General features: G+C 69.4%; 50 protein-coding genes and 2 tRNA genes (2 of these 52 only partly in view). 22 read left to right on the top strand and 30 right to left on the bottom strand.

Going from position 1 to position 56,663, the window contains the following annotated elements:
* A protein-coding gene (locus ACGLYG10_RS10990) for an aminotransferase class I/II-fold pyridoxal phosphate-dependent enzyme (protein WP_073331767.1) crosses the window boundary here: on the top strand, window positions 1–1,061 show its 3' portion. 112 nt of this gene lie to the left of the window's left edge; only the last 1,061 of its 1,173 coding nucleotides appear in the window; its start codon lies off the left edge, out of view; its stop codon occupies window positions 1,059–1,061.
* On the opposite strand, the gene ACGLYG10_RS10985 is transcribed toward ACGLYG10_RS10990, so the two are convergent.
* The 3 genes from ACGLYG10_RS10985 to ACGLYG10_RS10975 form a co-directional block, all read right to left on the bottom strand.
* Window positions 989–1,726 (bottom strand): YdcF family protein, encoded by a 738-nt coding sequence (locus tag ACGLYG10_RS10985; RefSeq protein WP_073331764.1) that lies wholly within the window; start codon window positions 1,724–1,726, stop codon window positions 989–991. The genes ACGLYG10_RS10990 and ACGLYG10_RS10985 overlap by 73 nt on opposite strands.
* Before the next feature lie 33 nt (window positions 1,727–1,759).
* Window positions 1,760–1,832, bottom strand: a tRNA-Val gene (locus ACGLYG10_RS10980).
* 63 nt (window positions 1,833–1,895) lie between these two features.
* Complete coding sequence (locus ACGLYG10_RS10975) at window positions 1,896–2,300, bottom strand: DUF3052 domain-containing protein (protein ID WP_073331760.1); 405 nt, start codon at window positions 2,298–2,300, stop codon at window positions 1,896–1,898.
* Between the two features lie 297 nt (window positions 2,301–2,597).
* Between ACGLYG10_RS10975 and aceE the strand changes: the two genes are divergently transcribed.
* Complete coding sequence (gene aceE / locus ACGLYG10_RS10970; protein WP_073331756.1) at window positions 2,598–5,351, top strand: pyruvate dehydrogenase (acetyl-transferring), homodimeric type; 2,754 nt, start codon at window positions 2,598–2,600, stop codon at window positions 5,349–5,351.
* Between the two features lie 70 nt (window positions 5,352–5,421).
* Here the strand turns inward: aceE and aspA are convergent, their stop codons facing one another.
* A complete protein-coding gene (gene aspA, locus ACGLYG10_RS10965; RefSeq protein WP_073331754.1) occupies window positions 5,422–6,891 on the bottom strand; it encodes an aspartate ammonia-lyase in 1,470 nt (489 codons plus the stop codon).
* 176 nt (window positions 6,892–7,067) lie between these two features.
* Here aspA and ACGLYG10_RS10960 point away from each other — a divergent pair, with 176 nt between their 5' ends.
* The 3 genes from ACGLYG10_RS10960 to ACGLYG10_RS10950 all read left to right on the top strand — a co-directional run bounded on the left by ACGLYG10_RS10960 (window position 7,068) and on the right by ACGLYG10_RS10950 (window position 9,868).
* Window positions 7,068–8,249, top strand: a complete 1,182-nt coding sequence (locus ACGLYG10_RS10960) for a PucR family transcriptional regulator (protein WP_073331751.1) — start codon at window positions 7,068–7,070, stop codon at window positions 8,247–8,249.
* An 85-nt stretch (window positions 8,250–8,334) separates the two neighbouring features.
* A complete protein-coding gene (locus tag ACGLYG10_RS10955) occupies window positions 8,335–8,583 on the top strand; it encodes an acyl carrier protein (RefSeq protein WP_073331749.1) in 249 nt (82 codons plus the stop codon).
* A 34-nt stretch (window positions 8,584–8,617) separates the two neighbouring features.
* Window positions 8,618–9,868 (top strand): beta-ketoacyl-[acyl-carrier-protein] synthase family protein, encoded by a 1,251-nt coding sequence (locus ACGLYG10_RS10950; protein ID WP_073331746.1) that lies wholly within the window; start codon window positions 8,618–8,620, stop codon window positions 9,866–9,868.
* 139 nt (window positions 9,869–10,007) lie between these two features.
* On the opposite strand, the gene ACGLYG10_RS10945 is transcribed toward ACGLYG10_RS10950, so the two are convergent.
* Window positions 10,008–10,508, bottom strand: coding sequence for a DUF3145 domain-containing protein (locus ACGLYG10_RS10945; RefSeq protein ID WP_073331744.1), 501 nt, complete (start codon window positions 10,506–10,508; stop codon window positions 10,008–10,010).
* 517 nt (window positions 10,509–11,025) lie between these two features.
* On the opposite strand from ACGLYG10_RS10945, the gene ACGLYG10_RS10940 reads away from it, so the two are divergent.
* Window positions 11,026–11,877 (top strand): potassium channel family protein, encoded by an 852-nt coding sequence (locus tag ACGLYG10_RS10940; protein ID WP_083565883.1) that lies wholly within the window; start codon window positions 11,026–11,028, stop codon window positions 11,875–11,877.
* Here ACGLYG10_RS10940 and ACGLYG10_RS10935 read toward each other — a convergent pair.
* Together ACGLYG10_RS10935 and ACGLYG10_RS10930 are read right to left on the bottom strand one after the other, a co-directional pair.
* Window positions 11,839–11,910: transfer RNA gene (locus ACGLYG10_RS10935), tRNA-Asn, on the bottom strand. The two genes, ACGLYG10_RS10940 and ACGLYG10_RS10935, sit on opposite strands and share 39 nt — an antisense overlap.
* Window positions 11,911–12,001: 91 nt before the next feature.
* The gene (locus ACGLYG10_RS10930; protein WP_244542668.1) at window positions 12,002–12,613 is read right to left on the bottom strand and encodes a hypothetical protein; all 612 of its coding nucleotides are present in this window, start codon (window positions 12,611–12,613) and stop codon (window positions 12,002–12,004) included.
* Between the two features lie 78 nt (window positions 12,614–12,691).
* On the opposite strand from ACGLYG10_RS10930, the gene def reads away from it, so the two are divergent.
* Window positions 12,692–13,183: a peptide deformylase gene (def, locus tag ACGLYG10_RS10925; RefSeq protein ID WP_073331741.1), complete on the top strand. Its 492-nt coding sequence runs from the start codon at window positions 12,692–12,694 to the stop codon at window positions 13,181–13,183.
* 75 nt (window positions 13,184–13,258) lie between these two features.
* Here def and dnaG read toward each other — a convergent pair whose 3' ends face one another.
* Window positions 13,259–15,292: a DNA primase gene (dnaG, locus tag ACGLYG10_RS10920; protein WP_073331739.1), complete on the bottom strand. Its 2,034-nt coding sequence runs from the start codon at window positions 15,290–15,292 to the stop codon at window positions 13,259–13,261.
* Window positions 15,293–15,392: 100 nt separating this feature from the next.
* The gene (locus ACGLYG10_RS10915) at window positions 15,393–16,673 is read right to left on the bottom strand and encodes a deoxyguanosinetriphosphate triphosphohydrolase (RefSeq protein WP_395994447.1); all 1,281 of its coding nucleotides are present in this window, start codon (window positions 16,671–16,673) and stop codon (window positions 15,393–15,395) included.
* Between the two features lie 235 nt (window positions 16,674–16,908).
* Between ACGLYG10_RS10915 and ACGLYG10_RS10910 the strand changes: the two genes are divergently transcribed.
* From ACGLYG10_RS10910 to ACGLYG10_RS10885, 6 genes are all read left to right on the top strand, one after another.
* A complete protein-coding gene (locus tag ACGLYG10_RS10910) occupies window positions 16,909–18,138 on the top strand; it encodes an alpha-amylase family protein (RefSeq protein ID WP_073331735.1) in 1,230 nt (409 codons plus the stop codon).
* A gap of 118 nt (window positions 18,139–18,256) precedes the next feature.
* Window positions 18,257–19,543 carry a sugar ABC transporter substrate-binding protein gene (locus ACGLYG10_RS10905; RefSeq protein WP_073331732.1) on the top strand — a complete coding sequence of 429 codons (1,287 nt, stop codon included), beginning with the start codon at window positions 18,257–18,259 and terminating at the stop codon, window positions 19,541–19,543.
* 215 nt (window positions 19,544–19,758) lie between these two features.
* Window positions 19,759–21,390 carry an ABC transporter permease subunit gene (locus ACGLYG10_RS10900; protein ID WP_083565860.1) on the top strand — a complete coding sequence of 544 codons (1,632 nt, stop codon included), beginning with the start codon at window positions 19,759–19,761 and terminating at the stop codon, window positions 21,388–21,390.
* 25 nt (window positions 21,391–21,415) lie between these two features.
* Window positions 21,416–22,351, top strand: coding sequence for a sugar ABC transporter permease (locus ACGLYG10_RS10895; RefSeq protein WP_083565859.1), 936 nt, complete (start codon window positions 21,416–21,418; stop codon window positions 22,349–22,351).
* A 34-nt stretch (window positions 22,352–22,385) separates the two neighbouring features.
* Window positions 22,386–24,050, top strand: coding sequence for an alpha-amylase family glycosyl hydrolase (locus ACGLYG10_RS10890; protein ID WP_073331729.1), 1,665 nt, complete (start codon window positions 22,386–22,388; stop codon window positions 24,048–24,050).
* An 86-nt stretch (window positions 24,051–24,136) separates the two neighbouring features.
* Complete coding sequence (locus ACGLYG10_RS10885; RefSeq protein ID WP_073332114.1) at window positions 24,137–25,159, top strand: LacI family DNA-binding transcriptional regulator; 1,023 nt, start codon at window positions 24,137–24,139, stop codon at window positions 25,157–25,159.
* Window positions 25,160–25,204: 45 nt separating this feature from the next.
* On the opposite strand, the gene ACGLYG10_RS10880 is transcribed toward ACGLYG10_RS10885, so the two are convergent.
* On the bottom strand, window positions 25,205–26,395 hold the full coding sequence (locus tag ACGLYG10_RS10880) for a glycerate kinase (RefSeq protein ID WP_073331725.1): 1,191 nt from the start codon (window positions 26,393–26,395) through the stop codon (window positions 25,205–25,207).
* Window positions 26,396–26,417: 22 nt separating this feature from the next.
* Complete coding sequence (locus ACGLYG10_RS10875) at window positions 26,418–27,803, bottom strand: dipeptidase (RefSeq protein WP_073331722.1); 1,386 nt, start codon at window positions 27,801–27,803, stop codon at window positions 26,418–26,420.
* Between the two features lie 41 nt (window positions 27,804–27,844).
* Here ACGLYG10_RS10875 and ACGLYG10_RS10870 point away from each other — a divergent pair, with 41 nt between their 5' ends.
* Together ACGLYG10_RS10870 and ACGLYG10_RS10865 are read left to right on the top strand one after the other, a co-directional pair.
* Window positions 27,845–28,465, top strand: coding sequence for a DUF3043 domain-containing protein (locus ACGLYG10_RS10870; RefSeq protein WP_234415853.1), 621 nt, complete (start codon window positions 27,845–27,847; stop codon window positions 28,463–28,465).
* Between the two features lie 118 nt (window positions 28,466–28,583).
* Window positions 28,584–29,591, top strand: coding sequence for an aldo/keto reductase family protein (locus tag ACGLYG10_RS10865; RefSeq protein WP_073331719.1), 1,008 nt, complete (start codon window positions 28,584–28,586; stop codon window positions 29,589–29,591).
* Between the two features lie 142 nt (window positions 29,592–29,733).
* Here ACGLYG10_RS10865 and ACGLYG10_RS10860 read toward each other — a convergent pair whose 3' ends face one another.
* Complete coding sequence (locus ACGLYG10_RS10860) at window positions 29,734–30,783, bottom strand: quinone-dependent dihydroorotate dehydrogenase (protein WP_073331717.1); 1,050 nt, start codon at window positions 30,781–30,783, stop codon at window positions 29,734–29,736.
* Between the two features lie 128 nt (window positions 30,784–30,911).
* On the opposite strand from ACGLYG10_RS10860, the gene ypfJ reads away from it, so the two are divergent.
* Window positions 30,912–31,814, top strand: a complete 903-nt coding sequence (ypfJ, locus tag ACGLYG10_RS10855) for a KPN_02809 family neutral zinc metallopeptidase (protein WP_073331714.1) — start codon at window positions 30,912–30,914, stop codon at window positions 31,812–31,814.
* Window positions 31,815–31,960: 146 nt separating this feature from the next.
* Here ypfJ and gap read toward each other — a convergent pair whose 3' ends face one another.
* Entirely contained in the window at window positions 31,961–32,971 is a 1,011-nt protein-coding gene (gene gap / locus ACGLYG10_RS10850; RefSeq protein WP_073331711.1) for a type I glyceraldehyde-3-phosphate dehydrogenase, read from the bottom strand.
* A 336-nt stretch (window positions 32,972–33,307) separates the two neighbouring features.
* Here gap and ACGLYG10_RS10845 point away from each other — a divergent pair, with 336 nt between their 5' ends.
* From ACGLYG10_RS10845 to ACGLYG10_RS10820, 6 genes are read left to right on the top strand one after another with little or no spacing between them, the layout of a single operon-like run.
* A complete protein-coding gene (locus ACGLYG10_RS10845; protein ID WP_073331709.1) occupies window positions 33,308–33,826 on the top strand; it encodes a flavodoxin family protein in 519 nt (172 codons plus the stop codon).
* Between the two features lie 54 nt (window positions 33,827–33,880).
* Complete coding sequence (locus ACGLYG10_RS10840; RefSeq protein ID WP_073331706.1) at window positions 33,881–34,228, top strand: hypothetical protein; 348 nt, start codon at window positions 33,881–33,883, stop codon at window positions 34,226–34,228.
* A 53-nt stretch (window positions 34,229–34,281) separates the two neighbouring features.
* Window positions 34,282–34,707, top strand: a complete 426-nt coding sequence (locus tag ACGLYG10_RS10835; RefSeq protein WP_170866506.1) for a DUF488 domain-containing protein — start codon at window positions 34,282–34,284, stop codon at window positions 34,705–34,707.
* A gap of 42 nt (window positions 34,708–34,749) precedes the next feature.
* Window positions 34,750–35,544: a MerR family transcriptional regulator gene (locus ACGLYG10_RS10830; RefSeq protein ID WP_073331704.1), complete on the top strand. Its 795-nt coding sequence runs from the start codon at window positions 34,750–34,752 to the stop codon at window positions 35,542–35,544.
* Between the two features lie 33 nt (window positions 35,545–35,577).
* Window positions 35,578–36,519 (top strand): ABC transporter ATP-binding protein, encoded by a 942-nt coding sequence (locus ACGLYG10_RS10825; protein WP_083565858.1) that lies wholly within the window; start codon window positions 35,578–35,580, stop codon window positions 36,517–36,519.
* The gene (locus ACGLYG10_RS10820; protein WP_073331702.1) at window positions 36,516–38,156 is read left to right on the top strand and encodes a hypothetical protein; all 1,641 of its coding nucleotides are present in this window, start codon (window positions 36,516–36,518) and stop codon (window positions 38,154–38,156) included. Before ACGLYG10_RS10825 ends, ACGLYG10_RS10820 begins: the two co-directional genes overlap by 4 nt.
* Here ACGLYG10_RS10820 and ACGLYG10_RS10815 read toward each other — a convergent pair.
* The 17 genes from ACGLYG10_RS10815 to ACGLYG10_RS10735 form a co-directional block, all read right to left on the bottom strand.
* Window positions 38,146–38,517, bottom strand: a complete 372-nt coding sequence (locus ACGLYG10_RS10815) for a metal-sulfur cluster assembly factor (protein WP_073331699.1) — start codon at window positions 38,515–38,517, stop codon at window positions 38,146–38,148. The two genes, ACGLYG10_RS10820 and ACGLYG10_RS10815, sit on opposite strands and share 11 nt — an antisense overlap.
* A 74-nt stretch (window positions 38,518–38,591) precedes the next feature.
* Window positions 38,592–39,059, bottom strand: coding sequence for a Fe-S cluster assembly sulfur transfer protein SufU (gene sufU / locus ACGLYG10_RS10810; protein ID WP_073331697.1), 468 nt, complete (start codon window positions 39,057–39,059; stop codon window positions 38,592–38,594).
* Window positions 39,060–39,061: 2 nt separating this feature from the next.
* Window positions 39,062–40,429 carry an aminotransferase class V-fold PLP-dependent enzyme gene (locus tag ACGLYG10_RS10805; RefSeq protein ID WP_073331694.1) on the bottom strand — a complete coding sequence of 456 codons (1,368 nt, stop codon included), beginning with the start codon at window positions 40,427–40,429 and terminating at the stop codon, window positions 39,062–39,064.
* A 58-nt stretch (window positions 40,430–40,487) separates the two neighbouring features.
* Window positions 40,488–41,237, bottom strand: coding sequence for a Fe-S cluster assembly ATPase SufC (gene sufC, locus ACGLYG10_RS10800; protein ID WP_073331692.1), 750 nt, complete (start codon window positions 41,235–41,237; stop codon window positions 40,488–40,490).
* A gap of 79 nt (window positions 41,238–41,316) precedes the next feature.
* Window positions 41,317–42,552, bottom strand: a complete 1,236-nt coding sequence (sufD, locus tag ACGLYG10_RS10795; protein ID WP_073331689.1) for a Fe-S cluster assembly protein SufD — start codon at window positions 42,550–42,552, stop codon at window positions 41,317–41,319.
* Between the two features lie 60 nt (window positions 42,553–42,612).
* Window positions 42,613–44,052, bottom strand: coding sequence for a Fe-S cluster assembly protein SufB (gene sufB, locus ACGLYG10_RS10790; protein WP_073331686.1), 1,440 nt, complete (start codon window positions 44,050–44,052; stop codon window positions 42,613–42,615).
* Window positions 44,052–44,780, bottom strand: a complete 729-nt coding sequence (locus ACGLYG10_RS10785) for a helix-turn-helix transcriptional regulator (protein WP_073331683.1) — start codon at window positions 44,778–44,780, stop codon at window positions 44,052–44,054. The genes sufB and ACGLYG10_RS10785 overlap by 1 nt, the downstream gene beginning before the upstream one ends.
* 559 nt (window positions 44,781–45,339) lie before the next feature.
* The gene (locus tag ACGLYG10_RS10780; protein ID WP_073331680.1) at window positions 45,340–46,260 is read right to left on the bottom strand and encodes a glycoside hydrolase family protein; all 921 of its coding nucleotides are present in this window, start codon (window positions 46,258–46,260) and stop codon (window positions 45,340–45,342) included.
* 3 nt (window positions 46,261–46,263) lie between these two features.
* Entirely contained in the window at window positions 46,264–47,202 is a 939-nt protein-coding gene (locus ACGLYG10_RS10775; protein ID WP_073331677.1) for a carbohydrate ABC transporter permease, read from the bottom strand.
* 1 nt (window position 47,203) lies between these two features.
* Window positions 47,204–48,130: a carbohydrate ABC transporter permease gene (locus ACGLYG10_RS10770; protein WP_073331674.1), complete on the bottom strand. Its 927-nt coding sequence runs from the start codon at window positions 48,128–48,130 to the stop codon at window positions 47,204–47,206.
* Between the two features lie 65 nt (window positions 48,131–48,195).
* Window positions 48,196–49,497: an ABC transporter substrate-binding protein gene (locus ACGLYG10_RS10765; protein ID WP_073331671.1), complete on the bottom strand. Its 1,302-nt coding sequence runs from the start codon at window positions 49,495–49,497 to the stop codon at window positions 48,196–48,198.
* 80 nt (window positions 49,498–49,577) lie between these two features.
* Window positions 49,578–50,579, bottom strand: coding sequence for a LacI family DNA-binding transcriptional regulator (locus ACGLYG10_RS10760; RefSeq protein WP_073331668.1), 1,002 nt, complete (start codon window positions 50,577–50,579; stop codon window positions 49,578–49,580).
* Between the two features lie 133 nt (window positions 50,580–50,712).
* Window positions 50,713–51,984, bottom strand: coding sequence for a MalY/PatB family protein (locus ACGLYG10_RS10755; RefSeq protein ID WP_073331665.1), 1,272 nt, complete (start codon window positions 51,982–51,984; stop codon window positions 50,713–50,715).
* A complete protein-coding gene (locus ACGLYG10_RS10750) occupies window positions 51,981–52,904 on the bottom strand; it encodes a DUF3737 family protein (protein ID WP_083565857.1) in 924 nt (307 codons plus the stop codon). Before ACGLYG10_RS10750 ends, ACGLYG10_RS10755 begins: the two co-directional genes overlap by 4 nt.
* A gap of 53 nt (window positions 52,905–52,957) precedes the next feature.
* A complete protein-coding gene (locus ACGLYG10_RS10745; protein ID WP_073331662.1) occupies window positions 52,958–54,634 on the bottom strand; it encodes a CTP synthase in 1,677 nt (558 codons plus the stop codon).
* 91 nt (window positions 54,635–54,725) lie between these two features.
* A complete protein-coding gene (locus ACGLYG10_RS10740; protein ID WP_073331659.1) occupies window positions 54,726–55,781 on the bottom strand; it encodes a GNAT family N-acetyltransferase in 1,056 nt (351 codons plus the stop codon).
* Window positions 55,782–55,833: 52 nt separating this feature from the next.
* A protein-coding gene (locus ACGLYG10_RS10735; RefSeq protein ID WP_244542666.1) for a DNA gyrase/topoisomerase IV subunit B crosses the window boundary here: on the bottom strand, window positions 55,834–56,663 show its 3' portion. The gene runs 1,432 nt beyond the window's last position; only the last 830 of its 2,262 coding nucleotides appear in the window; the start codon falls outside the window, past its right edge — the gene reads right to left on this strand; the stop codon is at window positions 55,834–55,836.

Below are 56,663 nucleotides of genomic sequence, written 5' to 3'. Positions count from 1 at the left end.
GCGAGCCCAGCTTCGGCGCCCCGCCGGCGGTACGCCAGGCGCTCAGCGTCGTAGCCGGGCAGGACCTGCCGTATACGCCCGCCGAGGGTTTGCTCGCGCTGCGCCAGGCGATCGCGGACTTCTACCGGGAACGCCACGGCGTGGACGTGGACCCTGAACGCATTCTGATCACCTCCGGCGCCTCCTCCGCCCTGCTACTCGCCACCGCCTTGACCGCTGAACCGGGCGACGACGTCGTGATCGCCGACCCCTGCTATCCGTGCAACCGCGAACTGGTCGACTCCTTCGGCGGGCGCATCGTGCTGGCCCCCACCTTCCCGGAGACCCGCTACCAGTTGAGCCTGGAGTCCATGGAGACCACCTGGACGCCGTACACCAATGCCGTCCAGATGGCCACGCCGTCGAACCCCACAGGCACGTCCATCCCCCATGACGAGTTGGGGCGGCTGTGCGAGGCGGCACGCGCGCGGGGGGCCTGGCGGATCGTGGACGAGATCTACCTCGGCCTGGCGGACCCGGACGCACAGGGGCGCCCGGCCCGCACCGTGCTGGCGACAGACCCGGATGCGATCGTGATATCCAGCTTCTCGAAGTACTTCGGGATGACCGGCTGGCGGTTGGGCTGGCTGGTGGTGCCGGAGGAGCTGGTCGCTCCGGCCCGCAACCTTGCGGTCAACTACTTCCTGTGCGCCCCCACGCCGGCTCAACTCGCGGCCCTGGAGGCCTTCACCCCCGATTCGCTCGCCCTGTGCGAGCAGCACCGAGTCGAGCTGGTTCAGCGACGCGGGATGACACTCGATCGGCTGCGCGCGCTGGGGATGGAGGTGCCGGTGGAGCCCGACGGCGCCTTCTACATCTACTTCGACGTCTCCCACACGGGCCTGTCCTCCTGGGACTTCTGCATGCGGGCGCTGGACGAGGCGCATGTAGCGCTGACGCCGGGACGCGACTTCGGGGTGCGCACCGCGGAGACGCACGTGCGCCTGTCCTACGCAGCCGCGCGTGAGGAGATTACCGAGGGGTTGGATCGCCTGGGTGACTTCCTGGCCCGTTTGGGCTGAACACCCGCCAGCAGGCGGCGCACCCCGGCCAGGCCGGTGGCGGAGTTGCGCGCCCAACCGGGCACCCACACCGACAGTCCCAGGTCCACCAGGCCCAGTGCCACCACGGCGGGCTTGTGCAGCAGGTACTCCCCCGCCCGGTAATCGCGCGCCCGAGCCAGGCGGGCCGCCAGGTCGGGGCGCTGCCGACGCAGGAACAGGCGGGCCTTGAGCGCATGCACGGGCTCGGAGACGATGATGATGCGGTCGGCGTCCTCGATCATCGGAATCACGGCGGCGATGTTCTCCCAGGTGGAACGGCTGGTGGTCTCCAGGTCCAGCGGACCGGCATAACCGAGGCGGTCGGTGGCGTAGCGGGCCATGAGTTCGGCCTCCGGCACCGGTCCGGCCACCGCCCCACCGGAGAAGATCAGCCGGGAGTCGGGCAGCCGACGACTGCGCAGCCCGGCCCGCACGCGCTGACGGTTGTCCCTGCCGGCGATCGGGCCGGGGTCTGCGTGGCCGAGCACCACCACCGCCTCTCCCCTGGGCACGGCCACGGCGTTGTCGACCTCACCGAGCAGGCAGTAAGAGGCGGCCCAGGAGACGACCTCCGCGGCCGCCAGCGCCCCGACGACGACGCCCACCGCCCGCAAGGAGCGCTTGGACTGGGGTAAGCGGGACACGGAAAACGGAAACTCCTACAGAGCCTTAAGCAGTGGACCCGGCCGGGCTCGAACCGACGACCTACGCGGTGTAAACGCGTTGCTCTACCAGCTGAGCTACAGGTCCATTTGCGCCGCCGGCGCGCTTGCCGGTGGCGTGGGCACATACTCTACGCCAGCTGCGGCGCCGTCAGTGCCGCCGACTCGAGACGCGGATGCCACTCCAATGCTCACCCATGGAGGCGGCCGAGGTGGCGTGCATGCCGGCGGTGCGGGCCGCCTCCTCGATTTCGGTGGCGTCGACCGCGCCGGTGGTGCGCGCCTTGGGGGTGAGCACCCAAACCAGGCCGTCGCCGTCGAGGTTGGTTTGGGCGTCGACCAGCAGGTCGGTCAGGTCGTCGATGTCGCCGTCGTCATCGCGCCACCAGATGATGGCGGAGTCGGCGACGTCCTCAAAGTCCTCGTCTACCAGTTCGGTACCGGTCTGCGCCTGGGCGGCCTGACGCAGGGTCTCGTCGACGTCGTCGTCGTATCCGAACTCCTGGATGATGAGACCGGGGGCGAAGCCGAAGGCTCCGGCCGCTGTACTCGTCACTGTTGTCCTCTCCATTCCGTGCCTGGGCTGGATGGCCCGCTTCTCGGCCGCCGCTGTGACGCGCCGAAATGACTACGGGGATAGCCCATCGCACCGGACCCGCTCGGCGCAAGCGAACACGCCCGAACGGCTCGACTACCTTGCGCCTGCTGTCGCTCTTCTATGAATCCCCACGTATTATGAGGTGTTCGACATCACGCCTTGTCTGGGACCTTGTTCCCGATTTGGAGTGTGCTGCGGGACGCGGACCGCATAGATTAGCCCCGCTGGTCGCGGATACGAAGAAGGAGAATCTCCGTGAGCCCCACCAACGAAAACCCGCCCTTGATCGACGGTCTGCTGCACAAGGTCGCGGACAATGACCCGCAGGAGACCGCCGAGTGGCAAGACTCGCTAGATGCCCTCATCGAAGAGCGGGGCGGCCCCCGGGCCCGCTTCATCCTGCTGAATCTGCTGGCGGAGGCGCGCCGCAAGAACGTGCGCGTGCCCGCCCAGACCACCACCCCGTACATCAACACCATCGACGTCATCGACGAGCCCTACTACCCGGGCGACGAGGACGTCGAGCGCACCTACCGCCGCTGGCTGCGCTGGAATGCCGCCGTCATGGTCACCCGTGCGCAGCGTCCCGGCATCGGTGTCGGCGGGCACATCTCCTCCTACGCCTCCACCGCCACCCTGTACGAGGTCGGCTTCAACCACTTCTTCCGCGGCAAGAACCACCCCGGGGGCGGCGACCACGTGTTCTTCCAGGGGCACGCCTCCCCCGGCAACTACGCCCGCGCGTTCCTGGAGGGCCGCCTGAGCGAGGCGGATCTGGACGGCTTCCGCCAGGAGGTCTCCCGCCCGGCGGGCGGCCGGGGCCTGCCCTCCTACCCGCACCCGCGGCGCATGGAGGACTTCTGGGAGTACCCGACCGTATCCATGGGCCTGGGGCCGGCGGAGGCCATCTACCAGGCCTGGTTCGACCGCTACCTGCAGGGTGCCGGCATCAAGGACACCTCCTCCCAGCACACCTGGGCATTCCTAGGCGACGGGGAGATGGACGAGCCCGAATCGCGTGGCATGCTGCAGCTGGCCGCCTCCCAGCAGCTGGACAACCTTACCTTCGTGGTCAACTGCAACCTCCAGCGCCTGGACGGCCCGGTGCGCGGAAACGGCAAGATCATTCAGGAGCTGGAGGCCTGCTTCAAGGGCGCCGGCTGGAACGTCATCAAGGTGATCTGGGGCCGCGGCTGGGACCGGCTGCTCGCGGCCGACAAGGACCATGCCCTGGAGCACCTGATGATGGAGACGCTCGACGGCGACTATCAGACCTTCAAGGCCAACGACGGCGCCTACGTGCGCGAGCACTTCTTCGGCCGCGACCCGCGCACCGCCGCGCTGGTGGAGAACTGGACCGATGAGGAGATCTGGGCGCTGCAGCGGGGCGGCAACGACTATCACAAGATGTACGCCGCCTATAAGGCCGCCACCGAGCACAAGGGGCAGCCCACGGTCATCCTGGCCCACACCGTCAAGGGCTACCTGCTGGGTTCCCACTTCGCCGGCCGCAACGCCACCCACCAGATGAAGAAGTTGAGCCTGGAGGACCTCAAGGGGCTGCGCGACCGCCTGCACATTCCCATCACCGACGCCCAGCTCGAGGCCGACCCGAAGCGGCCGCCCTACTACCGGCCCGAGCCCGACGACCCGGCGCTGGCCTACATGCTCGACCGCCGGCGCAAGCTGGGCGGCTTCCTGCCCGAGCGCCGCGATCCGGGCACGCAGCTGCAGCTGCCGGACGAGGCCTCCTACGACATCCTCAAGGGCGGCTCCGGCAAGCAGCAGGTCGCCAGCACCATGGCCTTCGTGCGGCTGTTGAAGGAACTGATCAAGGACGAGCACATCGGGCGGCGCATCGTGCCGATCGTCCCGGACGAGTCGCGCACCTTCGGCCTGGAGTCGCTGTTCCCCACCCGCAAGATCTTCAACACGCAGGGACAGCACTACACGCCGGTGGATGCGGAAATGATGCTGTCCTACCGGGAGTCAACCTCCGGGCAGATCATGCACACCGGCATCAATGAGGCCGGCTCCGCGGCCCTGTTCCAGGTGATCGGCACCAGTTACGCCACCCACGGCGAGCCGATGATCCCCGTGTACATCTTCTACTCGATGTTCGGTTTCCAGCGCACCGCCGACCAGTTCTGGGCGGCCGGCGACCAGCTGACCCGCGGCTTCATCATCGGGGCGACCGCCGGCCGCACCACGCTGACCGGTGAGGGCACCCAGCACATGGACGGGCACTCCCCGCTGCTCGCCGCCACCAACGAGGCGGTGGTCTCCTACGACCCGGCCTACGCCTACGAGATCCGCCACATTGTGCGCGACGCGCTGCAGCGCTGGTACGGGCCGGAGACCGGCCGCAACCGGGACGTCATGTACTACCTGACGGTTTACAACGAGCCGATCGTGCAGCCCGCCGAACCGGACGGCGTCGACGTCGAGGGAATCCTGCGCGGCATCTACCGGCTGGACGATGCGCCCGACGGCGACGGGCCCGAGGTGCAGTTGCTCGCCTCCGGGGTGGCGGTGCCGTGGGTCCGTGAGGCCCGCCGCCTGCTGGCCGAGGACTGGGGCGTACGCGCCGGCGTGTGGTCGGTGACCAGCTGGAACGAGCTGCGGCGCGAGGCCCTGGAGGCCGACCAGCACAACTTCCTGCACCCGGACCAGCCGGCGCGCACCCCGTACGTGACCGCCAAGCTGGCGGACGCCTCCGGGCCGTTCGTCGCCACCAGCGACTTCGACCACCTGGTGCCCGACCAGATCCGCGCCTGGGTGCCCGGCAACTTCCACACCCTCGGCGCGGACGGCTTCGGTTTCTCCGACACGCGCGCGGCCGCGCGCCGCCACTATCTGATCGACGCCGAGTCCGTCGTCGTCAAGGCGCTGCAGGCGTTGGCCGAGCAGGGACAGGTGGATCGGTCCGCGGTCGCCCAGGCGATCGCCCGCTACCGGCTCGAGGACGCCTCCGCGGGTCGCTCCGGCGCTCAGGGCGGGGAGGCCTGAGCCGCTGACCGTGGGTCGTGCGGCGGCGTCGGCGAGCCGAGACTCGCCGACGCCGCCGCAGCTCCTTCAGTCAGTCTTCAGCCACGGCACGCACGTCGGGGTCGGTGCCGGAGTAGTAGTGCGCGTCCCGGTAGCGGGGGCGCATCAGGTTCTCCGGGCTGAGCAGCTCGTCGAGCGTGGCCTCGTCCAGCAGGCCCATCTCCAGCACGACCTCGCGCACGTTGCGTCCGGAACGGGCGCATTCGCGCCCCACCAGGTCGCCATTGTGGTGGCCGATCACCTCGTTCAAATAGGTGACGATGCCGATGGAGTTCATGACGTTGCGGCGGCAGACCTCCGCGTTGGCCTGAATTCCCACCACGCACAGGTCCTTGAGCGTCACCAGCGCGTGGCGCAGCAGGCGGATGGACTCGAAGCAGGCCTGGGCGATCACCGGCTCCATCACGTTGAGCTGCAGCTGCCCGGCCTCCGCGGCCATCGTCACCGTCAGGTCGTTGCCGATCACCTTGAAGCAGACCTGGTTGACCACCTCGGGGATGACCGGGTTGACCTTGGCGGGCATGATCGAGGAGCCGGCCTGCCGCTCCGGCAGTCGGATCTCGGCCAGCCCCGCCCGCGGCCCGGAGGACAGCAGCCGCAGGTCGTTGCAGATCTTGGACAGCTTCACGGCCAGGCGCTTGATGGCGGCGTGCATGGACACGTAGGCGCCGGTGTCGCCGGTGGCCTCCAGCAGGTTGTGGGCGCCGGTGACCCGCAGCCCGGTGACTTCCGCCAGGTGGCGTACCACCGCCTCCCGGTAGCCGGGCGGGGTGTTCAGTCCGGTGCCGATCGCGGTGGCCCCCAGGTTGACCTCCAGCAGCAGCGCCGAGTTGTTCATCAGCCGCGGGATCTCCTCGTCCAGCAGCTCGGCGAAGGCGCGGAACTCCGAACCCAGGCTCATGGGGACGGCGTCCTGCAGCTGGGTGCGCCCCATCTTGAGCACGTCGGCGAACTCCTTGCCCTTGGCCAGCAGGGCGTCGATCAGGTCGCACAGGTCCATCTCCAGGGCGTTGACGGCCCGGTACATGCCCAGCCGGAAGCCGGTGGGGTAGGCGTCGTTGGTGGACTGGGACTTGTTGACGTGGTCGTTGGGGTTGACGATGTCGTAGCGGCCCTTGGCATAGCCCAGGTGCTCCAGGGCGAGGTTGGCGATGACCTCGTTGGTGTTCATGTTGACGCTGGTGCCGGCGCCACCCTGGAAGACGTCGATCGGGAACTGGTCCAGGCAGCGGCCCGCCTTCAGCACCTGCTCGCAGGCCCACACGATCGCGTCGGCGATGTCCTCGGCGACGGTGCCCAGTTCCTTGTTGGTCAGGGCGGAGGCCTGCTTGACCTCCACCATGCCGCGCACGAACTCCTCCTGGTCCCCCACGGTCTCCTTGGAGATGCGGAAGTTCTCGGTGGCGCGCAGGGTGTGGATCCCCCAGTAGGCGTCCAGGGGCACCTGCCGGGTGCCCAGCAGGTCCTCCTCGGTACGGGTGGCTGTGGTGGCTGGGGTCATGATTCCTCCGTCCGCGCCGCGGGGCGCTCACCGCCGTCGGCCGGGGTGCCCCGCGGGGAGTCGACGGCGCCTGCCCCGCACCCTGCCGACCTTACCGGCCCGCGCGCCTGCGGGTGCCGCGCAGCGCCGTCCGCCGGCATTCCGTCCCCGGCGGCAAGGGCCGCTAGCATCGTCGCATGGACCAGCTCAGCGCCCCGGCCGTCACGGCCCTGCGGGAGGCGCAGAACACGCTCATCGAGCATTCCCTGGACCGCATCAGCGCGGCCCTCCCCTGGTATCACACGCTGTCGTCCGCCTCGCGCGACCAGATTCAGAAGGTGGCACGGGTGGGCGTGACCATGTTCGTGGACTCGGTGGGTGAGCGGGGCGCGGAGGTGGATCCCTCAGGCATCTTCAACGTCGCCCCGGTTGCGCTGACTGGCGCCGTAACCCTGGAGCAGACCCTGGATCTGGTGCGCACCGTCGTCGACGTCGTCGAGGAGGAGGCCCCCAATGTCGTCCCGGCCGCCGGGCATGACGCCGTCCGGGTGCGGGTACTCACCTTCGGCCGCGACGTCGGCTTCGCCGCGGCGAAGGTGTACGCCCGCGTGGCCGAGGCCCGCGGCGCCTGGGACGCCCGCCTGGAGTCGGTGGCGGTCGACGCGATGCTGCACGACTCCGCCGACGACGCCGCCACCCGCGCCGGCGCAGCCGGCTGGCGCGGCACCGGGCCCGTCGTCGCCATCGTGGCGCGCACGGTGCTGGATGCCCTGGCCACTTCCCGGCTGCGGCACGAGTGCCGCCAGTGGGCGCAGGACTGCCTGGTCTCGGTGCACAGCGACTCGGTGATCGTGGTACTCGGCGGCGATTCCGCCGATGAGACGACCGATGCCGCGGCGCAACGGACACAGCTGCTCGCCGCCGCCGACCGCATCGCCGTGGAACTGGACGGGGCTGTGGTGATCGGGCCGGTGGTCGACGGCGTCGCCCAGGCCGGCCGGTCCCTGCGCTCGGCACTGGCGGGGCTGCGTGCGCTGCCCGGCTGGGCCGAGGCCCCCAACCCGGTGCGCGCCGACGACCTGCTGCCCGAACGCCTACTCGACGGCGACCCGCTGGCGGTCGAACAGATTCGGGCACTGGTAACCGAACCGCTGCGGGAGATGGGCGAGCTCTACGAGGAGACCGTCGCCACCTACCTGGCACTGGGCCGGAGCCTGGAGATGACGGCGCGTACTCTGTTCGTCCACGCCAACACCGTCCGCTACCGGCTGGGGCGCGTCAGCAAGCAGACCGGTTGGGACGCGACCGACGCCCGCGACGGCCTGGTGCTGCACCTGGCGGTGATCGTCGGCCGGCTCGCCGCCGGCAACTCGCACTAGCCGCCCGGACCGGCCCCGACACCACCCGATCCTTCACAACCAAGCCCATCAGCACGAAAACCACGAAAACATCAAGGAGAACGCCATGGCCGACGCCCCCACCGATATCCTCGCCGCCGTTACCGAAATCGTCGCGGAAGAGGCCGATGTGGACACCACACTGGTCTCGCCGGAGACCCGTTTCGCCGACGACCTCGACATCGACTCCCTGGGGCTGCTGACCATCGCCACCCAGGTGGAGGAGCGCTTCGGCGTCACACTCGACGACGCGCTCATTCCGACCGTGAAAACCGTTGGCGCACTCGTGGACCTCGTGGGCGCTCAGAAGCGCTGAAGACCCCGACCGTCTCGACGCCGCCGAGCAGCCCGTGTCGCCCGCATCCGCCCTCGATCCACGCGCCGTCGTCGTAACCGGGCTGGGAAGCACCAACCCGCTGGCCGGAGACGCGCCCGGCACGTGGCGGGAGCTGCACGCCGGCCACTCGGCGGTGCGCCCACTGGATGCCGGATGGGCGGGAGACCTGCCCGTGCGGATCGCCGCGCCGCTCGCCGTCGACCCCGCCACGCAGCTGTCCGCCCGGCAGCGGCGTCGGCTGGACCGGTCGAGCCAATGCGCGCTGGTGGCCGCCCACGAGGCATGGTCGGCCGCCGGTGCCCCGGAGGCGGATCCCGAGCGGCTGGCGGTGTCCGTGTCGCCCGGCATCGGGCCGGTGCTGTCCGTCATGGGCGCCTGGGACGCCCTGCGCGAGCAGGGGCCGCGGCGGGTGCCGCCGACGGCGATACCGGCGCTCATGCCCAATGCGCCGGCCGCCGCGGTGGGGCTGGAGCTGGGGGCGCGGGCCGGCGTGCACGCGCCGGTGTCGGCGTGCGCGTCTGGGGCGGAGGCGATCGCCTACGGGGCCGACCTGATCGCCCTGGGTCGCGCCGACGTCGTCGTCGCCGGGGGCACGGACGCCGCCCTGCACCCGATGGTGATGGCGGCCTTCGCCGCCATGCGCGCCCTGTCCACCCGCAATGACGCCCCGGCCGGCGCCTCGCGCCCATTCGCTCCGGATCGGGACGGCTTCGTGCTGGGTGAGGGGGCCGGCATGCTGGTGCTGGAGGCGGCCGAGCATGCGGCCGCGCGGGGCGCGCGTGCACTGGCGGTCCTGGCCGGGAGCGCGGTCACGGCCGACGCCTACGACGCCGTGCGCCCGGAGCCAGGCGGTGCCCAGCAGGAGCGGGCGCTGCGCCTGGCCTTGCAGCGCGCCGGGCTGGAGGCCGCACAGGTCGGGCACGTCAACGCCCACGCCACCTCCACGCCCGCAGGCGACGCGGTGGAGGCGGCGGTGCTGGCGCGGACCGTGCCCGGGGCGGGCGTGTCGGCGACCAAGTCCGTCACCGGGCATCTGCTCGGCGGGGCGGGCGGCCTGGAGGCGGTGCTGACGGTGATGGCGCTGTACGAGCGTCGACTGCCGCCGACGCTGCTTCCCGGCGGTATCGACCCGGCCATCACGGGACTCGGCCTGGACGTGGTGGGACCGGAGGGACGGGATGCCCCCGGGCTGGAAGCGGCCGTGAGCACGTCCTTCGGCTTCGGAGGCCACAACGTGGCGCTCGCCTTCACCCGCCTTCCCTAGCTTCCAAAGTCACCAAGACCGGTGGACCCGCCCCCAAGACCGGTAGCCAAAACCACCGAAGTCGGTTGATCTTACGCACCGAGGTCGGTCGAAGTGGCGGGCGGAGCGCTGGGGCTGCAAGGCGGCCGGTCGCGGAGGCTCAGCCGACTCGGTGCAACCAGCGCACGGGGGCACCGGCACCGGCGTAGCGGAAGGGCTCGAGCTCGTCGTCCCAGGCCTGCCCGAGGGCGAGGTCGAGCTGGCGGCGCATGACCGCGGGCTGGTCGGCGTGGGCCAGGGCGGCACGCACCCGGTCCTCGGGAACCACGACGTTGCCGTGCACGTCGGTTTGCGCGTGGAAGATGCCCAGGTCGGGGGTGTGCGACCAGCGTCCGCCGTCGTAACCGGGCGACGCCTCCTCCGTGACCTCGTAGCGGAGGTTCGCCCAGCCGCGCAGGGCACTGGTGAGTTGAGCGCCGGTGCCGACGCGTCCGACCCAGCTGGTCTCGGCGCGCATCATCCCGGGTGCGGCGGGCTGCTCGGTCCACTCGAAGTGGACACGACTACCCAGCACCTCGGCCACGGCCCACTCGATGTGCGGGCACAGGGCGCGGGGCGCGGAGTGCACGAAAAGTACACCGCGGGTGTAGGCACCGTTCACGGGGATCGCCTCCTGGTTGTTCCGAGATTCGTCTTCCCCAACGTTCTCGAATCATCCGGGCGCTTCGCGTGACGCACGCGGCGTGCGACATCATGATGCCAGAGCCGAAGGCGCAATGCCAGCCGCCGGGCCGACATCACCGCATCCGGAGACGTGCCGCCCGTCTCAGGCCGCGCCGGTGCCGCGGCGGGCGCGGATCACGGCGTGTGGTCCAGCATCGCCAGGATCGTGTACCTACCGGGCAAGCGCCCAGGGGCCGGCGGGTCCCGCAGGCGCAGGGAGGGATGCGCCTAGTTGGACCGCGTTCCTCCAGTTGGACCCCTGTCCCCCCGTTGGACCGCCGTAGCCGCCGGTTACAGCGGTCCAACGGGGCGTGGGCGGTCCAAGCAGGGACAGGCCGCCACTCGCACACCGCCGACCCGCGGCGCCGGCGGTGTCCTCAGGATGCCCACCGGTACACCAGCCCTCCGCCGCACGCCTGGCGATCAGCCGTCCGCTTGCCTCTACGATCACGGGCATGCCAGCTGAAACGAAGGACTCTTCTCGACGTCTGCAGTTGTGGGAGCACGTCACCGAGTGGCCGCTCATCGTCGCCGCCGTCCTCTTCCTCACCGCCTATGCCTGGGAGGTGATCGCGGACCTTCAGGGTTCTGCCCGGCGTCTCCCCGAGGCGGTGATGAACGTCGTTTGGGTCGTGTTCGCCGTGGACTACGGTGCCCGTCTCGCCCTGGCCTCCGATCGTCGCCACTGGTTCGCCCACCACCTGCTGGACCTCGCCATGGTTGCGCTGCCCATGTTGCGGCCGCTTCGGCTGGTACGGCTGTTGGCCCTGGTCGGCGTCCTTCAGCGCAGCGCCGGGACCGCCCTGCGAGGACGGATCACCGCCTACACGGCAGGGAGCGTGGCACTGCTCTCCCTCGTGGCTTCGTTGGCGGTATTGGACGCCGAACGCGGAGCACCGGGAGCCTCCATAACCAGCTTTCCGGACGCGCTGTGGTGGTCGCTGGTCACCATCACCACCGTCGGTTACGGTGACCTCGCACCCGTCACGACCGTCGGCCGAGCCACCGCAATACTGCTAATGATTGGCGGCGTAGCACTGATCGGCGTGGTGACCGCCACGCTCGCCTCCTGGATCATCTCCCTGGTCGCCGAGGAGAACGCCGAGCAGGAGGCGGCTACGCGCGCTCAGGTCGCAGACCTACAAGGTGAAATCGCCGCACTCTCCGAGCAGATCCAGCGCCTTACGGAGCCACGCGCCGCAGTCGCGGGTGCCGCGCTGGTTGAAGACGACAAAAGCCCCGCCCGTGAGGGCGAGGCCGACGTTCGGCTCCCGCGGTTGGACTCGAACCAACAACCCTCCGATTAACAGTCGGATGCTCTGCCATTGAGCTACGCGGGATCGCGCTTGGCGCGGGTGGAACTTTAGCAAGCCGCGGGCGCCGACGTCGAATCTGCCCCGTTGCTCAACCTGGCGCCAGCGCACCGGAAAGTCAGCCTGTGGGCAGTCCCACACCGTCGCGGGCGCGCCGAATGAGCTCCTCCAGCGCCGCGCCGTCGGCCTCGTCCAGTGCCGCTGCGTCATCGGTGGACAGGTCGGAGGCCGTGTACAAGCGACCATCCGAGTCGCGGCGCACACTGACGGTTACACGTCGACCACCCGGCAGCTGCCCGGTGACCGCGTGCACCAGGGCCGACTCGACCCCCTGCCGCAACGCGCGGGCGAACGGGGCGACATCCACCGCCACGGCCTTCTCCCCGCGGCTGACCGCCTCGGGCACCGTCAGCACCAGCGGCCGGCGGGTCGCATCCGTCCAGGTGAGTGTGAAGGTCGCGGCCTGGGCGTCCCAGCGGCCGCGCTCAACCTCATGCCAGCCCCGCCTCAGTTCGACCCCGCCGTGGCCGACAACCGTCAGATAGTTGGCGGTGGCCGCGGCCCAGCGGGAGTCGTCCTCAACCAGTGGCACGGCCCCGAGCAGGGGGCCGTCGTCGGGCACCATTGCCGCCAGGACGGGTGGGATCGCGGCGCGGCGACGCAGGCGCGCGGCAACACCGGAACGCCATGCGGGCCGGGCGGAAGAGGCTTTACGGATCGGCGCCATCATGCCCCCCAGGCTAGCCGCCACCGACGGCGACGCGCACCCGAGTGCGAGACGCGCCGCGGAACGTGCGAGGATGGCCCCATGGCATACCGCGACATCCGCATTATCGGCGACCCGGTGCTGCGCACCGTGTGCGACCCGATCACCGACATCGACGACTCCGTCAAGTCACTGGTGGAGGACCTGCTCGAGACCGTCAACGAGGACGGCCGCGCGGGCCTGGCCGCCAACCAGATCGGCGTCAGCCTGCGCGCCTTCTCCTGGCACATCGACGGCGAGATCGGCTACATCCTCAACCCCCGGATCGTCGAGCTCTCCAAGGACGAGTTCCAGGACGGCGAGGAGGGCTGCCTGTCGGTGCCCGGCCTGTGGTACCCGACGGAGCGCGCCTGGTACGCGCGCGCCGAGGGCATCGACCTGGACGGCAAGAAGGTGGTCGTCGAGGGCGAGGAGCTCATGGGACGTTGCATCCAGCACGAATGCGACCACCTGGACGGACACCTGTACCTGGACCGCCTGTCGCGCAAGAACCGGGCCAAGGCCATGCGCGAGTTGCGCGAACGCGGGCTGTAACCCCCGCGCCGCCCGGGCCACTACTCGCCGACCTGCTCCGAGCGATCCTCGCGGTCTGCTCGCAGCCTAACCGGTTCAGGCCCCGCGGGCCATCTGCATGCGTCGGTTCTCCAGGCCGACGATCTCCTCGAACAGCTCCCGGTAGCCGTCCTCATTAGGGTTCATGCGCCGTTGCCGTGAGCGCAGCTCCGTAAGTCGCCGGTTGATGCCCGTGCGGGCCAGCGAGGACAGCACGCCCGAGGCATAGCGCTCGACGGCGTCCGGATCCGGTTCGGCCTCGCGGTTGCCCCGCGGGGCGGGCAGCGGAAGCGGGGCGACGGCGAGCTCGGTCACCGCGGCGGCGATCGGCCCAATGGCACCCGCACGCACCTGCTCCAGCCAGTGCGTGGTGGCGCGCTTGACCGCGTCGGGTCCCGTTAGTCCCGCCGCCTGCGCCTGCTGCACGAGCCCGTCCACCTCGGCCGCTCCCCCGGCCGCTTCGATCGCCTCGAAGACCGCGCGATGGACAGGCACGGAGAAGGCCACCGCGTTGATGTCATCCGCACCCACACGGGCCGCCACCTGTGGTGCCTGCACGATGACCTCCAGCGCCTGCCGTTCAAGCTTCTCCACCGGATCGGTCACCGGCGGCAGGCCGGGCCGCTCGACCGGGCCCGCCGTGGTCAACTCGTCGGGCGGCCCGAACTGGCTGTTCTGGCTGTACGGTCCCGGCCCGCCGGCGGGGTTGGCGGCGTGCCCCCCGCGGCGCTCATAGGCGCGCACGGCGCCCACCGCCTCGGACTCCGGCAGTCCCAGCCAGCCGGCCAGGCGCCGGGTGTATTCGCGCTTGAGCGCCCGGTCGCGGATACCGGCGACGACGGGCGCGGCCGAGCGCAGGCCCTGTACGCGCCCCTCGGCGGTGTCCAGGTTGAGGTTGGCCAGGGAGGCGCGAATGACGAACTCGAACAGGGGCACGCGCCGGCTCAGCAGGCGGGGAATCGCATCCGGGCCCTCCTCCATGCGCAGGTCGCACGGATCCAGGCCGCGCGGCTCGACGGCGACGAAGGTCTGGGCGGCGAAGTGCTGGTCCTCCCCATAGGCGCGCAGGGCGGCCTTCTGGCCGGCGGCGTCACCGTCGAAGGTGAAGATGATCTCCCCGCCGCGGGTCCGGTTGCCGGCGATCACCCCGGCGGAGGGGTCGGCGGCGTCCCCGAGCAGGCGGCGCACGATGCGCACGTGGTCCGGGCCGAAGGCGGTGCCGCAGGTGGCCACGGCCGTGGTCACCCCGGACAGGTGGGCGGCCATCACGTCCGTGTAGCCCTCGACGACGACGATCTTGTGGGAGCGGGCGATCTCCGCCTTGGCCAGGTCCAGGCCGTAAAGGACCTGGCCCTTGTGGTAGATGGCGGTCTCGGGCGTGTTGAGGTACTTGGGGACGGTTTTGTCCGCGTCCGACAGGCGGCGCCCGCCGAAGCCGACCGTGGCGCCGGTGACGTCCCGAATGGGCCACATCAGCCGGTCGCGGAAGCGGTCGTAGATGCGCCCGGAGCTGCCGCGCCCGCACAGTCCGGACTCCACCAGTTCCCGCTCGGTGAAGCCGTGGGAGCGCAGCACGCCCGCCAGATTGTCCCACCCCTCCGGGGCATAGCCCACCCCGAAGTGGGCGGCGGTGTTGCGGTCGAAACCACGACCGGTCAGGAAGTCCCGTCCGGTCTGGGCGGCCGGTGTGGCCAGCTGCTCCTGGAACCAGGACTCGGCCAGGCGGTTGGCCTCCAGCAGCCGCTGCCGAGTGCCCGGCTCGACGCCGCGTTTGACCGTCCCGCCCTCCTCGTAGCGCAGCTGCACGCCCACGCGACCGGCCAGGTACTCCACCGCCTCCGTGAAGGACAGGTGATTGATCTTCTGCACGAAGTCGATGACGTCGCCGCCCTCGCCGCAGCCGAAGCAGTGCCACAGCCCCAGCTGGGGGCGGACGTTGAAGGAGGGGGTGCGCTCGTCGTGGAAGGGACACAGGCCCTTCAGGGAGCCCACTCCCCCGCTTTTGAGCGTGACGTGCTCGCCGACGACGTCCTCGATTTTGGCGCGCTCGCGCACCGCGTCGATGTCCTCGCGCTTGATCAGTCCCGCCATGGCCTCATCCTAGGCGAGGGGTGCGACAGGAATGGACGGCGATTGCCCCAGCCGACTCCGCCCACGGCCGGGCAGTAACGGCTTGCACCGCGGGAAGTGCTCACACCGCGGACAGCAACCCGCACAGGCGGGCATGCCAGGCCTGCGCGGAGGTGTCGGTCAGGGAGGCGATCTGGTCCACCACGGCCCGGAGGCGCCCGGCGTCGTCGGCGGCCTGGTGCCAGGCGGCCGCGAAGATGGGCTCCAGGTGCGCACCGTTGCTCTCGAGCAGGGCGTCGGCGAGGTCGAACAGTTCGGTGCGCTGGCGCAGGTAGACGGGCTCATGCTCGCGGGGTGCCATCACATAGCGCACGGCCGCGCCCTTGAGCACCAGGATCTCGGCGGAGGTCTCCTCGGGAATGACCAGGTCGGCGTCGTAGCGGGTCAGTGGCCCCTCCCCGAAGACCTCCCGGGTGGCACGCGCGACTGCGGAGACGAAACGGCCGATGAGCTGGCTGGTGAGGTTCTTCAGCTGTGCCGCGTCCGCCAGTGCCCCCGTGTAACTGTGTATCCAGAACGGTTGCGCGGCCAGGCGCTCCCAGGCGGCGCCGAGCGCGTCGGCGCTCATGCGCCCGCCGTACCAGGCACGGGTGGCGTCGACGACGGTGACGACCTCGGCGGGGTCGGCGAGCCGGGCGGGGTCCATCTTGAACAGGGCGATGGCGTCCTCGACGTCGTGCACGGAGTAGCCGACGTCGTCGGAGAAGTCCATGATCTGGGCCTCCAGGCAGCGGCGGTTGGCGGGAGCACCGGCACGCATCCAGGAGAAGATCTCGCGGTCGTCGTCGTAGCAGCAGTACTTGACCGCGGAGCGACCACCGGGGCCGCCCGGCCCCTCGCCCTTGGCCCACGGGTACTTGGCGACCGCGTCCAGGCTGGCGCGGGTGAGGTTCACGCCCACGCCGCGCCCGTGGGCGTCCAGGGTCTTGGGCTCCAGGCGCGTGAGGATGCGGAAGGTCTGCGCATTGCCCTCGAAGCCGCCGATGGACTCGGCCACCACGTTCAGGGCCTGCTCCCCGTTGTGCCCATAGGGCGGGTGGCCCAGGTCGTGGGACAGGCAGGCCGCGTCGACGACGTCGGGATCACAGCCCAGCGCCTGCCCCAGGGCGCGACCCACCTGGGCGACCTCCAGGGAGTGAGTCAGCCGGGTGCGCACGAAGTCGTCCGCGGAGGGCCCCAGCACCTGTGTCTTGGCGCCCAGGCGGCGCAGGGCGGAGGAGTGCAGCACCCGGGCGCGATCGCGCTCGAAGGGCGTGCGCTGCGGATTCTTGGGCGGCTCGGGCAAGAAGCGCGCCACATCGTCGGCGCCGTAGCCCACCAGGTCACCGGTGTCCTCGCCCATGACGCCGCCTGCCTCCGGTGCGACGGCGGCCGGTGAGTGCGGATGTGAGATGGACATGAGTCCAACGTATCGCAGCACTTGTGGCAGCGGCGTTCCTGACGGCGGGTTACTATGAGTCACGCTCTAGCCGAATGGCTTAGCAGGATGTCTTGTCATCGGGCAGCGCCCGTGCCCGTGCGGGCCCGGGTCAGCCCGCAGGTCCGGGGCACAACCCGGCGGAAGGGAGCCAGTTGCCGTGAGCACCACGACGACGCTCATCCACCGCGCATACGCCGGCCCGGTCGAGTGGTGGCGCGACACGCTCGTATACGAGGTCGTCTCCCCCGAGCTTGGGGCTGAGCAGCTGGGCGATCTGGGCAATGTCTGCGAGCATGTCGTCTCCCTCGGCTTCGGGGCCGTACTGATACGCCCTTCCCGTCTGGCTACCAGCACCGACATCGCCGAGTTCCGCCGCTTCGCCGATCGCGCCCACGAGCAGGGTCTGCGCGTGATCGTGCGCATCTCCGGCGCACTGGGGCCGGTGACCGGACTCCACGCCCACGAGGCCAACCCGATTCTGGTCGGCGAGGAACGCGGCTTCGAAGGCCTGGTGGAAAGGGCCGGCTGTTTCCTCGCCGCCGGCGCCGACGGCGTGGATCTGGGCACGATCATCCCACCCGAGGTGTGGGACCAGTCGGATCTGCAACGACTCAGCAACTATTTCACGCTGATGCAGTCCCTGTTGGCACAGCACGTGCCCGATGGGACGCTGGGTGCGGACGTTTCCGCCAGCTACCCCGACGCGCTGCGCCATCACCTCCAGGACGACTGGCTGCACCACCTGCGCGACGACCGACTCATGCTCTCACGCTGGGACCCCCAGTCGCTCACCGACGCCATCACCCATTCCCTGCGCGAGCACGACCGCTTCGGCGCCGCCCCCGTGTGGCGCTTCCTGCCCGGCTACCGACTGGTGGATCGGGCCAACCCCGGTGACGGCAGCCGCTGGTTCGAGACCGCGCCCGACCCGGAGCTGCGGCGGCGTGCGCTGGCACTGCAGGCGTTGGTACTGGCGCTGCCCGGCTCCGTCTACCTGCGCCAGGGTGATGAGATCGGTCTGCCCGACGCAGACAAGCCCACCGACCCGCTGGCGCTGGCCGAGTTGGTGCAGACACAGGCCGCTTCTCAGGGCACCCAGTTCGGCTCACCGCTGGCCACCGTTCGCCATGCCACCTATGTACGCCACGAGCACCATCTTGCAGCGGCGCCCTTCGCCTTCGTGCAGGGCCTGGACTGGTCTCCACGGGACGTGCTGACGGCGCTGACGCGGGATGTGCTAGTGCTGGTCAACACCTCCTCGCGGGCGCTCTTGTTGCCGGAGCACGCCGAGGTGCTGTTGTCCTCCGCGCAGCTCGGGCAAGACGGCGACAACCTGGTCGTGCCCCCGGCGACGACGGTCTGGGCGGCCGCGGCGACTGTCGCCTAAGGTACTTTTCTGCAACAACTTTGCAGCGAGACCCCCTTCTCCTTGCATGGCTTGCACAGGCGCGTTACATTTTTTGCCGTCAATCGCAAGCTCCCATCCGATTCGAAGGAGAATCACGGTGTCCCTCAATCGCCGGTCGTTCCTCTCTATGACCGCTATCGCCACCACCCTCGCCGCCGCTGCCGCCTGTGGCTCAGACAACACCTCCACCGCCGCCTCGCAGGCCCCGGCCGAAGCCACCGACGGCTCCACCGACGAGCAGGTCGTCCGCGACACCAACGCCGACCTGGTCATCTGGACCGACGAGGTCAAGGCGGGCGCGCTCAAGGACATCGCCCAGCAGTGGGGCGACGAACAGGACATCACCGTGGCGGTGCAAACAGTCGCCAACGACGAATTGCAATCCAACTTCATCGCCGCCAACTCGGCCGGCAACGGCCCGGACATGATCGTGGCCGCACACGACTGGATCGGCAACCTGGTGCAGAACGGCGCCATCTCCCCCATCACCCTCGACTCGGCCGCCGAGTCCAACTACAGCCAGGTCGCCCTAGACGCCGTGACCTACGACGGCCAGTACTACGGCGTGCCCTACTGCGTGGAAACGCTGGGCCTGTTCGTCAACACGGACCTCACCGACGTCACCGAGCCCGCCACCATCGAGGAGCTCGTCGAGGCCGGCCAGGCCTCCGGCGCCGACGTCGTGCTCTCCCTGCCCGTGGGCGAATCCGGAGACGCCTACCACATGGAGCCGCTGTACACCTCCGGCGGCGGCTACCTGTTCGGCACCAAGAGCGACGGCTCCCTGGACGCCACCGACGTCGGCGTCGGCGGCGAGGGGTCCATCGCCGCCGCCGAGAAGATCGGTGGACTGGGCGAGCAGGGCGTGCTGGCCACCTCCGTCACCAGCGACAACGCCATCTCCCTGTTCACCGAGGGCAAGGCCGCCTACCTGATCTCCGGCCCCTGGGCACTGGGCGACATCAACACCGCCGGCATCAACTTCGAGCTGTCCAAGATCCCCGGCTTCGAGGGCATGGAGGACGCCCGCCCCTTCGCCGGCGTCAACGCCTTCTACGTGGCCGCCGCCGGCGCCAACAAGGCCTTCGCGGAGACTTTCGTGGCCGACGTCGCCAAGGACTCCACCATCGCGGAGGCCATGTACGCGATCAACCCGCTGCCGCCGGTCCAGGAGGACCTGGCCAGCAAGCTGGAGTCGAGCGACGCCAACATGGTCAAGTTCATGGAGTTTGCAGAGAACGCCGACCCGATGCCGGCAATCCCCGAGATGTCCGCCGTCTGGGGCCCGCTGGGCATGGCCGAGGCCAACATCGTCGGTGGTTCGGACCCCGAGTCCACCATGACCAGCGCCGGCGACGAGATCCGTTCCACGCTCGGACTGTGAACCGCGGGTGAGGGCCGGCGGCCTCGCCGCCGGCCCTCACCATGACCGCGCCTCCCGGCCGTCGCCCGCCGGCCGCCGACGGCCCCCCTGACCTGCGCCGACCGCTCCCCGAGCCGGCCGGACGCTCGCCCTGTCTGTTTTTCATATCTGTTTTCACGTCTGTTTTCACGCCTGTCTCTTCAGCCTCTTTCAGCATTGTGAAAGGTCCTTCGACGATGACGTCCCCAACCGCCCACAAAGACGGCGCCCACGCCGCCACAGGCGCGGACCAACCCGAATCCTCCCGGCGCACGCTGCGGGAGCGGACCACGACGATCCGCTCCGTGCTCGGACGAGTGCTCGTCCTCGGCGCCGCCCTGGCCCTGGCCGCCTACCTGGTGCCGCTGCTCATCGCCGCGCGCATGTGGCTGTGGCTGTTCATCGTGGTGACGGCCACCGTCGCCATCTTCGTGCTGTACTCCACCCACCGGTTCATCCCGGGCAAGTACTTCTTCCCCGGCACCTTCTTCCTGGCGGTCTTCCTGATCGTCCCGATCGTGATGACGATCCAGACCGCCTTCACGAACTTCGGTGACGGATTCCGCGGCACCAAGGAAGACGCCATCACCACGATCACCAACAACTCCGTGGTCCAGGCCGCCGACTCCCCGCTGTACAACCTGTCGGTGGCCACGACCGGCAGCGCGGAAGAGGGTCCCTTCACCCTGTTCCTGGTGGACACCGAAACCGACGAGGTGCTTTACGGGGCCGACGGCGAGACGGTTCAGCCCGCCACCGACGTGGACCTGACGGTCACCGACGGCTTCGTCACCGCCGCCGACGGCTACACCATCCTGACCGGCAAGCAGATCAACACCGCCTACGACACCATCTCCAACCTGACCCTGTCGGTCTCCGACGCCAGTGCCATCAAGGTCCAGGGCGTGCGCTCCGCCTTCGAGGGCACCAAGACGATGGTGTACGACGAAGCAGCCGACTCGATAACGAATGTTCAGACGGGCGACGTCTACACGGTGCAGAAGGTCGGCAGCTCCGACTATTTCGTCAACGCCAACGGCGACAAGCTCGCCCAGTCCTGGAAGCAGAACGTTGGCCTGGCCAACTTCCAGCGCCTGTTCGGCAACCAGAGCCTGCTCAAGCAGCTGGGCGGCGCCTTCGCCTGGACCCTGGTCTTCGCCGGCGGCTCCATGCTGCTGACCTTCCTGCTCGGCTACTTCCTGGCACTCACCCTCAACGACGACCGTATTCGCGGCAAGAAGCTGTACCGCTCCTTCCTGCTGCTGCCCTATGCGGTGCCCGGTTTCATCTCGCTGCTGATCTGGTCCAACTTCTACAACCGCGACTTCGGCCTGATCAACGAGATGCTGAATCTGCACATCAACTGGCTGGGTGACCCGAACTGGGCGAAGGTGGCCGTACTGCTGACCAACTTGTGGATGGGCTTCCCCTACATGTTCATCGTCTGCACCGGCGCCCTCCAGTCGATCCCCGACGACCTGAAGGAGGCCGCCCGTATCGACGGCGCCTCCGGCTGGCAGACCACCACCCGGGTGATCACCCCGCTGTTGCTGGTCTCGGTGGCGCCGCTGCTGGTGAGCACCTTCGCCTTCAACTTCAACAACTTCAACGCCATCCAACTACTCACCGAGGGCGGACCCTTCGCCGCCGGCGAGTACACGCGCGGCGGCACCGACATCCTCATCTCGATGGTCTACCGCATCGCCTTCGGCGGGTCGGGGGCCGACTACGGCTTCGCCTCCGCTGTCTCCGTCGTCCTGTTCGTCATCACCGGTGTCCTGGCCGCGGCGCAATTCACCGCCACCCGCCGCCTCGAAGACATCAACTGAAAGCGTCGGAAGGGACTGTTTGAAAATGACTGCAGCAAAAACCGCCACCACCTCCACGGCGCCCCGCCCCACCGGCGTCCCCGAGACGGCACCGAAACAGAACCAGATGCCTTTCAGCCGGTGGTTCCGCGAGATCGGCTGGCGTCACGTCGTCGGCGTGCTGGCGCTCGTGTTCGCCGCCTTCCCGATCTTGTACGTCATCTCCGCCTCGCTGAACCCCCTGGGCACCGTGGCCTCCACCTCGCTGATCCCCACCCGGGTAAGCCTGGTTAACTACCAGACACTGCTGGGCGGCGACAAGGGGCCATTCACCCGCTGGTACCTGAACACCATGATCGTGTGCGCGGTCGTGGCCGCGGCGCAGATCTTCTTCTCCGTGCTGGCCGCTTACGCCTTCAGCCGCTTCCGCTTCAAGGGGCGCCGCGGCGGCCTGCTGGCGCTGCTGCTGATCATGATGTTCCCCACCACCCTGTCGATGATCGCCATCTACAACATGATCTCCGGCATCGGCGACGTGCTGCCCAGCATCGGCCTGAACACGCTGCTGGGCTACTGCCTGGCGCTGATGGGCGGCGCCCTGGGGCAGGTGTGGCTGATCAAGGGCACCTTCGACACCATTCCCAAGGAGCTCGACGAGGCCGCCATCCTCGACGGCTGCACCCACTGGCAGGTCTTCTACCGCATTCTGCTGCCCTCCCTGAAGCCGATCCTGGCGACCACCTTCCTGCTGGCCTTCGTCGGCATCATCTCCGAGTTCCTGCTGGGCTCGATCTTCCTGACCGACGACTCCAAGAAGACCCTCGCCGTCGGCCTGTACGGCATGCTCTCCGGCGACCGCTCCAACAACCTCGGCATCTTCGCCGCCGGCTCGGTCATGACGATGGTGCCGGTAATCGCCCTATTCCAGTACTTGCAGAAGTACATCGTCGGCGGCGCCACCGCCGGCGCCGTCAAGGGCTGACCCCGCCCGTAATAGCCATCCCAAGAACCGATCGATGACCTGTCTGAACACCACGCACTATCTGAACCAGCCCCATCATGACACCGGGCCCGCCTACCTGCTGGGCACGCGCCGCCCCGGCGCCGAACTCAGCGCCAGACTGTGGGTGCCCGCCCCCTGGCAACCCGAGCACATCATCCTGCGCCAGGTGGTCGACGGCGAGCCGTCCCTGTCCGCCGCCCAGCTGGTGGCCCGCACCGACGCCGGGGCCTGGTGGGAGGCGACCCTCCGGCTCGTCAACCCCACCAACCACTACCGGTTCCTGCTGCTGACGCCGGACTCCGACCGCCCCTACGTCTGGTTCCACGCCGCCGGCCTGGCCGACCACGACGTCCCCGACGCCATGGACTTCCGGGTCCTGGCCGAAGACGATGCGCCCGACTGGGTACTCGACGCCGTGTGCTACCAGATCTTCCCGGACCGCTTCTCCGCCCATACCCCACCGCGTGAACGCACCGCCCCCGCCTGGGCGCAGGCACACGCGTGGCTCGACGAGCCGCCGGTCGCGGGAGACCCCAGCGGAGCGGCCTGGTACGGCGGCGATCTGGATGGAATCGTCGATCACCTGGATTACCTGCAAGAGCTGGGCGTCAACACCGTCTACCTGACTCCGGTCTTCCCGGCCGGCTCCGTGCACCGCTACGACTCCAACAGCTTCGACCACGTGGACGCGTTGCTCGGCGGCGACGCGGCGCTGGCCCGGCTGACTCAGGCCCTGCACGACCGCGACATGCGGCTGGTGCTGGACCTGACCACCAACCACACGGGCGTCACTCACGACTGGTTCCGGCGGGCCGTCACCGGACGCCAGCTATGGCTGGTGGCCGAGCACGGGCACGACGCCTCCGGCGACCTGACCGGGACCGGCTGGCAGGGCACCATGAACTACCACGGGTTCACCCGGCCGCTGTGGTCCTGGCTGGCCCACCCCGACCCGGCCGACGGCCTGAACTGGCTGGGTATCCCCACCGGGATCCCGCGCCTTCCCGGCGGGCCGATCTCCCAGGGGGTGCGCGAGTACACCGCACACATGCCGGCCACCTCCATCACCCACTCCATGAATCTGCTGGGCTCGCACGACACGCCCCGCATCCGCACCGTCGTCGGCTCCCGGGAGGCACAACTGGTGGCGGCCACCGCCCTGTTCACCGCACCGGGCGTGCCGACGGTGTTCTCCGGCGATGAGCTCGGAGCCACGGGACGCACCGGCGAGCACTCCCGCACCACCATGCCGTGGACCGCCCCGCCGGGCGCCGCCCCCACCGACGAGCTCGGCCCCGACGGCGCTTGGGGCCCTGTGGACCGCGTCACCCTGGGGCGCTACCGGCAGCTGAGCCGACTGCGCCACGAGTTGCCGGCGCTGCGTCGCGGCGGCATGCGCTGGGTGTACGCCGACGAGGACCTGCTGGTGTGGCTGCGCACTCACCCGGATGGCGACGTGCTGGTGGCGCTGGCCCGTGCCGCCGGTGCCACGGTGGACCTGCCGCTGGCGTGCCTGCCCGCAGGGGCGGTGGACGACGTGCATGCAATGGACGGCGTCGACGTCACCGTGATCGGCGGCGCGGACGGCCACCTGACCGTGAACGCCACCGGACCCGGTTCAGCCATCGTCACTTTGAGAGCGGTGCTTCCCCGCACCGATAAGATCTGCACGCACTAGGCGCGGTATGCATGGCTCGTCTCAACCCGTACCAAGTACCGCCGCGTGGCGGCAGTATCAGTCGGTTTCCCTTTAGGATGGGCATCGTGCAACAGCGCATCACCCTCGCCGACATCGCCGAGCAGGCGGGCGTCTCGACGGCGACCGTGTCACGGGTTCTCAACGGCAAGTCGAACGTAGCCGAAGCGACCCGACGTCAGGTGCTCGTCGCCCTCGACCTGCTCGGCTACGAACGCCCGGAGTCACTCCGCCAGACCTCGAAGGGACTGGTGGGGCTGATCGTCCCCGAGCTCACCAACCCGATCTTCCCCCTATACGCCCAGGAGATCGAGCAGCTACTCGCCCCCAGCGGGCACACCCCGCTGCTGTGCACCCAGACGCCGGGTGGCACCAGCGAGGACGAGTACATTGAGATGCTCGTGGACCGGGGCGTGGCCGGCATCATCTTCGTGTCCGGCCGCCACTCCGACACCGGCGGCGACGTCACCCGCTACCAGCGGCTGCGGGACCGGGGCGTGCCCCTGGTAACCGTCAACGGCAACGCATCCACCATCAAGGTGCCCGGATTCGCCACCGATGATCGGGCCGCGGCCCGCATGGCGGTAGACCACCTGGCCAGCCTCGGGCACACCCGCATCGGTCTGGCGACCGGCCCCGGGCGAATGGTGCCCGCACAGCGCAAGACCGCCGGCTACGAGGACGGCATGCGCGCCAACCTGCCCGACCAGCCGCTGCGCATCGTGGAAACGCTGTACACCTATGAGGGCGGCGCCAGCGCCGCAGGCAGGCTGCTGGAGCAGGACTGCACCGGCATCATCTGCGGGTCGGACATTATGGCGCTCGGCGTCATCTCCGGGGTGCGCGCCGCCGGCAAGCACGTCCCGCAGGACGTGTCCGTCATCGGCTACGACGACTCCCCGCTGATTCCCATGATGAACCCCCCACTGACCACGGTGCGTCAGCCGGTGGCCGCGATCTGCCGGGCGGCGGTAACCACACTGCTGTCCGCCATCGCCGGCGAGCATCCGGCCGACACGGAACTGCTGTTCAAGCCCGACCTGATTGTGCGCGGCTCCACGGCCCCCGCCCCGCACGCCATGGTCTCCTGATCTCTTCCCCCGGTCCCAAATCCCGCCGAGGGCGGTGCGAGGCTCTCAGCGGGACCAGGTGCGGGCCAGCCGCGCGCCGATCGCCTCCAACCGCGCGCCCACTGCCACCGCCCCGCCGGCATTCCACGCCTGGTCTTCCACCGTGCGCGGCTGTTCAAGCGAGTACGCCGACACGATGCCCGCCTCCGCGAGTTCACCGCGCGGCACGGCCAACCGGCCCGCCACCAGCACCGTCGGCAGAGCCCAGGCCCCAGCCGCCTCACCGACCACCGCGGTCACGGAGTCGGCGACGACGTCGTAGGCCTCGCCGGTGGCGGTCACCACCAGATCCTGCCCGTCCACGGAATCCTCCAGACCCAGCAGCAGCGCCAAGACGCGGGGGCCGGGCAGGGCGCGGGCGCCGAGGGCCCGCAACACCAGCGCCGCTCCCCCGCCGGCCCCCGTGCCCCGGGCGGTGGCGGATAGCAACTGTGCCTGCGTGGGCTCGCCGCCGACCACCGGGAGCGAGTCCGGCCGGGGCACGGCGGCCCGGGCCGCGATCTGCGACGCCGCGGCGCAGGCCCGCCGGTTCAGCGCCTGCGCACGCGCGCTAGACAGGCTGGTTAGGTCGCTCAGGCTCTGGCCGGCGCCGGACACACCCCCCAGCGGCGTGTCGTCGGCCAGGGCGAGCAGCAGCTCACGTCCATCGCAGAGTCCCCGGGCGGCTTCCAGACCGCCCATGCCGTCCAGCACTCCCGCTCCGCCGTCGTGGACGGCTGTGGATGCCAGGGTAACGATCAGCGTGTCACCGGGAGCGGTAGCACCGAGCGCCGCGGCCAGCGCCTGTCCCAGCCCCAGCGTCGTCCCGGCCTCGGCCTCGCGGGCCGCCTCATCGCGGCCGGACGGCAGACCGACCAGCCGAGCGGCGTCCAGCAGCCAGGTGGCTCCCGTCGCGCCCGCGCGGGGCGCGACCGCAGGCCGCAGGCGCAGCAGGTCCACCTCGCGGACCTCCCCCAACGGCCCGCGGGCCTGCAGCACCGCGCGGGAGATGACCGCCGCGGCGGGGATCGCCTGGGCGGTGCCGGGGCCGCCGTCGGGAAGCGGCAGCAGCGTGAGGACGTCGTCGGGGCGCTCGCCCGCCCAACCGGAGGCGAGTGCGTCTGCGGCGGCGGCCGCAGCCAGGCCGGTTTCCGGGGTCACCAGCGGGACACCGCCCGGCTCGGGGTACATGGGGCCGGGCGCCAGAAGTACGCGCATATACGTGTCCGCCTGCGCGAGGTCAGTCGGCGGAGGCCACGCCGCCGAGGCGCGCGAGCAGCAGGACATCCGCGGCGACGATGCGCTCGAAGTCGCCCAGGTGCATGGACTCGTCCTCGCTGTGGGCGCGCGTGTCCGGGTCCTCAATTCCTGTGACCAGTACCTGGGCGTCTGGGAAGGTCTGCTTCAGCGTGGCGATGAAGGGGATGGAGCCACCCTGGCCGATGTTGACCGCCTCAGTGCCGAAGGCCTGCGTCAGCGCCCAGTGGGCGGCGCGGGCGGCCGGGCTGTCGGCGCCGCCGTCGAAGGCGGGGCCCATCTCGCCCGCACTGACCGTCACCCGCGCCCCGAAGGGCGCATGGGTCTCCAGATGAGTGCTCAAGGCCGCCAGTGCGGCGGCCGGGTCCTGCCCGGGGGCGATGCGCATCGAGAGTCGAGCGGTGCAGGAGGGAGCGAGCACGTTGCCCGCCACCCGCAGCGGCGTCACGTCCATGCCGATGACGGACAGCGCCGGCTTGGTCCACAGCCGGGCGGTCAGTTCACCGCTGCCCGCCAGCCTCACGCCATCCAGCACGCCGGCGTCGGCGCGGAAGTCGGCGTCGGAGTAGTCCGGGGCGCCGGCCGCCACGGGCCGGGAGACGAGACCAGGCACGGCCACATCGCCGACGTCGTCGTGCAGGGTCGCCACCAGCCGACACATGGCGGTAACGGCGTCGATGATCGGACCTCCGTACTGGCCGGAGTGGAGGGCGTGGTCGAGCACGTCCAGACGCACATCCACCTGGATCACCCCGCGCAGGGAGGTGGTCAGTGCGGGCACCCCCACCCGCCAGTTGGAGGAGTCGGCCACCACGATCACGTCGGCCTCCAGCTGCTCGCGGTAAGCGTCCAGGAACGCCTCGAAGGACGGCGACCCGACTTCCTCCTCCCCCTCGATGAACACGGTCACCGAGCAGGGCAGCTGGCCGTCGTTCAGCTCGGCCGCCAACCGCAGGGCGTGCACCAGGGAGATGACACCGGCGCCGTCGTCGGCGGTGCCCCGCCCGTACAGCCGCTCGCCGCGCCGCTCGGCGGTGAAGGGGTCGGACTGGCGCCACTTGGAGGGGTCGCCGACCGGCTGCACATCGTGGTGGGCGTACAGCAGCACGCGCGGGGAGCCGACCGGGCCGTCACGGTGGGCCAGCACCGCCGGACGACCGGGGCCGTCGGGGCCGGGTACCGAGGTGACGCGGGCCTCCAGGCCGGCGTCGCGCAGCAGCGCAGCCACGTGCTCCGCGGAGCGCTCCACCTGGGCGGGGTCGTGCCCGGAGGCAGAGACGGAGGGAATGGCCACCAATTCGGTCAGGTCGCGGACAACCCGGTCGAAGGAGTCGTGGACGGCGGCGGAAACGGCGTCGGCATTGATCATGAGTTGCAGGGTAGCGCGGTTGAGCCGCTAACCTGTGGCCCGTGAGTCTGTTAGAGAAGCTGCCGTTCATCAAGCGCGACCGGTCCGGCGACGCCGCCGAGGCCGCCACGGCCGCCCCCGCCAAGACCTCCGGCAAGAAGGGCCGCCCCACCCCTAAGCGCAAGGATGCGCAGGCCCGCAACGTGCACCCGATCGTGCCCGCGGACCGCAAGGCGGCCAAGCGGGAGGCCCGCGCCAGGCAGGATGCGGCCTGGGAGCGCCAGCGCCAGGCCATGCAAACCGGCGACGAGCGCTACCTGCCCGCCCGCGACAAGGGTCCGATCAAGCGCTATATCCGCGACTACATCGACGCCCGCTACTCGCTCGGTGAGCTGTTCATCCCCTTCAGCTTCCTGCTGATCATCGTGTTCATCGGCTTCTCCTCGCGGAACACGCTGCTCAGCTATTACTTCATGCTGGCGGTCTACCTGTTCCTGTTCATCGCGATGATCGACGCCGTGATCTGCTGGCGGCTGCTGCGGCGGCGGCTGTACGCCAAGTTCGGCCAGGAGAAGGTCCAGTCGCAGGGGCACATTTTCTGGTACATCTTCTCCCGCTGTTTCAACCTGCGGCGCTGGCGCCAGCCCGCCCCCCAGGTGGCGCGCCGCCAGTACCCCGAATGAACGAATAAGCGCCCGAGTGGCCGAGCGCCCCTTCCCCTCGCCGAGGTCGGTTGATATGACGTCCTGCAGATCGCGCGGGATTGTTCCATGGAGGTACTTACCGGTCTAGGCTGGGGTCATGGTCGCATATCGTCATCTCGGCAGCTCCGGACTCAAGATCACCGAAATCACCTACGGCAACTGGCTCACCCACGGCTCCCAGGTGGAGGCCGACACCGCCATTGACTGCGTGCACACGGCACTCGACCTGGGCATCACCAGCTTCGACACCGCGGACGTGTACGCGAACACCGTCGCGGAGGAGGTGCTGGGCCAGGCGCTGAAGGGGCAGCGGCGTGAATCCCTGGAGATCTTCACCAAGGTGTACTGGCCCGTCGGCCCCAAGGGCCCCAACGACGTCGGCCTGTCCCGCAAGCACATCATGGAGGGCATCGACGGTTCGTTGCGCCGCCTGGGCATGGACTACGTCGACCTCTACCAGGCGCACCGCTACGACTACGCCACGCCGCTGGAGGAGACCATGCAGGCCTTCGCGGACGTGGTGCGCGCCGGCAAGGCCCTGTACATCGGCGTCTCGGAGTGGACCGCCGAGCAGATCCGGGCCGGCCAGGAGCTCGCCACCCAGATGGGCTTCCGACTGGTGTCCAACCAGCCGCAGTACTCCGCCCTGTGGCGCGTCATCGAGGACAAGGTCGTGCCGACCTCCACCGAGCTCGGCATGGGCCAGATCGTCTGGTCGCCGATGGCCGAGGGGGTCCTGTCCGGCAAGTACCTGCCCGGGCAGCAGCCGCCTGCCGGCTCACGCGCCACCGACGAGAAGGGCGGCAAGGAGATGATCAGCCGCTGGATGCGCGACGACGTGCTCACCGCGGTGCAGCAGCTGAAGCCGATTGCCGACGACGCCGGGCTGTCCATGCCGCAGCTGGCCATCGCCTGGGTGCTCCAGCACGCCTTCATCTCCGCGGCACTGGTGGGCGCCTCGCGGCCGGAGCAGCTGGTCGAGAACGTCAAGGCCTCCGGTGTGAAGCTGGGCGACGACGTCATGGCCGCAATCGATGCGGCTCTGGGCGACGTCGTCGAGCGCGATCCGGCCCTGACCCGCTCCCCCGAGCAGCGTCCGGCCTGACGCACTCCGCTTGGTAAACCAAGTACCCGAATAGCCGAGACCGGTCGGATGGCACGCACCATTTCGACCGGTCTCGGTGCGTAATTTCCACCGATCTGGGCACGTAAGATCAGCCGACCTCGATGATGGGAGCGAGACGGGGTCAGCGCAGGTGACGCGGGCTGGTCGCCAGGGCGCGGTTGATGCGGCCGGGCCAGGCCGGGCCGTTGTAGATGAACGCCGTGTAGGCCTGCAGCAGGTCGGCGCCGGCGTCGAGCATGAGTTCGGCGTCCATGATCGAGGAGATCCCGCCGACGCCGATGATCGTGGGGCCCTCCCCCATCCGGTTGCGCAGACGACGCACCACCTGTAGCGAGCGCGGCAGCAGGGGCGCACCGGACAGGCCGCCCTCCCCCAGGTCGTGGTCGATGGTGGTGTTGGTGGCGACGACCCCGTCCAGCTTCATGTCCAGGACCAGGTCGGCGACGGCGTCGATGTCCTCGTCGGCCAGGTCCGGGGCGATCTTGACCAGCAGCGGCACGTGCCTGTGAGCGGCGGCGTCGGCGGCCTCGCGCACGGCGGTGAGGATCGGCCGCAGCGACTCGACCTCTTGCAGGCTGCGCAGCCCGGGGGTGTTGGGACTGGAGACGTTGACGACCAGGTAGTCGACCCAGCGGGCGACCTTCGAGGCGGAGTAGGCGTAGTCCTGGGCGGCCTGCTCCAGCGGCGTGGTCTTGGTCTTACCGATGTTGGCGCCGACGACGATGGAGCGGCCCCGCACGGTGGAGCGCAAATGCCGCAGTCGCGCGGCGGCCTCGTCGGCACCGGAGTTGTTGAAGCCCATGCGGTTGCGGACGGCGCGGATGGTCGGGTAGCGCCACATGCGGGGCTTGTCGTTGCCGGGCTGAGGACGGGCGGTGAAGGTACCCACCTCCACAAAGCCGAAGCCGAGCATGTCCATGCCCTCCACGGCCTGTCCCTCCTTGTCCATGCCGGCGGCCAGGCCGAGGATCCCGGGGACGGGGCGGACGAATGGGCCGCCCTGGTTCGCGGACGGCACGGGGAAGGCGGGGCGCCGTCCCACGGCTTGCCGGACGACGTCGCGCACAAGCGGCACCTTGCTGGTGGCCTCGATCGCCTCCATGCAGACGTCGTGGATGGTCTCGGGGTCGATGCGGGCGAAGACGGTCTTGTACAGCAGGTCGTACAGCACGGCTCCAGGGTACTCGTGGTGGGGGCGACGGCGCACCGATGCGTCACCGGGATCCGCCGTGTCCGCTAGCCTTGGGCGCAGACCGCAAACAATCAGCGCAGCGACGCCCCGGCAATGAGGTGGGTTCCGTGTCATTCAACCGCAACATCAAGCTCGATCCCAACCGGGTGCAGACGCGCTCCGGTGGCCGTGGCGCCGTCATCGGGGGCGGCTCCGTGCTGGCCGTATTGGCGGTCTTCCTGCTTTCGCAGGTGACCGGAGTGGACCTGTCCGGTCTGCTGGGCGGGCAGGACGCGGCCTCCGGCACCTCCACCTCCTCCACCATCGACACCTCCATGTGCACCAGTGGTCAGGCCGCCAACCAGTACACCCAGTGCCGCATGATCGCCACCGCGGAATCGCTGGACGCGGTGTGGGATGAGCAGCTGCCCGGCCAGGCCGGCACCGCCTATGCCGAGCCGGGCTTCATCCTGTGGGACGGGCAGTCGGTGTCGACGGCGTGTGGCTCGGCCACCAGCGCCGTCGGCCCCTTCTACTGCCCGGGTGACTCCAACGTGTACCTGGACATGAGTTTCTTCTCCGACATGGAGTCCACACTGGGCGCCCAGGACACGCCGCTGGCGGAGGAGTACATCGTCGCCCACGAGTTCGGCCACCACATCCAGAACCTGCTGGGCGTCATGGGCTCCACGGATCGCTCGGGCACGGGCGCGGACTCCGACTCGGTGCGCACCGAGTTGCAGGCCGACTGCTATGCGGGCGTGTGGGTGCACTACGCAGCCACGACCGTTGACCCCGACACGGGCACCGCCTTCCTGGTCGAACCCACCCAGGCCGAGATCGCCACCGCCATCAACGCCGCCGAGTCGGTGGGAGACGACCACATTCAGCAGCGCTCCAGCGGCACCGTCAACTCCGACACCTGGACGCACGGCTCCTCCGAGCAGCGGGTGCGCTGGTTCACCACCGGCATGGAGTCGGGCTCCCTGGAGCAGTGCGACACCTTCGCCGTGGCCGGCTCCCAGCTCTGAGCCTTCCGGATGCGGCTTGGCCCCACCGCGGCAGCGGCGCTCCATCTCACGTACGCGTTCGCCTCTTACGTACGCGTTTTGGAGCTTTCCCCGCGTCGGGATGTTGAAAAACTCCAAAACGCGTACGTGTGACGAGAAGTCGTACGTCAGGCGTTCAGCTGAGAGCCGACCATGTAGGAGAACTCGACGAGCCGGTTCGAGAAGCCCCACTCGTTGTCGTACCAGCCGAAGACCTTCACCTCGTTGCCGATGACCGCGGTCAGCGGGGCGTCGAAGATCAACGAGTGCGGGTTGCCGACGATGTCGCGGGAGACGATGGGTGCCTCGGAGTACTGCAGATACCCGGCGAGCGACCCGTTGGTCGCTGCCTCCCGGAAGGCCGCATTGATCTCCTCGACGGTCGCCGTCCGGCGGGCGACGACGGTCAGGTCGGTGATTGAGCCAACGGGAACCGGCACACGCAGGGCGGCCCCGGTCAGGCGGCCTTCGAGTTCGGGAATGACGGCCCCGATGGCGCGGGCCGCTCCCGAGGAGGTCGGGATGATCGACTCGGCCGCGGCACGGGCACGGCGCAGGTCGCGATGCGGTGCGTCGTGCAGGCGCTGGTCGCCGGTGTAGGCGTGGATCGTGGTCATGAGGCCGGTTTCAATGCCCACCAGATCGTTGAGGATTCTCGCCAGCGGTGCCAGCGAGTTCGTGGTGCACGAGCCGTTGGAGAAGACGTCGGCAGCATTGACGTCGAGTTCACGGTCGTTGACGCCGAGGACGAAGGTGGGGACGTCGCCCTTCGCGGGAGCCGAGACAATGACCTTCTTCGCGCCGCCCTCCAGATGCGCAGCGGCCTTGGCCGCGTCCGTGAAGAATCCGGTGGACTCAATGACCACATCTGCCCCCACGCTGTCCCACGGGATACCTGCGGGGTCGGGCTCGGAGAAGACCGCGATGCGGCGGCCGCCCACCACGAGCGCGTCGCCGTCGACGTGGACATCGTCCAGGCGGCCGCTGACGGAGTCCCATTCGAGCAGGACGCCCAGCGTGGCGGCGTCGGTGAGGTCGTTGACGGCGACCACCTCGATGTCGGCGTGGTTGGCCAGGGCCGCCCTTAGGTAGGTGCGGCCGATCCGACCGAAGCCGTTGATTCCGATTCGCACAGTCATGCTGTTCTCCCTCTTCTGCAGGTCGTGGATGTGTTTCGCTCACGGACACGACCGTGAGCGGCTGGTTGGCGGAGCCCTACGGCCCGCCGGCCTCCATCCCACGACGTGCAGCTGCGAGTCCCCTGCGGTCCCACTGGCAAGGTGGCGGGCAGTGCCTAACTCAGGGCGCACAGTTCGATGAGTTGTGGCTCGACTCGAAGGTTGCTCACCGCCGGGCCGCCAGCGGCTCCGAACCTGGCCATCGCAACCGGTACCCGCTTGCGTGCGACGCAACGTCACACCCGACGCTGGGTGCGTCCGCCCCACCCGGGGCACAGCCGACAACCGGGAGGAACCATGGCCACCGCACCCACCGCGCTCATCGTCATCGAGTCCTGCTTCGGCAACACCCGGACGATCGCCGAGGCCGTAGCCGCCGGGCTCACGGATGCCGGCGCCCAGGCCCGGGTCCTTGATGCGGTCCAAGCACCCGCCTCGCTGCCCGCGAAGCTCGATCTGCTGATTCTGGGAGCTCCCACCCACAACCGGGGACTGCCGACCACGGCCACGCGCACTCAGGCGGGTAAGCAGGCCGGTGCCGCCGCGCCGAACAGCGGCATGCGCGAATGGCTGGCGCGCACCACCATTCCGGCCGTCCTCACCACGGCCGTCTTTGACACGGTGACCTCCAAGAGCTGGCTGAGCGGCTCGGCGGCCAAGGCGATTATCAAGGCCCTGCGGCGCGGGCGGGGTCGGGATGCGCCGTCGATCAGGAGCTTCCTGGTTCAAGGGCAGTCGGGGCCCTTGGCCGACGGCGAGGAGGCGGCCGCCCGCACCTGGGGGCGTGCTCTGGCGGCCTCGACGACCAACGTTTGATACCCGCCTCACGGCGAACAGTCACATCCGACAACCTTCCGTAAGGAGAGCAAAATGACGACTAGCAACACCAAGAACCGGTTGAGCGGCCGCGCCATCACCGGGATCTGCCTGACCGCCTGCGGGATTATCACCATCGTCTGGGGAGGCACGGTCGTGCCGGTCAGCATGTTCAGCGGCGACTTCATGTCCTTCGCGGCCGGGGGCCTGGTGCTCATCGCCCTCGGCGCGTACCTGGTCACCGCACTGCCACCGGCCCTGCGCATCGCGGCCGTCTGGCTGGCGGCGTTGGGCTTGATCTCCTACCTGTTCGTCATCGGCATGGAGACGATCGTGGCCCTGATCGGCTGCGTCCCGGTCCTGGGGTTCGCGGCTTGGCTCAGCACCAGGCTGTGGCGTTGAACGGCCGTTGTTGGGCCGGTGACGGCGGGGCCGTGGACGCCTACGGTGGTGCCATGAGCCCCGCCTCCGGCCCCGTCGTCCCGTCCGCCGCACTGCCCTGTTCCGACGCCGTCGTCCTGAAGGGGGTGCGTGAGACTCCGGCGCCCGATGACGGCCTGCGGGTGCTCGTGGACCGGCTGTGGCCGCGGGGAGTGAGCAAGCAGCGAGCCGCGCTGGACGACTGGGCGAAGGACGCCACCCCCACGACGGCGCTGCGCAAGGCATTCCATTCCGGCGAGCTGGACTGGCCGCAGTTCGTCGACGCCTACCGCGCAGAACTCGCCGAGCGGCCCGAGGCGGCCGCAGCCGTGGCGGAGCTGCGCCGTCGCGCCCTGGCCGGCCGGGTGACGCTGCTGTTCGCCGGCCACGACCACGTACACACCCACGCCCGCGTGCTGCGCGAGGCCGTCCTGGGTGCCCAGGACCCGGACCTGCCCTGAGCCGGGGCGCCTGGACTCGACCGAAGGAGAAAGCCCCCTCCCATGCGCGTCGCCGAAATTGCCCGACTCACCGGCACCACGGTCCGCACCGTGCGCTACTACCACAAGCAGGGTCTTCTGCCCGTGCCCGAAGAGCGCGGCGGCTGGCGCGACTACGACATAAGCCATGTGGCTCGCCTGTCACGCATCCGCTGGCTGGTCCAGGCCGGCGTCCCGCTGAAGTCCATCGCCCGCATCCTGGACTCCCCCACCGACGAAGTGGTCTCCACGGATGCCGCCGTGCTCGACGACCTGTCCGGAGCCCTGGCCGTGATTGAGGAGCATCTGACGGAGGTGACCCGCCAGCGGGACATGCTCGCCTCCCTGCTGGAGCGCGCGCGAGAGGGCTTGACCGTCTCCCCCATGCCGCCGCGCATGGTCGCCTTCTTCGACCGGCTGGAGGCGGAGGCCCCCGATGAGCGGACGCGGGTGGCCGTGCGCCGCGACCGTGACCTGGTCGATGTGGCCTGCTACAGCGGGCACATGCCGCCCGAGGCACAGTACCTGTTCCCCGGACCGAACGACGGCGAGGACGCCGACGCGCTCGTGGCCTACGGTCAGGACACCGAAAACCTGACCGACGCCCAGGTCGAGGAACGGGCCGCAAAGAACATTGCGCGGTTCGAGCGCACGCTCGGGCCACGGCGTTGCCGTGAACTCGCCGATAGCGTCGATGCCGCTGCCATTGCGCCCCCGTTCAAGCTGTTTGCGCACCTTGGAGCCGGTGGCGCCCGATTGGCCGGCGAAATGGAGCGGCAACTAACAGAGGCGATCACCCGCTGGCGCGCAACACCTTGAGTGTGACGCGACGTCGCACCCGAACCTGGGCGCATGACACCCACGGTTACCGTCACCAGGCCCGCCCCCGTCGGTTCACCGATTCAGGAACCGGCAATCGAGGTTGCCGGACTGGTCAAGACCTTTGGCCGCCTGCACGCCGTGGACGGCCTGGACCTGCGCGTGCGCCGCGGTCAGGTCCACGGCTTCCTCGGCCCTAACGGCGCCGGCAAGTCCACCACGATTCGCGTGCTGCTGGGCATGTATCGCCGTAACGCCGGAGAGGTGCGGGTGCTGGGCCGTGATCCGGCGCAGGAGGCGGGCGCCATTACCCGTCGCACCGCCTATGTGCCCGGGGATGTGGCGCTGTGGCCGAGTCTGACCGGGGCGCAGACGCTGGACGCCTTCGCCGCGCTGCGCGGCCGCCGCGATCGACGCCGCGAGGCGGAGCTGATCGAGGCATTCAGCCTGGATCCCTCCAAGCCGGTGCGCAGCTACTCCAAGGGCAACCGGCAGAAGGTGGCCCTGATCGCGGCCCTGGCGGCGCCCTGCGAGCTGCTCATCCTGGATGAGCCCACCACCGGGCTCGACCCGCTCCAGGAGGAGGTCTTCCAGACCTGTGTGCGCGAGGCGGCCGCCGGGGGCCGCACAGTACTGCTGTCCAGCCATCTGCTGGATGAGGTCGACCGCGTATGCGACGCGGTCACCATCATCAAGGACGGGCGCACCGTGGAGACCGGCACGCTGGCCGCGCTGCGGCATTTGCGCAATTCGACCATTACCTGCCGCCTCCCCGACGGCGCCGTACCGGGACTGCCACGCGGCGTCGACGCTCCACCGCCGGGGGCCGACGGAGTGACACGAATATCGGCGCCCGCCAAAGACGTCTCGGATGCGCTCAGTGCCCTTATCGCCGCGGGCGCCCAGGGGACCACCTGCACTCCGGCGTCCCTGGAGGACCTGTTCCTGCGTCACTACGAGGGCCAAGCCCGATGATCACACGACCGACATTCATGCGACCCGCCCTGCGCACCGCCCGCACGCTCGCCCATGAGGAACGCGCCTGGCTGCTGGCCCTGCCGACGGCGGTCACCCTGCTGACCGCCCTGCTCGCCCCAAGCTATGCGACCACTTACGCCACGGCCGCAGACCTGGCGCGTGCCGTGGCGATGAGCAGGATATCCAAGGCGTTAACGGCCCTTTACGGTGAGCTGCCCGAGAGCGCCGACGCCGTGCAGCTCGCGGTCTGGGAACTCGGGGCGCTGACCTGCCTGCTGCTGGGAGTCGTGGTGGTGCTGCGCGCGGTCGCGGTAACACGCGCCCAGGAGGACGGTGGGCGCTCGGAGATGCTGCGCGGCGGCGGCGTCGGTCCGGTCGGTGAGCTGGTCGGCGTCAGCCTGATGCTCGGGACGCAGTGTGTGCTGCTCGGCATCAGCGCGGGCGTTGGGATCCTCGCGTTGGAGGGCGCCGAGGCGGCGGATGCGACCGCCTATGGGATCGCCGTGGCCGGAACCTGTGCCCTGTTGGCGGCAGTCACGGTCCTGCTCGCGCAGCTGACCACCGACGCCACCGGCGCGCGTGGCGCCGGGCTCGCGGCACTGGCCGTGCTGTATGCGGGTCACGGGGCGTGGGCCGCCCAGGGGTGGGGGTGGGCGGGTGCCTGGTCGCCGTTCGCGCTGCGCAGCGCGATTGATCCCGGCGGGAAGAACAACTGGCAGCCCGCGGCGATCGCGGGCGCTGCCCTGGTGGTTCTGCTTGCCGCGGCGGCGGGCGCCGCGCGCCGCCGCGACCTGGGGGCCGGGCTGATTCGACTCGGGTCCGGACGTCAGCGCCCGCTGCGAGCCCGTGGTCCGGTGACGTTGGCGCTGCGGCGCTCGCGCCTCCAAATGTTGACATGGGCGCTGGCCGCCGCCGCCATTGCCGGGGTGCTGGCGGCCATGGGCGAGAACATGGTTGAGCTGGCCCGGCAGGGAGCGGTCGACGGCGGCACGTTCGGCTCGCTGCTGGGCGGTGGTGATCCGGGTGAGGGATTCCTTAGCTATATAGGTGTGCTGATGGCCGCCCTGGCCAGTGCGCAATCGGTGGCTCTGGCGGGGCGCTTCGCGGCCGAGGAGTGCTCCGGACTGGTTGAGGCGGCACGTGGCACCGGCACCGGGTCGGCGCGGCAGCTGGCCGCCTGGTGCCTTGTCTCCCTGGTTGCGTCATCCCTCACCCTCGGTGCGGCCACACTGGCGGCGGGACAGGTGGGACGTGCACTGCTGGGCACCACCGCCGATGACGCACTGCGGCTGGTCGCCGGCCAGTGGCCCGCCGCAGCGGCCTGCACTGGCGTCACCGCGCTGCTGGGTGGCGCCTGGCCACGGCTACGGTGGCTGGCATGGGCACCATTGCTCGCCGGGCTCGGAATTGCCCAGCTCGGCCCCAGCCTCGACCTGCCGCAGTCGATGATTGACGCAGGGCTGTTCGCTCAGGCGGGCGATCCAACAATGGTCTGGCTGGTCCTGGTCGGCGCGACGGGGACAATGGCGGGCGCGGTGGTGGCGCACCGCCGTGACCTGCACCCGGCCATCGGGCGGCAGCCTGCCGGACGTGGGCTGCAGTCTGCCTTCGCCTACGCGCGTCTCAGACGTTGAAGCCGAGGGCGCGCAGCTGGTCGCGGCCCTCCGGGGTGATCCGGTCCGGGCCCCACGGCGGCAGCCACACCCACTGCACACGCACCTTGTCGACGATGAACCCGAGCGCCTGCTGGACCTGCTCCTCGATCACGTCGGTGAGCGGGCAGGCGGCGGTGGTCAGGGTCATGTCGAGCACGACGGTGCCGTCGGGCTCGATCGAGATGCCGTACAGCAGGCCGAGGTCGACGACGTTAATGCCCAGCTCGGGGTCGACGACGTCGCGCAGTGCCTCCTCAATGGCGGCGACGTCCACGTCCGCGACGCTGGTGGGCGCGTGCTGCGCGGCCATCGGGTTGGTGGCCGGAGCGGTCTCGCTCATAACTCCTCCTGGTGGATTGAGACAGGGGCTGTGGTTTTGGGGCGGCCGGGCGGAAGCCCGCCGCACAGGCGGTTTCAGTCCGCCTTGGCGGCGTCCAGCGGGACGCCTGCCTTCAGCAACGCATCCTTGAGCGCGATCCATCCCAACAGCGCGCACTTAATGCGATTGGGGTACTTGGACACGCCCTCGAAGGCGGCGGCGTCCTCCAGCTCGTCCAGCACCGAGTCGTCCACGCCGCGGCCGCGCGAGTGCATGAGGGCATCGAAGTCGCCCTCGAGCCGCGCCACCGTGGTCAGGTCGGCGCCGTCGACGAGGTCGTGCATGATGGAGATGGAGGCCTGGGAGATGGAACAGCCGTCCCCCTCCCAACCGACGGCTTCGATGCGTCCGTCGCGCACGCGCACACCCAATGTGACCTCATCCCCGCAGGTCGGGTTGACCTGGTGGGAGGTGGAGTCCGGGGCCTCCAGCGCCCCGGAGCCGTGGCGCTCTCGCGAGTGATCGAGGATTACCTGCTGATAGAGCTGATCAAGATCGTTCATGTTCACCTCTGGAAGTATCCGCGGACGGAGGCGACGGCTTCCAGGAAGCGGTCGATCTCCGCGGGTGTGGTCACCGGGCCGAAGGATATCCGTGAAGAAGACGGCACCCCGAAGTGGGCGTGGACCGGCTGGGCGCAGTGGTGGCCGGTGCGCACCGCTACACCGGCGGCGTCCAACACCTGACCGACATCATGCGGGTGCACCCCGTCGAGCGTGAATGCGACCACGCCGACGCGGTCGTGGGCATCGGCGGGACCGAGCAGACGCAGCCCGGGCACCTCCGCCATGCCCCGCAGGGCCCGGTCGAGCAGCACCTGTTCGCGGGAGTGCAGCCGCCCCAGACCCACCTCGGCCAGGTAGTCGACGGCGGCGTGCCAGCCGGCCGCCTGGGCCAGCGGCTGACTGCCGGCCTCGAAACGGGCGGGCGCGGGCATGTAGGTGGAGGAGGCCATGGTGACGGTCTCGATCATGGAGCCGCCGGTCAGCACCGGCGGCATGGCGTCCAGCAGCTCCTCGGTGGCCACCAGGGCACCGATACCGGTGGGGCCCAGCATCTTGTGGCTGGAAAGCACCATCGCATCCACTCCGGCCGCGGACAGGGCGGCGAAGTCCAGGGGCAGGTGCGGAGAGGACTGACAGGTGTCCAGCACCACCAGGGCGCCGGCGCTGCGGGCGGCCGGCAGGATGCCCTCCAGCGGGGTGACCGCGCCGGTGACGTTGGAGGCGTGAGTCAGCGCGAGCACCTTGGTGCGGTCGGTGATGACGTCGACCGTGCCCAGGTCGATGCGCCCGTCCGCGGTCAGGTCCAGCCAGCGCAGGGTGGCGCCGGTGCGGGCGGCCAGCTCCTGCCAGGGCACCAGGTTGGCGTGGTGCTCGGCCACGGTCACGACGATCTCGTCGCCGGGGCGAAGGCGCAACCGGGCGGAGGGGTCGGTGGCTCCCGCGGCCGGCCCGCCGTGGCCGGCGGGCCGGGACAGGCTGGCGTGCCCGATGGCCAGGGCCACCAGGTTGATGGCCTCGGTGGCGTTCTTGGTGAACACCAGTTGGCTGCCGCGGGCGCCGACGAAGGCGGCGACGGCGTCGCGCGCGTCCTCCCACACGGCGGTCGCCTCGTCGGCCAGCTGGTAGGTGGAGCGCCCGGCGGCACCGTTGGAGCGGCGGTAGAAGTCGGCCTCCGCGAGGATGACGCCGACCGGCTTCTGACTGGTGGCGGCCCAGTCGAGGTAGGCCAGCGGCTCACCGTTGCGGGCCGGACGCTCCAGGTAGGGGAAGTCGGCGCGTAGAGCGTCGACCTCGGCAGCGGTCAGCGGCGCGTCCGCGCCGGGAGCGTCACCCACCTGGCTCTGGGGCGACTGGGGCGTTTCAATCATTTGCGTTTGGTCTCCTGCGGGGGCTGGTGCTGGCGAGACGCCGGCGGATTGGGGCTGTTCAGGCGACGAAGCGGTCGTAGCCCTCTTCCTCCAGCCGGTCGGCCAGGTCCGGGCCGCCCTCCTCGGCGACGTGCCCGTCCACGAACACGTGGATGTGGCTGGGCTTGATGTAGCGCAGGATGCGCGTGTAGTGGGTGATCAGCAGGAAGCCGGCGTCGGAGGAGTCGTGCAGGCGGTTGACGCCCTCGGAGACGATGCGCAGGGCGTCGATGTCCAGGCCGGAGTCGGTCTCGTCCAGGATGGCGAAGCGGGGGCGCAGCAGTTCCATCTGCAGGATCTCGAAGCGCTTCTTCTCGCCGCCGGAGAAGCCGGCGTTGACGTCGCGCTGGGCGAAGGCGGGGTCCATGCGCAGGTTCTCCATGGCCTGGTTGACCTGCCCGATCCACTGACGCACCTTGGGGGCCTCGCCGTCGATGGCGGTCTTGGCGGTGCGCAGGAAGTTGGAGACGGTGACGCCGGGGACCTCCACGGGGTACTGCATGGCCAGGAACAGGCCGGCGCGGGCCCGCTCATCGACGGTCATGTCCAGGAGGTTCACGCCGTCGAGCAACACCTCGCCGTCGGTGATCTCGTAGTCGGGGTGGCCGGCGATGGAGTAGGCCAGGGTCGACTTGCCGGAGCCGTTGGGACCCATGATGGCGTGCACTTCGCCGGAGGCGACGGTGAGGTCGACGCCCTTGAGGATGGGCTTGGGGCCGTCGTTGGTGGCGACCTGGACGTGGAGGTTCTTGATCTCGAGGGTACTCATCGCTGCTTGTCTTCTTCTTTGTCCGTGAGGCTGATTGGTGGATGGTCTGCCGGGGTGGCCCGGACGGGGTGACGCGGGGCTACTCGGCCGCTGTGGCCTGTTCGCGGGCGGAGACGAGCGCGTTCAGTTCGAGCTCCTGCTCGATGGCGGCCATGAGCCGTTCCTCGACCTCGGGCACGCGGATCTCTGCGACGATCTCGTTGAAGAAGCCAAGTACCACCAGCCGACGGGCCTCCATCTCCGGGATGCCGCGGGCGCGCAGGTAGAACAGCTGCTCGTCGTCGAAGCGGCCGGTCGCGGAGGCGTGGCCGGCGCCCACGATGTTGCCGTTCTCAATCTCCAGGTTGGGGATGGAGTCCGCCTTGGCGCCCTGGGTGAGCACCAGGTTGCGGTTGAGCTCGTAGGTGTCGGTGCCGCGGGCGCCGGCGCCGATCAGGCAGTCGCCCACCCACACCGAGTGCGCCCCCTGCCCCTGTAGGGCGCCCTTGTAGGCCACGCGCGAGTAGCAGTGCGGCTCGGTGTGGGCCACGTAGGGGCGGTGCTCCTGGTGCTGGCCGGCGTCGGTGAAGTACACGCCGTAGGCGTCGATGTGGCCGCCCTCGCCCTTGAAGCCGAGGTCGGAACAGATACGCACGTCTCCGCCCAGGGAGACGACGACGTGCTTGAGGGTGCCCCGCCCCTCCACACGCACGCGGTGGTTGGAGGCGTGGATGGCAGCGTCCTCCCAGCCCTGGATGGTGACCAGGGTCAGTTCGGCGCCGTCGGCGACGGTCGCCTCCACCGTCTGCGTGAGTGCCGCGGTGCCGCGGTGGTCCAGAACAACCGTGGCAACGGAGTCGCCCAGGGCCGCGATGCGGATGTGCTGGGCGGCGGGGTGCTCCAGCCCCGTGTCGGTGCCCGTGGTGGTCACGCGCACGGCCCGTTCCAGCCCGGCGCCCGCCGGCAGGGTGACGACCGTGGCGTCGTGGAAGGCGGCCCAGGCGACGACGCCGGTGCGGTCCACGGGGGCGCCGACGACGCCCAGCCGCGGGTCGTCCCGGGAGACGGTCTCGACTCCGACTCCCGCCGGGGCGTCGATGTCCACGCTGAGCGGGTTTGCGGCGGTGCCGGCGGTGACGGCGTCGAGGTCGAACAGTGGTGCGAAGCGCTTGATCGGGGTGAAACGCCACTCCTCTTCGCGTCCATGCGGCGCGGGGATGTCGGCCGGGTCGAAGGAGGTGGGCCGGTCGGCGCGCGAGGAGACGTAGCGGCGCTGGCCGTGCGAATGTGCCCCCTCCAGCGCTGCACGCGAGTGGTCGGTTTTCAGTTCGGGCATTGGTGCTCCTTGCCGGCGCTTTGCCGGCGGCTCGTGGTCGGGGAGGGTACGGGGACGGCGTCAGCCGACGGAGTTCTCCATCTGCAGCTCGATGAGCCGGTTGAGCTCCAGGGCGTACTCCATGGGCAGCTCGCGGGCGATCGGCTCGACGAATCCGCGCACGATCGTGGCCATGGCCTCCGTCTCGGTCAGTCCACGCTGCATCAGGTAGAACAGCTGGTCGGCACTGACCTTGGAGACGGTGGCCTCGTGCCCCATCTCGACGTCGTCGGTGCGCACATCCACATATGGGTAGGTGTCCGAGCGGGAGATCTCGTCCACCAGCAGCGCGTCACACAGGACATTGGACTTGGAGTGCCGGGCGTTCTTCTGCACCTGCACCAGACCGCGGTAGCCGGAGCGGCCGCCGCCGCGGGAGATCGACTTGGAGACGATGTGGCTGGAGGTGTGGGGCGCCATGTGGATCATCTTGGCGCCCGTGTCCTGGTGCTGGCCGGCACCGGCGAAGGCGATTGACAGTGCCTCGCCGCGGGCGTGAGGCCCCATCAGGAAGACGGCCGGGTACTTCATGTTCCGCTTGGAACCGATGTTGCCGTCCACCCACTCCATGGTGGCGCCCTCGGCGCAGGTGGCGCGCTGGGTGACCAGGTTGTAGACGTTGTTGGACCAGTTCTGGATGGTCGTGTAGCGCACGCGGGCGTTCTTCTTGACGATGATCTCCACGATGGCGGCGTGCAGAGAGTCGGTGGAGTAGATGGGGGCGGTGCACCCCTCCACGTAGTGCACGTAGGAGCCCTCGTCGGCGATGATCAGGGTGCGCTCGAACTGGCCCATGTTCTCAGTGTTGATGCGGAAGTAGGCCTGTAGCGGGATCTCGACCTTAACGCCCGGCGGCACGTAGATGAAGGAACCGCCCGACCAGACGGCGGTGTTAAGGGCGGCGAACTTGTTGTCGCCGGCGGGGACCACAGAGCCGAAGTACTCCTTGAACAATTCGGGGTACTGCTTCAGGGCGGAGTCGGTGTCCAGGAAGATGACGCCCTGCTGCTGAAGATCCTCACGGATCTGCTCGTAGACGACCTCGGACTCGTACTGGGCGGCGACACCGGCCACGAGCCGGTCGCGCTCCGCCTGAGGGATGCCGAGCCGGTCGTAGGTGTTGCGGATGTCCTCGGGCAGGTCCTCCCAGGAGTTGGCGGGCTTGTCCGTGGAACGGACGAAGTACTTGACCTGGTCCAGGTCGAAGTCGGACATGTCCACGCCCCAGGTGGGCATGGGCTTGCGCTGGAAAATGTCGTAGGCCTTCAGCCGCTTCTGCAGCATCCATTCGGGTTCGCCCTTGAGTGCGGAGATCTCGCGCACCACCTGCTCGTCCAGGCCACGCCGTGCGGACAGGCCGGCGGCGTCGGAGTCGTGCCAGCCGTACTCATAGGTCTCAGAGATCGAGTCGATGATCTCGTCGTCGCTACTGCGCACGCTTTCCGTCACGGGTGCTGTCATCACTTTCCTTCCGTTACGCGGGGCCGACGGCTCCGCTGGTCTGCCGCCCGGACCGCGCGCTTGCGCAGGGTGGGCATGGCGATGGGTACATGGGTGGTGCATACGTGCTCGCCGCCCGCGAGAGTGGCCAGGCGTTGCACGGGGACGCCGAGCAGACGCGCGAAGGTACGGGTCTCGGCGTCACAGAGTTCATGGAAGTGCCCGGCCACATCGCGAACCGGGCAGTGCCCCTGGCACAGCTGGATGGCATAGGTGCCGTCGCCGACGTCGCGGACGGTCGCGGCGTAGCCGTCCAGGGTCAGGGCATCCGCCAGGGCGCGCGCCCGGTCGGCGGGATCCTTGCCGGCGGCCTCCACGATCGGCATGTAGCGGCGCTCCAGGTCGCGTCCGCGGGAGGCGGCGAAGGAGTCGATCGCCTTCTCCCCGCCGACCTGAGACAGGTAGGACAGGGCGCGGTTGGCCAGTTCCGAGTAGCCCTCGCCGAAGGTGGTGCGGGCGTCGGGAGTGGCGACGTAGAAGCGTGCCGGGCGGCCGCGACGGCGTTTGCCGTTGGCAGCGGGGGCGTGGGCCTCGATTTGCCCGGCCTGCTCCAGCGCGGTGATGTGGCGCCGCACGGCCGCGGGGGTCAGGCCCAGGACCTTGGCCAGTTGTGCGGCGGATACGGGGCCCTTCTCGGCGATAAGGTCAAGGACTCGGGAGCGGGTTGAGTCGTCGTCGGTCTGACTCATGGTTGACTCCTCTCCGCGGCTGGGCGATGCGGCAGCGGGGCCCCGGTTGGCTCCGCCTGTGTGCACCAGATTTTAACGAACATCTTCGTTCTCAAATTCCGGTCTCGCAAGTTTCCGCCGCGACGTCAGCAAGTGCGATGGAGCACGTTGACGCCGGGGAGCTCGCTTCCACTGCTCGCCTGTACGAATGCCCGGACAAAGTATGGCCGTGAGAAACGGCGCAACTCTGCCGCAGCCGACGCCGGGTGGCACTTGGAGTGCGCCGACCTGTGCTAACTTACCCGGCCGTTGGCCCGCCGCCATTGAACGTTTCAGCTGAGCGTTTCAGCCTCATGCTGCGTCTGTCGGCGGCCGAGATCACCAGCCCGCGGTTGGACGCCGTGTCCACCGTCCTCCCCGTCTCAGCCGGAGCGTGAGCGCATCGACGAGCCGGCCGAGGAGGGCGTGCTCGCCGGCTGAGCAAGCAGCGACCACGTACAAACGCCACGAGCGGCCCCGGCACCTGATTCCCCAGGTGCCGGGGCCGCTCACTGTGGCTTCGCCGAGCGCATGCCCCTGCTTATGGCCGCATACGCGCCACGCGCTCTACCTGCGTCCACGCCAGCGGGTCCGGAGCGGAGCCGACGAACTCGCCATCGATGACATTGTTGAACCCGGTCAGCACCCACTGCCCGTCGCGTAGTCGGAACAACTGACCGGCATACAGATGCTCGGGCCGCAGATAGCGTGCCGCATCCACATCCCACGGCCCCAGCGGCCCGGCCCCCTCGGCGATCCACACGCCGCCGGGGCCGGGCTCGGCCTGCATGTCATCCCCGCAGGAGAAGACCAGCAGGTGCTGTCCCTCGACCTGCCGCGACTGGCTTACCTCGAGCTGGCCAAACCTGCTCGGATCCGTCAGTGGTGGCAGTACCTCCCAGTGGTCGAGGTCGTCGGATACGGCATGGCCGATGACGCCGGCGTGCAAGCGGTCGACGCCGCGGGCACGAGCGGTGACAAGCATGTGCCAGCGTCCTTCGTGCTGGAACACGAAGGGGTCCCGCCATGGTTCGTCGAAGGCATACCCGGGGTTCCACTTCTCATACCAGCGGCCATCGGCCTCAAGCGGCTCCGCGCAACGGCGCTCGAAGGTGATTCCATCGGCGGAGTCCGCCCACCCGATCCGTTGCACCATGCCGCGTTCCGCGCGGGAGATGCCCGTGTAGAACACGCGCATGCCGCCGTCGGGCCGCATCACGGTGCAACCGGTCCAGATGGCCTGGTCGTCGAATGCCGGCCCATCGGAGTGCACCAGCGCGTCGGGAAGCAGCCGCCAGTCGCGGGCATCATCGGAGACGGCATGGCCCAGCGCGGCCCGCCAGTGCCGGCAGTCGGGATCATGCAGTGCACGAGAGGCGCGCAGGAAGAACAGGTGGTACTGCTCGCCGTCGTCGGCAACCCAGTGGTCCCACAGCCAGTGGTCTGGGAGCGTGAGCGCCATCGGTCACCCCTTCACTGCTGTCCCCGCGAGCGACTGCACGAAGGACCGCTGGAAGATGACGAAGATGATCAGCACCGGCAGGGTGATCAGGGTGCCGTAGGCCATGATCTGCCCCCACACGGGGTTGAGCTGGAAGAAGTACTGCATACCCACGCTCACCGGCCGCATCGACTCCTGCTGGATCACCATCAGCGGCCACAGGTAGGAGTTCCACGCCGGCAGCATGGTGATGATCGCGACCGTGGCGAACGTAGGTCCGGACAACGGCACGATGATCTTGCGGTAGATGGTCCACCATCCCGCGCCGTCCACCCGGGCGGCCTCATCGATCTCCTTGGGGATGTCACCGAAGTGCTGCGCGAACAGGAAGATCGCCAGGGCGTTGGCGATGTAGGGCAGGATCTGCACCTGGTATGTGTTCAGCATGCCCTGCTTGAACAGGAATCCGTCGACGGCCCACTGGATGGAGGGCAGTTTGGCCACCCAGAAGACCAGCGGCACGGCGATGGTCTCGAAGGGCACCATCAGGGTCGCCAACACCAGAGAGAGCACGATGTTCTTCCCCTTCCACCGCATGCGTGAGATGGCAAAACCGATCATGGAGTTGACGATCAGCCCGAGGCCGACGATTGCGACCGTCACGATGATCGAGTTGGCGATGAAGCGACCGGCGGGGACCCGGTTGAACACGCCGGCGTAGTTGTCCAGGCTCAGGTCGCCCACCGGCAGGAAGGCCCGCAACGAGCCGAGGTCGGAGAAGATCTGGGCGTCGGGCTTGAGCGAGGAGAAGATCATGAACAGCAGCGGGAACACGGCGACGATCGCCGCGAGGGTGAGCCCGACGTAGGTCAGGATCTTCGAGCGCCGCTTGGTGGCGGCCCGGCCGCGACGGCGCGACGTCGGCGCAGTGGCGACGTCCTTGTTGGTGTCTGCGGCGGTCATGTCAGTCGTCCTCCCGGGTCAGGCGCCGCTGAATGAGGCTGATCAGCAGCACGGCGATGAAGAAGATCAGGGAGATCGCGCTCCCGTATCCCATGTCCTGCTCGCGATAGCCCTTGCGCACGGCGTGGTAGACGAGCGTGGAGGTGGCGTCCTGCGGGCCGCCGGAGGTCATCACGTCCACCTGAACGAACAGGCCCAGTGCGGCGATGGTGATGGTGACGAGAATGAACACCATCGTGGAGTGCAGTCCGGGCCAGGTCACGTAGCGGAAGCGCTGCCAGCCGTTGACGCCGTCCAGGGAGGCGGCCTCGTAGAGGGCCGGGTCGATGCCCTGCAGGCCGGACAGCCAGATGATCATGTGCAGGCCGACGGCCTGCCAAATGGACAGGACGATGATCGCGGGCATGGCGGTGCCGGGGTTGTTGAGCCAGGCGACGGCGGTCCAGCCGCCTCCCGTGATGGTGTTCAGCATCGAGTTGAACAGGCCGTCGTCCTCGTAGAAGAAGCTCCACAGGATGGAGACCACCACCATTGAGGTGACCACGGGCATGAAGATCATGGTGCGGAACGCGGTCACGCCCTTGACCTTCTGGTTGACCAGGATCGCCAGTGCCAGGGCGAGGCCCGATTGGCATGGGACGACGATCAGCGCGAAGAACGCGGTGTTCGTCAGTGAGCGCATGAAGGTGGGGTCGGCGCTGAAGGCACGCGTGAAGTTACCCAACCCGATGAACTGGGGCGGGTTCGGGGAGATCAGCCGCGCGTTGGTGAAGCTCAGCACGAAGGTGAGCACGATGGGGATGACGAGGAACAGCAGAAGCAGCAGCAGGGCGGGCGTGGACATGAGCCAGGCCGTGCGCGCCTCCTGGCGCAACGCGGCGGACCGCCCGGCGCGCCTCTTCTTCGGTTCGGTTGATGCTAAAGACATAGCAGTTCCCTTCCCGGTGGGGGCGCGAGTCGCCCCCACCGGACTTGCAGGAGGGTTACCGGTCATCAGCTGGCCTGGTAGCCGTTGTTGGACTTGATGTCGGCGTCGATGTCCTTGACCGCCTGGTCGAGGGTGGACTTCACGTCGGCTCCGGAGACGATGTCGCGGGCGGCCTTGTCGAAGATCGAGGAGATGACCTTGTAGCCGGGCGTGGCGGGACGCAGGAGGGCGTACTTGGTGCCGATCTCGTACACGGGCTCGAGCGCGCCGCCCTCCTTGTAGTACTCAGTGCTCGGCGTAGCCGAGGGCACGGAGGGGAAGTTGCCGATGGCGTTGGAGTACTCCACCAGGTACTCGTCCTGCATGAGGAACTCGATGAAGGCGTTGGCCGCGGTGGGGTTGGAGCTGGTGGCGGACACGCCCCACTGCCAGGAGCCACCGCCTACGTGCGCGCCCTCGCCGAAGTCCACCGGCGGCAGAATGAGCACCTCGTCCTCACCGAAGGTCTCCTGCGACTGGAGCACCTTCCAGCCACCGGCGTAGTACAGCGGCACCTTGCCCTGCAGGAAGTCCTGCCCGTCGGTCGCCGGGGTCTCCGAGGCGTACCCGTTCTCGAAGCAGGAGCGGAACCACTCGCCCCACTGCACCGCCGCATCGCCGTTGAGGAAACCCTCGGCGGTTTCGAAGGTCTCCCGGTCGATGAGGTCGCCGCCGAAGGACTGCAGCATCGGCGCGTAGGCGTAGGGCCACCACTCGGCGGTGTCCGCGACGGAGAAGTCGATGGCGTAGTCGTAGTCCTCTAGTTCGGACAGCTTCGCCAGCGCGTCGTCGAACTCATCCTTGGTCCAGGGCTCGTCGATGCTCGGCACCGGGACGCCGGCGGCCTCGAAGGCGGACTTGCGGCCCAGGAAGCACAGCGACGTGTCGTAGGGCCCCACCGAATACAGGGTGTCGTTCCAGTAGCCCTTGGCGGAGTCGATGATGTTGTTCTCCAGTTCGGAGGAGATCTGGAGCGGGGCGAGGTATCCGGCCCAGGCCCAGTTGGGCATGATCGGGCCGTCCAGGTCGAGGATGTCGGGCAGGTCGCCGGCCACAGCGGCGGCCGCGATGGAGTCGTTGTAGGAGGCCTGCGGGAACGACTTGAGCTCGACGGGGGTATCGGGGTTCGCCTCGTTGAAGGCGGCGACCGCCTTCTCGACGACGGCGAGCTCCTCCTCATTCCCGCCGTTGTGGGTCCACAGGCTGATGCCGCCCGAGGCGCCGGATCCGGAACCGGAACCGCCCTGTTGGGAGGAGCAGGCGGCGAGAGTGGCGGCGATAGCAGCGGTAGCACCAAGGCCGAGGAAGGTGCGGCGAGTGGTGGACATGAGCACTCCTTCGTGTGTCACCTAAATGGTTGGGTTAACCGGGATCGGGGCGATCCCGGGGATTGTAGGCCGCCGAAGGTCTAGGCGGATGCGGGCGCGGTCGAGCCGCGGACGATCAGGTCGCATTGGCAGCGGTGGGTGGTGGCCGGTGTGGGCAGGTCGCCGGCGATCAGGTGGCGCACCAGCCAGTCGGCCATCTCGTAGTGGGGCAGGCGCATGGTGGTCAGTCGCGGCGCCAGATTGGTGGAGATCAGTTTCAGGTCGTCGAAACCGACCACGGACAGGTCATCGGGTATGGAGAGCCCGAGCGCGGCCGCGACGCGATACACGCCGGCGGCAATGCCGTCGTTGTAGCAGAAGGCCGCGGTGGGGGGATCCGCGCGGTCGAGCAGTCTCCAGGCGGAGGCGTCGGCCCCTTCGGGGTCGTTGCCGCCACGGATGATGAGCGAGGGATCGGGGGTGATCCCGGCGGCGCGGAGGGTGTTCTCGTAGGCGGTGTGGCGCAGCCCGATGGCGACCGTCGAGTCGTCGTGGGTGATGTGCCCGATGCGCCGGTGGCCGAGCTCGAGCAGGTGGGTCACGGCGGTGTTGGCGGCGGCCGCCTCATCCGGAACGACACCGACGACGTCGTCCCGGTCCGCGAAGCCGTTCAGTACGGCGACGTTGGTCAGCTCGGGCGGCACATGCACCTGCTGGTGGTACATGGCGGCGTGGACGATGACGTCCACGCGCCGTGAGCGCAGCTCACGCACCGCTCTGCGGGACTGCTCCGGCGCTCCGCCGGAGTCCGTCAGCAGGACCGACCAGCCCAGTTCCCGGCTGGCGGTGAGGATCGCATCGATCATGGCGACGGCGTACGGCGTCGACAGCACGTTTTCGCCGAGAACCCCCACGGTGTGGGTGCGGCGGTTGCGCATACCGCCGGCAAGTGCGTCGCGCACGTAGCCGAGGTCCTCTGCCGCGGCGCGCACGCGCGCCGCCGTCGCCTCGGAGACACGCCCCTTGGCCTTGCCGGACAGCACCAGTGAGGCGGAGGCGGTGGAGACGTTTGCGGCGTCCGCGACCTCGGCGAGGGTCGTCATCGCTCCTCCTGTCCGCTCATGAGCCTGGCTGCTGTGCCCGTCAACACGAGTGTGAGGCTCACGACGACGTTAAGTCAATCGATTAACGTCACAGCTGCATATACGAGAGGGCCTGGGCGCGTGGCCCGAACGTTCAGACGGCGTTCGCCGCCCAGCTGCGCGCCCCGCGCACCAGCCGTTCGAGCCCGTCCTCCACGCGGGCGCGCTGGGTGCCCAGGTTCATACGCAGGAAGCCGGCCCCGGCCGCCCCATAGGCGGTGCCGGGCGTGAGCACCAGTCCGGTGCGGGAGCGGATGTGGGCGGCCAGGGCGGCGGTCGCGTCCCCGGGTGCGCCCGCCGGCCCACCCGGCCCGGCGCCGTCGGCTCCCCCGCCATTGCGGCCGACCGCCCCGGCGCCGCACAGCAGCGCGCGCACGTCGATCCAGGACAGGTAGGTGGCCTGCGAGACCGGGGCGGCGCAGCCGGGCAGTTCACCCGCCACCACCTCGGCCACCCGCGCCTTGTTGGCGGCGACGTAGGCACGCACCTCCCCCAACCAGGCCTCCCCCTCAGCGCTGTAGGCGGCGACGACCGCGGGCACCGCGAACACGCCCGGCTCGGCGACCTCGTCCGTATTCATACTGCGCTCCACACGAGCGCGCAGGTGCGGCTCCGGGACGACGACCGTCGCCGAGTGGACGCCGGCGGTGTTGAAGGCCTTCGACGGCGACAGGCAGGTGATGCCCACCTCGGCGCACACCGGCGCGGAGGCGGCGAAGGGCGTGTACCCGACGCCGGGCAGGGTGAGGTCGCAGTGAACCTCATCGGACAGGACAGTCACGTGGTGGTCGGCCGCGAGCGCGCCGAGGCGGGCCAGTTCCTCCCGCGTCCACACTCGGCCGACGGGGTTGTGCGGGTTGCACAGGATCATCAGGGTGGTCAGCGGGTCGGCGAGCTTGGCCTCCAGATCCGCCCAGTCGATCGTCCACTCGCCGTTCTCACCCTGCAGCAGGTCACTGGTGATCAGGCGCCGGCCGTTGTTCAGGACGCTGTTGGTGAAGATGTTGTAGACGGGCTGCTGGATCAGGACCTTCTCGAACACGTTGGTCACGCTGCGCACGATCGAGGAGATCGCGGCGACTACCCCCGTGGTGGGGATCAGCCAGTCTTGCTGGAGCGGCCAGTCGTGGCGGCGTGCCCACCAGGCGGTGACGGCCTGCTCGTAGGCGTCGGTGACGACGGCGTAGCCGAGCAGGCCCTCGCGGGCCACCCGGGCGAGGGCCCGGCGCACGACGGGCGCGGTGCGCAGGTCCATGTCCGCCACCCACATGGGCAACTCGTCCGGTCCGGCCTCGTCCCATTTCAATGAGCCGGTGCCACGCCGGTCGGTGGGCTCATCCAGGTTGAAGTCGGCGGGGGCCCTCATGCGACCGCCTGGGGCGACCAGCCGGTCTCAATGCGGGTGGCCGCGGGGTCCACCCGGTCGGGATGAATGATCTGCTCGCCGATGGAGCCCGCCCGGATGACGCCGTCGGCAGGGTCGGTCAGCGAATCGAGGTGGCCGATGACCTCGGCGTCAATGCCCCGGCAGTACTCGAAGGCGAGGGTGGTGTCCAGCAGGCGACAGCCACGCAGGACGAGCCCATCGATGTAGCACAGACCCTGCAGGCTCTGGATGGTGCAGTCGACGAAGGTGACGTTGCGGGAGTTCCATCCCAGGTACTCCCCCACGATCATCGAGTTCTCCACCACCACGTTCTCGCAGTTCCAGAAGGCGTCCTTACTCAGCAGCACACTGTCGCGTACGGTCACGTCCCGGGCGCCGTCGAAGGCGTAATTGCCCGTCAGGCGCAGCCGCTCGGCGGTGACACCGGCGGCGTCCTTGGCGAAGTAGTCGCCGGTGGCGTTCACGTCCTCAAGCGTGAACTCCCGGCAGCTCCACAGGGTTTCTTCGGCATGCGGCAGGTCTACACGCCGCAGGCTGATGCCGCGGCCGCGGCGGAAGGTCTTGGGGGCGGCCACCAGCGTGCCGTCCAGACGGATGTCGTCGGTGTACCAGATGCCGGAGCGGGCGGTCTCCAGCAGGGCGCCGCCGGTGACCGACACGTCCCGGCAGTACCACAGCGGGTACTTCCACTCGAACACGGTGTCGCTGATGCGCAGGCCGCGGCTCTCCTTGAGCGGGGACTCGCCGTCGGCGAAGGTGGAGTGGGCGATGGTCAGGTCGCGCGAGGCGTACAGCGCGCGTTCACCGGTCAGGCGGCGATGGTCAACCACCGAGCCGACGTGGTCGGGACAGCCGCCCGGGGCCTCGGCGGCGGCACTAGGAGATGCGGTCAGCGTCATGGCATCGACTGTAGGCGGGCGGCCTCCCCGCAGCGAGGCCATGACAGTACCCCTCAGTCCCGGTGTGCCAGGGCCGCCCGGATCAGGCCCGCGAACAGCGGGTGGGCGTGAGTGGGGCGCGACTTGAACTCGGGGTGCGCCTGCGTGGCCACATAGTAGGGGTGCAGTGACCGGTCGAGTTCAACGAACTCGGTCAGCTGCCCGTCCGGGGAGGTACCCGTGACATGCAGCCCCGCCCCCTCCAGCCGGTCGCGGTAGGCGTCGTTGACCTCGAAACGGTGGCGGTGCCGCTCGGACACCTCGGTGGCACCGTAGGCCTCCGCGACCAGTGAGCCCGGCGTGAGCAGGGCCGGGTAGGCGCCCAGGCGCATCGTCCCGCCGAGGTCTCCCCCGCCGGTGACGAAGCGGCGTTGCGAGTCCAGGGTCGTGACTACCGGGTCGGGCGTGTCGGGCTCCATCTCGGTGGAGGAGGCGCCGCTCAGGCCCAGCAGGTTGCGGGCCGCCTCGATCACCATGCATTGCAGGCCCAGACACAGCCCGAGGGTGGGCACGCGGTGCTCGCGCGCCCAGCGCAGGGCACCCACCTTGCCCTCAATGCCGCGGATCCCGAAGCCGCCGGGGACGACGACGGCGTCGACGCCTGCCAGCGCCCGCTGCGCTCCGGCTGGCGTCTCGCAGGTGTCGGAGGCGATCCAGCGGATGTCCACGGCGGCGTCGCAAGCAAAGCCGCCGTGGCGGATCGCCTCGGTGACGGACAGGTAGGCGTCGTGCAACTCGATGTACTTGCCGACCAACGCCACCTCGAGGCGGTGCTTCGGGGCGTGTACGCGCTCCAGCAGGACGTTCCACTCGGTCCAGTCCACATCCCGGAAGGCCAGGTTCAGGCGCTGCACCAGGTAGGCGTCGAGCCCCTCCCGGTGCAGGGCGGGCGGCACCTCGTAGATGCTGTCCACGTCCCGGCACTCGACGACGGCGCCCGGCTCCACGTCGCACATGCGCGAGACCTTGTCCTTGATGCCGTCCGGCAGCGGCCGGTCGGTGCGCAGTACGAGGGCGTCGGGCTGAATACCGATGCTGCGCAGCGTGGCCACCGAGTGCTGGGTGGGCTTGGTCTTCAGCTCACCGGCGGCGGGCAGGAAGGGAATCAGGGAGACGTGTACGAAGGCGACGTTCTCCCGCCCCAGGTCGGCACGCACCTGCCGGGCTGCCTCCAGGAAGGGCTGGGACTCGATGTCGCCCACGGTTCCACCGATCTCGGTGATGATCACGTCGGGAGTGGCACCGCTGTCATCCGGTTCCGCCTGGGCGCGCATCACCCGTTTGATCTCGTCGGTAATGTGCGGGATCACCTGGACCGTGTCGCCCAGGTACTCGCCGCGACGCTCCTTGGCGATCACGGTGGAGTAGACCTGGCCGGTGGTGGCGTTGGCGGCCCCGGACAGGTTCACATCGAGGAAGCGCTCGTAGTGGCCGATGTCCAGGTCCGTCTCGGCACCGTCCTCGGTGACGAACACCTCCCCGTGCTGGAAGGGGTTCATTGTGCCCGGGTCGACGTTGATGTAGGGGTCCAGCTTCTGCATGGCCACACTGATGCCACGGGAGCGCAGTAGGCGGCCCAGGCTGGAGGCGGTCAATCCCTTGCCGAGGGAGGACACGACACCGCCGGTGACGAAGATGTGATGAGGGACGGCGGGGGTCTTCCCGCCCGGACGTGCAGGTGCGTTACTCACGGGCCTTCAACGTAGCACCGGGACGAAACGCGCCCGACGCATACGCCCACCGGCGGCCCGCCCCGGCCGGTTGGGCCGCGGGCACCGGCGGCTACACGTCCAGGCCGTACAGGATCGTGCCGCGCGTGGCGGTGTACCCCAGGTCGAGGAACAGGTCGACGGCGCCGCTCGGGTCGTCTGACTCGAAGCCGGCCGCCGCATACTCCATGCCGTCGGCGGCGTAGGCGCGCATGACCGCCGTCAGTAGTGCCGGGCCGGCGTCGCGGGAACGGTAATCGGCAAGCACCCCGATGACGTCGGTGTAGCCCTCCCGCCAGCCGAGTGCCTCCCAGTCCTGCTCGTAGCGGCTGGAGAGCGCATAGCCGGCGACCCGGGCACGGTCTCCCGACCGGTCCAGTGCCACGAAGCTCCACTGGGGTGCGAAGTAGGCGCGCCCGGCCCGCCACTCCTCCGGGCTCATGCTGCCGCCGCCGGAGTCGGCGAAGGCCTGGTTGTGGGCGCGGCGCACGGCGTCGTCGAGTTCCTCCGACCAGGGCTCGATGGTGAGGAAGCCATCCAGGTCCACCTCCGGGATGGGCTCGGAGAGCGGGCGGCGCACCTCCCGATACCAGCGGCGCGGTTCGAAGCGCAGCTCGGCCAGGTGCTCCTTCATGCGTTCGTCATCCTCCAGCACGGTGGTGACGATATGGGCGGGCACTGCGACCGTTGAGGAGCCGGTCGGCTCCCCAGCGCGCTCGGCGCCAATAAGGTGCCGGGCCCGTTCGGTCTGCCAATGCAACAGCGCCACCCCGATGCCGCGCTTGCGCCACTGCGGGTCGACCGTCCCGGTCATGGAGGCGTAGATCTCTCCGGCCGGCCGCAGTCGCACCAGTCCGAAGGCACGCATGACACCGTTCTCGTCACGGCCGGCCACCCCCGAGTAGGTGGGGTCCACGAAGTACTCGGCGGTCTCCTGGGCACTGGTGCGGTATGGGGGGGTGTCCGCCGCCTCGGAACGGGCGATGAGCTCGGCCAACTCGGTATTGTCGCGCGGCCCCAGCGGCGCCCAAGTGAGCATGCGGGGCAGCGCGGAACGAGGTCCGGGACGGAGCATCGACCAGGGACCGCCCGGGCCGGTGCGGCGCGTAGAGCCGTAAACAGGTGTCATATGCGTCTCCTTCGACGGGACCGGGCCGACTTTAAGGGTACGGGCAAATGGCTCAGGCGTCGATGCGTTCGCGGTCGACCTCGGCGGCGCCCTCGATGATGAAGTCGCGCCGCGGCTCCACGCTGGAACCCATGAGCAGCTCGAACACGTTCTCCGCCTCAAGCAGCTCGGCCTCATCGCCCAGGGTGATGCGCCGCAGGGTGCGGTGCTCGGGCTCCATGGTGGTCTCGGCCAGCTGGTGGGCGTCCATCTCCCCCAGGCCCTTGTAGCGCTGCGGCTCCTTGAAGCTACGACCCTGCTTCTCCAGCTTACGCAGGGTGGTGACCAGCTCCTCGTCGGAGTAGGTGTAGATGACCTCGCGCTTGCGCCGGCCCTGAGCGGAAACCTCGATGCGGTGCAGCGGGGGGACGGCGGCGAAGACCCGGCCGGCCTCGATCATGGGGCGCATGTAGCGGAAGAAGAGGGTGAGCAGCAGGGTGCGGATGTGGGCGCCGTCGACGTCGGCGTCGGTCATGAGGATGACCTTGCCGTAGCGGGCGGCGTCCAGGTCGAAGGTGCGCCCGGAGCCGGCCCCGACCACCTGGATGATGGCGGAGCACTCGGCGTTGCGCAGCATGTCCGCCTGGGAGGCCTTCTGGACGTTGAGGATCTTGCCGCGGATGGGCAGCAGCGCCTGGAACTCGCTGTTGCGGGCGTTCTTGGCGGTGCCCAGGGCGGAGTCCCCCTCAACGATGAACAGCTCGGAGGAGGCGACGTCGTCGGAGCGGCAGTCCGCCAGCTTGGCGGGCAGGGTGGAGGTCTCCAGAGCCGTCTTGCGGCGGGTGATCTCCTTGTGCATGCGGGCGGACACGCGGGCGCGCATCTCCCCGACGATCTTCTCCT

It is taken from the genome of Actinomyces glycerinitolerans, assembly GCF_900098745.1.
Classification (GTDB): Bacteria; Actinomycetota; Actinomycetes; order Actinomycetales; family Actinomycetaceae; genus Actinomyces; species Actinomyces glycerinitolerans.
The sequence above is the reverse complement of the archived record's forward strand: the minus strand, read 5'-3'. Positions and strand labels throughout refer to the sequence as shown.

Coding starts and splice junctions, on each gene's coding strand:
- aspA (WP_073331754.1), bottom strand. CDS start 6,891: ATGACCCCAGCCACCACAGCCACCCGTACCGAGGAGGACCTGCTGGGC.
- ACGLYG10_RS10960 (WP_073331751.1), top strand. CDS start 7,068: ATGGACCAGCTCAGCGCCCCGGCCGTCACGGCCCTGCGGGAGGCGCAG.
- ACGLYG10_RS10955 (WP_073331749.1), top strand. CDS start 8,335: ATGGCCGACGCCCCCACCGATATCCTCGCCGCCGTTACCGAAATCGTC.
- ACGLYG10_RS10940 (WP_083565883.1), top strand. CDS start 11,026: ATGCCAGCTGAAACGAAGGACTCTTCTCGACGTCTGCAGTTGTGGGAG.
- ACGLYG10_RS10930 (WP_244542668.1), bottom strand. CDS start 12,613: ATGATGGCGCCGATCCGTAAAGCCTCTTCCGCCCGGCCCGCATGGCGT.
- def (WP_073331741.1), top strand. CDS start 12,692: ATGGCATACCGCGACATCCGCATTATCGGCGACCCGGTGCTGCGCACC.
- dnaG (WP_073331739.1), bottom strand. CDS start 15,292: ATGGCGGGACTGATCAAGCGCGAGGACATCGACGCGGTGCGCGAGCGC.
- ACGLYG10_RS10915 (WP_395994447.1), bottom strand. CDS start 16,673: ATGGGCGAGGACACCGGTGACCTGGTGGGCTACGGCGCCGACGATGTG.
- ACGLYG10_RS10900 (WP_083565860.1), top strand. CDS start 19,759: ATGACGTCCCCAACCGCCCACAAAGACGGCGCCCACGCCGCCACAGGC.
- ACGLYG10_RS10895 (WP_083565859.1), top strand. CDS start 21,416: ATGACTGCAGCAAAAACCGCCACCACCTCCACGGCGCCCCGCCCCACC.
- ACGLYG10_RS10890 (WP_073331729.1), top strand. CDS start 22,386: ATGACCTGTCTGAACACCACGCACTATCTGAACCAGCCCCATCATGAC.
- ACGLYG10_RS10880 (WP_073331725.1), bottom strand. CDS start 26,395: ATGCGCGTACTTCTGGCGCCCGGCCCCATGTACCCCGAGCCGGGCGGT.
- ACGLYG10_RS10875 (WP_073331722.1), bottom strand. CDS start 27,803: ATGATCAATGCCGACGCCGTTTCCGCCGCCGTCCACGACTCCTTCGAC.
- ACGLYG10_RS10865 (WP_073331719.1), top strand. CDS start 28,584: ATGGTCGCATATCGTCATCTCGGCAGCTCCGGACTCAAGATCACCGAA.
- gap (WP_073331711.1), bottom strand. CDS start 32,971: ATGACTGTGCGAATCGGAATCAACGGCTTCGGTCGGATCGGCCGCACC.
- ACGLYG10_RS10845 (WP_073331709.1), top strand. CDS start 33,308: ATGGCCACCGCACCCACCGCGCTCATCGTCATCGAGTCCTGCTTCGGC.
- ACGLYG10_RS10840 (WP_073331706.1), top strand. CDS start 33,881: ATGACGACTAGCAACACCAAGAACCGGTTGAGCGGCCGCGCCATCACC.
- ACGLYG10_RS10835 (WP_170866506.1), top strand. CDS start 34,282: ATGAGCCCCGCCTCCGGCCCCGTCGTCCCGTCCGCCGCACTGCCCTGT.
- ACGLYG10_RS10830 (WP_073331704.1), top strand. CDS start 34,750: ATGCGCGTCGCCGAAATTGCCCGACTCACCGGCACCACGGTCCGCACC.
- ACGLYG10_RS10825 (WP_083565858.1), top strand. CDS start 35,578: ATGACACCCACGGTTACCGTCACCAGGCCCGCCCCCGTCGGTTCACCG.
- ACGLYG10_RS10820 (WP_073331702.1), top strand. CDS start 36,516: ATGATCACACGACCGACATTCATGCGACCCGCCCTGCGCACCGCCCGC.
- ACGLYG10_RS10815 (WP_073331699.1), bottom strand. CDS start 38,517: ATGAGCGAGACCGCTCCGGCCACCAACCCGATGGCCGCGCAGCACGCG.
- sufU (WP_073331697.1), bottom strand. CDS start 39,059: ATGAACGATCTTGATCAGCTCTATCAGCAGGTAATCCTCGATCACTCG.
- ACGLYG10_RS10805 (WP_073331694.1), bottom strand. CDS start 40,429: ATGATTGAAACGCCCCAGTCGCCCCAGAGCCAGGTGGGTGACGCTCCC.
- sufC (WP_073331692.1), bottom strand. CDS start 41,237: ATGAGTACCCTCGAGATCAAGAACCTCCACGTCCAGGTCGCCACCAAC.
- sufD (WP_073331689.1), bottom strand. CDS start 42,552: ATGCCCGAACTGAAAACCGACCACTCGCGTGCAGCGCTGGAGGGGGCA.
- sufB (WP_073331686.1), bottom strand. CDS start 44,052: ATGACAGCACCCGTGACGGAAAGCGTGCGCAGTAGCGACGACGAGATC.
- ACGLYG10_RS10785 (WP_073331683.1), bottom strand. CDS start 44,780: ATGAGTCAGACCGACGACGACTCAACCCGCTCCCGAGTCCTTGACCTT.
- ACGLYG10_RS10780 (WP_073331680.1), bottom strand. CDS start 46,260: ATGGCGCTCACGCTCCCAGACCACTGGCTGTGGGACCACTGGGTTGCC.
- ACGLYG10_RS10775 (WP_073331677.1), bottom strand. CDS start 47,202: ATGACCGCCGCAGACACCAACAAGGACGTCGCCACTGCGCCGACGTCG.
- ACGLYG10_RS10770 (WP_073331674.1), bottom strand. CDS start 48,130: ATGTCTTTAGCATCAACCGAACCGAAGAAGAGGCGCGCCGGGCGGTCC.
- ACGLYG10_RS10765 (WP_073331671.1), bottom strand. CDS start 49,497: ATGTCCACCACTCGCCGCACCTTCCTCGGCCTTGGTGCTACCGCTGCT.
- ACGLYG10_RS10760 (WP_073331668.1), bottom strand. CDS start 50,579: ATGACGACCCTCGCCGAGGTCGCGGACGCCGCAAACGTCTCCACCGCC.
- ACGLYG10_RS10755 (WP_073331665.1), bottom strand. CDS start 51,984: ATGAGGGCCCCCGCCGACTTCAACCTGGATGAGCCCACCGACCGGCGT.
- ACGLYG10_RS10750 (WP_083565857.1), bottom strand. CDS start 52,904: ATGACGCTGACCGCATCTCCTAGTGCCGCCGCCGAGGCCCCGGGCGGC.
- ACGLYG10_RS10740 (WP_073331659.1), bottom strand. CDS start 55,781: ATGACACCTGTTTACGGCTCTACGCGCCGCACCGGCCCGGGCGGTCCC.